The following is a 52,947-nucleotide window of genomic DNA, read 5'->3' on the forward strand; positions in this document are numbered from 1 at the left end:
ACGCGCGTGAAGTTCGAGGACAACGCCGCGGTCATCATCGACGACCTCGGCGAACCTCGCGGGACCGAGATCAAGGGTCCCATCACGCGGGAGGTCGCGGAGCGGTACGGCAGCATCGCGAGCACCGCGACGATGATCGTATAACATGACTGAACAACCACACAAACAGCGCACCCGCACGGAGAACGCGGCGCTCCACGAGCGCCAAAAGCAGGTCCGCGCGCACCTCTCGGAGGACCTCCGCGAGGAGTACGGCCAGCGGTACGTCCGCGTCAACGCGGGCGACACGGTCGAGGTCATGCGCGGCGACTTCGCCGGCGAAGAAAGCGAGGTCACCAACGTCGACCTCAAGGACGCCGCCGTCCACGTGGACGGCGTGACCGTCGAGGCCGCGGACGGCGAGGAGGTTCCCCGGGCGCTCGACGCCTCGAACCTCCGCGTCACGGACCTCGATCTCTCCGACGACGTGCGCCAAACCCGACTGGAGGGTGACAACGAATGAGCAACCACCAGAAACGACTCTCCGTACCGAAGTCGTGGCCCGTTGAGCGGAAAACGGCCACGTTCACGGCGAAGGCAGGCGCTGGCCCGCACGGCGAGGCCGGCGTCCCGCTCGTCGTCGTCCTTCGGGACGTCCTCGGCTACGTCGACACGACGAAGGAAGCGAAGTACGCCGCGCACCACGATGGCGTTCTCGTCAACGGCGACACCGTCGGTGACGTGACTCAGCCCGTCGGGATGTTCGACATCCTGGGCTTCCCGGAGCGCGACGAGTACTACCGCGTCTTCCCCGACGAGGGCGGACGCCTCTCCCTGACCGAGATCCCGGCCGCCGACGCGGACGGCAAGCTCGCGAAGGTCACGAACAAGACGCTGGTCCCGGGCGGCGATGTCCAGCTCAACCTCCACAACGGTCACAACCTGGTCGTCGAGGAGGACGAGTACAGCGGTAACGACAGCATCGTCGTCGACCTCGACAACGACGACGTGCTCGCGCACTTCCCGTACGCGGAGGGCGCGCTCGTCACGGCCGTCTCCGGACAGCACGCCGGCGAAGTCGGCGAGATCACCGAGATCACCGTCTCGCCCGGCAGCTCGAGCAACACGGTCGAAGTCGAGACCGACGCGGGCTCCTTCGAAACCGTCGAGGAGTACGTCTTCGTCATCGACGAGCAGTTCGTCGACGACGAGGCCGCCGCGGAGTCCGAACCGGAGGGTGACGACGAATGAGCGAAGCCGAATTCCACGAGATGCGCGAGCCCACCATCGAGAAGGCCGTCGTCCACATGGGCGTCGGTCAGGGTGGCCGCGAACTCCAGAACGCCGAGGAGATCCTCGAGGAGATCACCGGACAGGAGTCCGTGCGCACGACGGCCAAGCGCACGGAGCCCGAGTTCGGGATCCGCGAGGGCGACCCGATCGGCGCGAAGGTCACGCTCCGCGGCGACGATGCCGCGGAGTTCCTGACGCGCGCGTTCGACGCCGTCTCGCTGAGTCGGAACCAGTTCGACGACACGGGGAACGTCTCCTTCGGCATCGAGGAGCACACTGACTTCCCGAGCCAGGAATACGACCCGAACATCGGCATCTTCGGGCTGGACGTGACGGTCAACCTCGTCCGTCCGGGCTACCGCGTCTCCAAGCGGGACAAGCGGAGCCAGCCGATCCCCGAGAACCACCGCCTCGACACCGAGGACGCGATCTCCTTCCTCGAGGCGAACTTCGACGTGGAGGTCACGCAATGAGCGAAGCAGCACACGAGCACGAGGAGACGGGCCAGACCCACGAGTGTCGCCGATGCGGTCGCAATCAGGGCCTCGTCGGGAAGTACGACGTCTGGCTGTGTCGACAGTGCTTCCGAGAGATCGCCCGCTCGATGGGCTTCAAGAAGTACAGCTAACAATGACAGGGAAAGACCCACTCTCCGACGCCCTCTCCGGTCTCGACAACGCCGAGAGCGTCGGACACCTCAACCACACGATATCGACCGCCTCCAACACCATCGGGTCCGTCCTCGAGGTCTTCTACGACCGCGGGTACATCGACGGCTTCGAGTTCGTCGACGACGGAAAGGGTGGCCAGTTCGAGGTCGAACTAAAGGGTGCCATCAACGAGTGCGGCCCCGTCAACCCGCGGTACTCCGTGGGTGCCGACGAGTTCGAGCAGTGGGAGAAGCGCTATCTCCCGGCTCGTGACTACGGGACGCTCATCGTGACGACCAGCCACGGCATCATGAGCCACTACGAGGCCCGCGAGGAGGGCATCGGTGGCCAGGTCATCGCTTACGTCTACTAACAATGACGCGAACAGAACTCGAGATCCCCGACGACGTCGACGCCGAAGTCGACCACCTGGAGCTGACCGTCGAGGGGCCAAACGGCTCCGTCACGCGGCGGCTCTGGTACCCCGACGTACGCGTCTCCGTCGACGACGGTGCCGTCGTCATCGAGGCGGAGTCGGAGGACGCGAAGACGAACGCCACGGTCGGGACGTTCGAGAGCCACATTACGAACATGTTCCACGGCGTGACCGAGGGCTGGGAGTACCGGATGCAAGTCCACTACTCTCACTTCCCGATGCAGGTCACCGTGGAAGATGACGAAGTGGTCATCGAGAACTTCCTCGGCGAGAAGGCGCCCCGGCGCGCGGAGATCCGCGGCGACACGGACGTGCAGATCGACGGCGAAGAGCTGACCCTCTCGGGCTCCGACAAGGAGTCCGTCGGGCAGACCGCCGCCGACATCGAGCAGCTCACCCGTGTCACCGACAAGGACACCCGCGTGTTCCAGGACGGCGTCTACATCGTCGAGAAACCGACGAAAGGAGGTGCCTGATAGATGGCAGACGACGAACCCCAGGAACTGGAAGACATCAGCGGCGTCGGCGCGAGCAAGGCCGAAGCGCTGCGTGAGGCCGGCTACGAGACGGTCGAGGACGTGAAGGCAGCGAGCCAGGACGACCTCGCGGAAGTAGACGGCGTCGGCAACGCGCTCGCGGCCCGCATCAAGGCAGACGTCGGCGGTCTCGAAGTCTCCGAGGAGACCGAGACCGAAGTCGAGGAGGAAGCGCCCGAGGCCGAGGCGGCCGAGGAGGAGACGGAAGCGGAGACGGAACTCCGCCCGCGCGGTCACGCCGACAAGACGCCGGAGCTCGACGACGAGGCCGAACGCCTCCTCGACGAGCGCCGCCGCGTCGGCAAGCCGCAGTTCAACCGACAGGACTACCACAAGAAAAAGCGGACCCCGACCTCGTGGCGCAAGCCCCGCGGCACGCTCTCGAAGCAGCGCCGCGGCATCAAGGGGAAGGGCCCGAAGGTCGAAGCCGGCTTCCGCACGCCGAAGGCGGTGCGCGGCAAACACCCGAGCGGCTTCGAGGAGGTCCGCGTCCACAACGCGGACGACCTCGACGGCGTCGACCCGGACACCGAGGCCGTCCGCATCGCCTCGAAGGTCGGTGCGCGAAAGCGCGAGACCATCGAGGAGCAGGCCGAGGAAGCGGGCATCCGCGTCCTCAACCCGACCTACATCGAAGTGGAGGTCGACAATGAGTGATCTGAGCGCACAGAAACGACTGGCCGCCGACGTCCTCGACGTCGGGAAGAACCGCGTCTGGTTCGACCCGGACGCCCAGGGCGAGATCGCGGACGCCATCACGCGCGAGGATATCCGCGAACTCGTCGACGAGGGCACGATCCGGGCCGAGACCAAGCAGGGCAACTCCCGTGGTCGCGCGCGCGAACGAGACGCGAAGCGTGCGTACGGTCACCGGAAGGGACCGGGCACGCGCCGCGGCAAGGCGGGCGCCCGCCAGAACGAGAAGGACGAGTGGAAGAGCAGCATCCGCGCACAGCGCCGCGAGCTCCGTGAGCTCCGCGACAGCGGCGAACTCACCCCCGCCCAGTACCGTGAACTCTACAACATGGCGAAGGGCGGCGAGTTCGATAGCGTGAGCCGGCTGCACAACTACATCGCGGAACACTACGGTGAGCAATAATGGCTAGCGGCCCACGATACAAAGTCCCGATGCGCCGGCGCCGCGAGGTCCGGACGGATTACCACCAGAGGTTGCGCCTCCTCAAGTCGGGCAAGCCCCGGCTTGTCGCTCGAAAGAGCAACAACAACGTCACGGCGCAGCTGATCGCGACCGGCCCCGACGGCGACGAGACGCTCGCGAGTGCACAGGCGACAGACCTCGAGGAATACGGCTGGGAAGCGCCGACCGGGAACCTCCCGTCGGCGTACCTGACCGGCTACCTCGCGGGCGTTCGCGCCCGAGAAGCGGGTCTCGACGAGGCCGTCCTCGACATCGGTCTGAACACCGCGACCCGCGGGTCGAAGGTGTTCGCCGTGCAGGAGGGCGCGATCGACGCAGGCCTCGACATCCCGCACAACGAGGACGTCTTCGCCGACTGGCAGCGCACGCGCGGCGAGCACATCGCGGACTACGCAGCACAGCTCGACGAGCCGCTCTACAGCGGCGAGTTCGACGCCACAGAACTCCCCGAGCACTTCGATGACGTGCTCGAATCCATTCAGGAGGACTAACCAATGAGCTACAACGACAGCTGGCAGCCCCAGACCCGACTCGGCCGCCGCGTGCAGGAGGGCGAGATCGAGTCGATGTCGGCGGCGCTGAACACCGGGCTCCCGCTGAAGGAGCCCGAAGTCGTCGACAACCTCCTCCCGGGGCTCGACGACGAGGTACTGGACATCAACATGGTCCAGCGGATGACGGACTCCGGCCGCCGGGTGAAGTTCCGGTGCGTCGTCGCGGTCGGTAACCGCGACGGCTTCGTCGGGTACGCCGAGGGTCGAGACGACCAGGTCGGCGGCGCCATCCAGAAGGCCATCGAGGTCGCGAAACTGAACATCATCGACGTCTCTCGCGGCTGTGGGTCGTGGGAGTGTGGCTGTGGGCGTCCGCACACGGTCGCGCTCAAGACGACCGGCAAGGCCGGGAGCGTCGAAGTCGATCTGATTCCCGCCCCGCGCGGCCTCGGTCTCGCGGGCGGTGAGACGGTCCGGCACGTCCTCGAACTCGCCGGTATCGAGGACGTCTGGACGAAGTCCGCCGGGAAGACCCGGACGACGGTGAACTTCGCGAAGGCGACGTTCAACGCCCTCCAGAACACGGCGGAGGCCCGCATCCCCGAGCGCACCCGCGAGAAGCGCGAGGTGATCGAGTGATGCAGGCCGTCGTCCAACTCCGCGGTGAGGTCGACATGCGTTCGAGCGTCGAGGACACCCTCTCGATGCTGAACCTCCACCGCGTCAACCACGCGACTCTCGTCCCGGAGACCGACGCGTACGACGGGATGATCGCGAAGGTCAACGACTACGTCGCGTACGGCGAACCGTCCCTGGAGACGGTGAAAGCCCTCATCGCGAAGCGCGCCGAGCCCCTCGAGGGCGACGCGGACGTCGACGACGAGTGGGTCGCCGAGAACACCGACTACGACGACGTCGACGATCTCGCGCGCGCGCTCTACAACGAGAACACGACGCTGCGCGAGGCGGGGCTCTCCCCCGTCGTCCGACTCCACCCGCCGCGCGGCGGCCACCAGGGCATCAAGCAGCCCCAGTCCGAGGGCGGACAGCTCGGTAAGCAGTCGACCGAGGAAGTCGACGAACTCCTCGAGAGGATGCGATAACAATGACGAGCAAGAAACGACGCCAGCGCGGCACGCGCACGCACGGTGGCGGCTCGCACAAGAACCGACGCGGTGCCGGTCACCGTGGCGGACGCGGTCGCGCTGGCCGCGACAAGCACGAGTTCCACAACTACGAACCGATCGGGAAGAGCGGCTTCAAGCGTCCCGAGAAGGCGAAGCTCGACGTCGCCGAAATCACGGTCCGCGAGCTCGACGAGGACATCGCGCTCCACGTCGCCGACGGCCTCGCCGAGGAGACCGACAACGGCTACCGAATCGACGTCCGTGACGTCGTCGAGGACGGCCACGAGGTCGACGCGGTGAAGGTCCTCGGGTCCGGGCAGGTCTACAACCAGCTCGAAGTCGTCGCCGACGCGTTCAGCGACGCTGCCGTCGACCTCCTTGAGGCCGAGGGCGGTGAGGCGGTCCTGACCGAGCGCGGTGAGGAACTCGACAGCGACGACGAGATCGACGAGAGCGAGGACTGATAGATGGGCTGGAAGGAAGCTGCCGAGCCGTACATCACCCGGATGCCGACCGTCTCGCGCCCGGAGGGCCACGTGCCCTTCAAGCGCAAGATGGCGTGGACGGCGTTCATCTTGGTGGTGTACTTCTTCCTGACGAACGTCGCCCTCTGGGGGCTCGGGCAGAACGCGACCGACCTGTTCGGGCAGTTCCGCAGTCTGCTCGCCGGCGGTCAGGGATCCGTCCTCCAGTTGGGGATCGGGCCCATCGTCACGGCGAGTATCGTCCTCCAGTTGCTCGGCGGGGCGAACCTGCTCGGGCTGGACACCAACGACCCGCGTGATCAGGCGATCTATCAGGGCCTCCAGAAGCTGCTGGTGCTCGTGATGATCTGCCTGACGGGCCTCCCGATGGTGTTCCTCGGTGGCTTCCTCCCGGCGGACACCGCGCTCGCGTCCGCGCTCGGGATCGGCGTCTTCGGCGTGAAGTGGATCATCTTCGCGCAGATCTTCGTCGGTGGCGTCCTCATCCTCTATATGGACGAGGTCATCTCGAAGTGGGGCGTCGGGTCCGGGATCGGCCTCTTCATCGTGGCCGGGGTCTCCCAGCAGCTCATCGTCGGTCTGCTCTACTGGAGCGGTGCCGGCACGGGCAGCATGGGCGTGATTCCCTACTGGATCAACGTCCTGCTCGGGAACATCGAGAACGTCACCGCGAGCTCGCTGCTGTTCAACTCGACAGTCGGGCTCCTCCCGATCATCACGACGCTGCTCATCTACGCGGTCGTCGTGTACGCGGAGTCGGTCCGCATCGAGATCCCGCTCAGCCACGCCCGCGTGAAGGGGGCCCGTGGTCGCTTCCCGGTGAAGCTCATCTACGCGAGCGTCCTGCCGATGATCTTGGTGCGCGCCCTGCAGGCGAACATCCAGTTCCTCGGCCGGATCCTCCGCGGATGGCTCGGTGAGGCCGGGATGCCCAACTGGCTCGGCGTCTACACGGTGTCGGAGCAGGCCGGCCTGCAGGTCGCGGGCGGCCTGTTCTACTACCTCGCACCCATCCACAGCCCGTCCGATTGGATGTGGTGGGTCGCCGGAGTGGGCGGCGCCGAACCGTGGCAGGTACTCCTCCGGGTCGCTATCGACCTGACCTTCATGGTCATCGGAGGTGGTATCTTCGCCATCTTCTGGGTCGAGACGGCGGACATGGGCCCGGAGGCGACGGCGAAGCAGATCCAGAACTCCGGGATGCAGATCCCGGGCTTCCGGCAGAACGTCGGCGTCATCGAGAAGGTCATGGAGCGTTACATCCCGCAGGTCACCGTGATCGGCGGCGCGCTCGTCGGCCTCCTCGCCGTCCTCGCCAACATGATGGGTACCATCGGTGGCGTCTCCGGGACGGGGCTGCTGCTTACGATCTCCATCACGTACAAACTGTACGAGGAGATCGCCGAGGAGCAGCTCATGGAGATGCATCCGATGATGCGCCAGATGTTCGGCGACCAATAACCCGGATCCCTCCGGCGTTTTCACCGTTCGATAGCCGATAGCTTCGCGTTTCGCTCGCCGTCGTCGTCGAGCGCGTTTCCGCAGACATTTATCCCGGGAGACTGAACGGCGTGTCATGAGCGACCCGCGCATCCTGATCTTGGGCGCGCCCGGCGCCGGAAAGGGCACGCAGTCGAAACGCCTCTGTGAGGCCTACGACATCGAGCACGTCACGACGGGCGACGCGCTGCGCGCGAACAAACACATGGAGACCGAGTACGGAACGCCCGCCGAGTACATGGACGCGGGCGACCTCGTCCCCGACCCTCTCGTCAACGAGATCGTCGTGGCGGCGCTCGAAGAGGCGGACGGCTTCGTCCTCGACGGCTATCCGCGCAACGAGAGTCAGGTCGAGTTCCTCGCGGACGCGACCGATCTCGACGTCGTCCTCTACCTCGACGTCTCCGAGGAGGAACTCGTCGACCGGCTCACCGGCCGTCGCGTCTGCCCGGAGTGTGGCGCGAGCTACCACGTCGAGTTCAATCCGCCCGCGGAGGCGGGTGTCTGCGACGAGTGTGGCGCGGACCTCGTCCAGCGCGACGACGACACCGAGGAGACGGTACGCGACCGCCTCGAGACCTACCGGGAGAACACCGAGGAGGTCATCGACCACTATCGAGGCACCGACGCGTTCGTCGAGATCGACGGCGAACAGACGCCCGACGAGGTCTGGGCGGACGTGAAGGCCGCGGTCGATTCGCGCGCGGAGTAAAAGGTTCATGAACGCCCCCACCGGAGGTACGTAGCATGGCACGGACCGCGGAAAAGGTGCGGGACCTCGTCGCCGAGGACCCCGAGATGCGCGACGCCGTCACCGCCCTCCTCGATCACGAGGGGGAGACGATCGAGTGGCGCGACGTCAACGAGTCGCTGACCAGCGGCCAGTGGGGGCGCCTCATCGAGAAAGGCGTCCTCGAGGAGGCCGGCGACGGCTTCCAGCTCGCCGACCCCGACGCCGTCCGCGAGGGTCTCACGGGCGACGACGAAGCCGCCTACGAGGGCGGCAGTGACGTCGAACTACCGGACGACGAGGAGAGCTCGTGGACGACGTACGACAAGGCCGCGGGGGTCATCGCGCTGGTCATGATGAGCGGCTACTACTACCACCCGATTCGCCGGACGGTCGGGCCGGCCATCGACATCCTCCTCGGCCCGCTGAACGGGCTGTTACCGTTCTTCGTCGTCGTGATGGTGCTCGCCGTCTGTACGGGGTTCTGGACGTCGATCATCCAGGCGAACCTGATGGACTTCGACAAGATGTCCGTTTATCAGGAACGGATGCAGGACATCCAGGAGCGTCAGAAGGCAGCGCGCGAGCGCGGTGACGAGGAGGCGCTCGATCGCATCCAGAAGGAGCAGATGGAGGCGATGGGCGACCAGCTCGGGATGTTCAAGATGCAGTTCCGTCCGATGGTCTGGATCATGCTCCTCACCATTCCAGTCTTCCTCTGGATGTACTGGAAGCTCGGACGGATCGATCGGGGCGTCGAGCTCGTCCTCCCGCTCGTCGGCCACACCCACCTCAAGGACACCATCGGCGGGTTCATGCCGGCGTGGATCGTCTGGTACTTCCTCTGCTCGATGGGGTTCAGCCAGATCGTCCGCAAGGGCTTGGGCATCCAGACGACGCCCACGTGAGCGGGGCTCGGTCGCGCACACGCGGCGCTTCGTAAACTCCTTACTCCGCGCGTGCCGATGGCGACTATGTTGGTCACGATCTCCGGGCCGCCGGGCAGCGGGAAGTCCACGGTGGCGTCCACGCTCGCGGACCACCTCGGCTACGAGCACACCTCCGGTGGCGACATCTTCCGCGGGCTCGCCGACGAGCGCGGGCTCACGCTCGAAGAGTTCAACGAACTCGCGGAGGAGGACCCGCAGATCGACAAGGAACTCGACGAACAGCTGCGCGAGACGGCGCGTGAACGCGACGACGTCGTCCTCGAATCCCGCCTCGCGGGCTGGATGGCGGGTGAGTACGCGGACATCAAGATCTGGCTCGACGCGCCGCTCGGGACGCGGTGTCGTCGGATCGCCGAACGCGAAGGCAAGACGCCCGCCGCCGCCCGCAAGGAGACGGAGAAGCGCGAGGCCTCCGAGAACGCGCGATACGCCGAGTATTACGACATCGACTTCGACGACCTCACGATCTACGATCTCTCCGTGAACACCGCGCGGTGGGGGCCCGAGGAGGTGACGGATATCGTCCTCTACGCCGTCGACGCGTACGTCCCCTCGCAGGACGAGGGACCGACGCCGATCGACGACGTCCGCTACGAGTTCTAGATGCGCCGCGTGGCCCCCGAAGAGCGCGATATCGACGCCCTCCGTGAGTTCGGCGTGGTGAATCTGGACAAGCCCCCGGGTCCCTCCGCACACCAGGTTTCGGCGTGGATCCGCGACATGGTCGGCGTGGAGAAGGCCGCCCACGCCGGGACGCTCGATCCGAAGGTCACCGGTTGCCTCCCCGTCCTGACGGGAACGGCCACGCGTCTCGCGCCCGCGCTCCTCGAAGGTCCAAAAGAGTACGTCGCCGTCCTCGAACTCCACGCCCGCGCGCCGACGGATCTCGAGACCGTCCTCGACGAGTTCGAGGGCCCGCTCTACCAGAAACCCCCGCGCAAGAGCGCCGTCGCGCGCCGCCTGCGCGTCCGCGAGGTGTACGACCTCGAGGTGCTCGAGCTCTCCGACGACCGCCGACGGGTCCTCGTCCGCATTCGCTGTGAGAGCGGGACTTACGTCCGCAAACTCTGTCACGACCTCGGTCTCGCGCTCGGAACCGGCGCGCACATGGGTGACCTGCGCCGGAGCGCGACCGGGCCGTTCGACGACGCCTCCCTCGTGACTCTCCACGACCTCGCAGACGCCCTCGCCGAGTGGCGCGAGCGCGGCGACGAGACGTGGCTCCAGGACGCCCTCGCACCCGCAGAGGACGCGCTGACTCACCTCCCCTCGGTCACCATCGCACCCTCCGCCGCCGACTCCGTCGCCGACGGTGCGCCCGTGTTCGCACCCGGCGTCATCGACGCCGTCGACGTGGATCACGGTGCGCTCGTCGTCTGCTACACGCCGAACGGGTCGGTCGTCTGCCTCGGTCGCCTCGTCGGTGATCCCCACGCCGACACGGGGGAAGTCGTCTCGCTCGAACGCGTTCTCGTCTGACACACGGCGGCCAACCGGATCCGACGTCGGATCCCGATGATCTCATCCGTCGTCGAAACGAAGGCCTTAATGTCGGCACCCGCCTCCCACGAAATACGGGGCCGTGGGGTAGCTTGGTATCCTCGGCGGATGGGGTCCGTCGGACTTGAGTTCGAATCTCAACGGTCCCACTACATTTTCGAGGCAATCCATCCCTGAGACTTGGATTTGGTTCGGTTTCATCGGTTTCAGGCTTCGTTTCTTAGTCAAGCTTCGACACCTCCTCACGCCGCGACTCCATCGTCCGCCGCGGATCCGACCGGTCGTAGTGCGTCCGGATCGTCTCCGGCGTCGCGTCGACGCGATCGGACACGGCGCTGATCGACATCCCACACTCGCGCATGTACGAGATCGCGCCCGTCCGAATCCGATGCGGAGAGAGTGACGACGGACACTTGCTCTCGCGGCCGTGCACGCGGAACTCGCAGTCGTCCGGATCGCGGTCGTGTGGACACTCACGGACCGTGCACGGCTGTGTGAGCGCGTACGTGCGCCGCTGAATCGTGTTCCCCGCGGCACGACCGCGTTCCGTCGTCACGAGCGGCTCGCGGCCGTAGTCGTCGACCACCTTCTTCCGGTTCTCCTCGATGTAGTCGCCGACGATTCGCGCGATATCGTCGGAGAGCGCGACGTCACGCTCGCCGTCGAACTCGTTCTTCAGCGGCGTCTCCTCAGCTGGCCGATGTCGGAACTCGACGAACTGCTCGTCCACGTGGACGTCGCCGAGATCGAGCGCGCGAAGCCCACCTGTCCGACAGCCCGTATGCCAGAGCAGCGCGAACATCACGTGATCGCGGCTCGCGTAGTGGAACTTCGTCTGCCAGTCGAGAATCGCCGTCGCCTGCTCCGCCTCGATCTTCTCGTCGTTCGAGCGCTGCGTCTTCGACAGCGTCGGCTTCAACAGCGCGATCTTCTCCGGGATGTCCGGTTCCGCCGCCTCGATCGCCACCGCGTACTCGAAGAGTTTCTTCAGCGTCCCGAACTCGTTCTTCATCGAGACATCGTTCAGCGACTCCCGACGATACTGCCAGTAGTCGTCGAGCACGCGGCCGTCGACATCGTTCACGTTCATCAGACCGCGATTCTCACACCACTCGACGAACGTCCCAAGTCGCCGCCGGTACGTCGACACGGTGGCTTCACTCGTGCTGTCTGCGGCTTCACGCCGGTCGAGATAGCGATCCATCGCCATCCGCGGGGTCATCCGCTTCAGGTCACTTGGACGCTCGCTGTTACCCCCAGCGCGCCCGTGCGACTGTTCCGCCATCAATGCGACCCCTCCGTGTCCGCGGATCGTTCAGTTCCCGCAACGGTCGAACGCAGATGCTCGGCAGCGAGTTCCTCGCTCTCGAACTCGCGGCCGCAGGAGCATCGAAGCGTGTCCTCGTTTTTGACCGGACCGCGCCCCTCGTTGTGGTCCACAACGAGATTGCCGTCATCGTCGAGTCGATAGACCTCGATATCCGAGACCCATGTCTGCCGTTCAATCTGGTGTTCGATAGCGCCGTCATACAACGCGATCAGGATCGAGGAACCGGGCGACGTCCGTGGCGACGCTTCTCTCGAACTGGCGACCGGAACCGTCTCGGGATCGTTCGCAAAGAGCTTCCAGGGACCGAACCTCGAGCTCGTCAACACGACGCCGCAGTGGGACGGTAGTACGCTCAACAGCGTGAGTACGACCGTTCGGAACACGGGCGACATGCCGGCGTCAGTAGCGGTATCCGTGTACGACGGAACCGAGACCCTGGACTCGTCGTTCTCGCAGACTATCGGACCGGGTGAGTCGGCTCAGTTCGAGCTCAACGGCTTCCTCTCGCTTTACGAGTCGTCGGGCGGAAACGTCGACCTCTCGCTCGTGGCGAACTCCTCCGCGGGCTACGCGGAAACCTCGATCACACGATCCGTCGCAAACGCGAACCTCGATCTCCTCTCGATCTCGCCGACCTGGCAGGGTTCGGAGTTACAGACGGTCGACTTCAGAGTGCAGAACGTCGGCGACGTGACCGGGAGCTTCACCGCCACGATTTCCGTTCGCGGGACGGAAGCCGGTCAGGCGTCCTACCAAGTCGATGGCGGGCAGACGACGACGTTCACCTACGGTGACGGGCTCGCCTCCGGGTACGGCCCGATCTATACGGTCGAGTCCGGTGGCGACGTTCCCGTGGAGGTGACGATCTCCTCTTCGAGTGGGTCGGTCTCGAAGACGGCGACGAAGACGTTCGGCGACGCCGAGGGCTCGATCAGCGACGTCGACACGACGTTCATCGGCCGGGCCGGACAGGACAAGTCGGAGCTCTCCTCGGTGAGTTTCAACGTACGGAACGACGGCGGGATCCCGCTCACGTACGACTCGGTCGAGATCGAACTAGACGGTGCGACGCGAACCGACTCCGCCACCTCCACCCAGCCACTCGCAACCGGTTCCGAGCGGACCGAACTCACTTCCTTCACTGACGGGATCGTCGTCTCCGACGGGAGCCACGATATGACCATCCGGCTGACTCGAGACGGCGAGACTGTCGCCAGCGAAACCACGACGGTCTCTACGTAGACCACTTTCACCTCACTCTGCGAGCTTTCATATTCCCGGCCCACTCGAAATCTGTATGATTACCGACCTCCGAGCGCTGGAGGATGCCTACGTCCCGCGGGACCTCTACCACCGAGAGGGACAGATCAACCAGATGACGACAGCGCTTGACCCGCTCCTTCACGATCACCCGGGCGACGATATCTTCGTCTTCGGGCCGAGCGGCGCTGGGAAGACGACGACGGCGCGCTATGTCCTCCGACAACTCAACCATGAGGCGTCGATCCGCTGGGGCTACGTGAACTGTATCTCTGACTCTGGAAAGTCCGCTGTTCTGCATCGGCTCTTGCGTGACGCCGAGCTCGCACCCGATCTCCGACAGGACGGGACTGCACCGAGTCGCTTCTTGAATCGTCTGCGTCAACGGGACGAACAGTTCGTCGCTGTCCTCGACGAGGTTGATGTCCTCGCTGATCAGGATGTGCTTATGTCGCTCTACGAGATCCCGAACGTAACGCTCGTCTTGGTCACTCTCGACGAGGATGACTTCTTCGCGCGCCTCAACGGCCGCCTCCAGAGTCGCCTACGTGGTGCGGTCCGCGTCGAGTTGCGGCCATACGGGCACTCGGAAATGGTCGATATCCTCCGCTCGCGCGTGAAAGCTGGCCTCCGTCCGGGAGTGGTTCACGACGACGTTCTCGACCATATTGCTGATCTCGCCACCGGCGACGCACGCTACGCGATTGCGCTTCTCCGTCGCGCCGCCCGCTACGTCGAGTCCGGTGAGAGGCGCTACGTCACGCTGGAGATCGTCGATAGCGTCGTCGGTGAAGCCCGCGACGCGATCAACGAGCAGCGCGTCGCCGACCTCTCCACCGAGAAGCGCATCCTGTTCGAACTCGTCGCGCAGGCCGGCCCCATCTCCGCGAGTGACCTCCGCGCCCGCTACAAGCAACAGCGCGACGATCCCGTCGCGTCACGGACGCGCCGCAAGTACCTGCGCGCTCTTGAGGAGCACTACGCGCTCATCGCGTCAAGCGGACAGGGGCGCGGGAAGGTCTTCTACTCGAACGTCTAAGCGGCGTACAATGCTCTCATCTACGATGTAACGGCGAGCGATACGACATCATCAAGCGCAGTATTCTCGAGAATCAGCTCCCGATGCCCATTCCTAACGAAGTCATTCGGATTCGTCGTTGCGAGTTCCGTCTCTTCGTCGCTTTTTTCGGCGAGATCGTGAGCATCAATGCAGATGAGACGATCCTGCGTATGAATCACGTTCAGCGCGGCCTCGACGTCTTTATAATCGTCTTCACGAACCCACTCGACAAGCGATTCTTCCAGCTCGTGCCGACGCTTGACAGCGTTCGTGTCGATATCCCGTGCCAGCGTCCGAAGCTGCTCCAGAAGCTGTTGCATCGGGAGATACTTCGAGACCTCTTTTCGATAGAACCAATAGAGGAACTGGTATGCATCGTTCCCTCTGTACAGGACGTTCTCTCGAATCGACTTGATATCCATCGGGTCTAACTGCCCGGAGAAGTTTGACTGCTTCAGGTCCGCTATGTGCTTGAAGATGGCGTCAGAGTACTTATCAGCCAATTCTGGCTGCTTCTTACGGTATTCGTCCTCTACTCGCTCGCTGACATAGCAGGTTTCGTTGCCCGATTCGAGATACTTCCTACACTTGAAGTGATGCTTGTCCGTCGTGAATGCAAACGCGAGGACTACTCCGGTATCGAGAAATGCTTGCTCAGCCATGCTACATTTGATCCTCCAGGGACTCCTCAATGTCGTCCATCACCGTCTTACTGAACGGCTCAGATAACGCCTCAAACGTCCCGCTCGTTCCCCTATCGAATAGATGGCCATCCCGTACTTCGCGAAGCTCCTCCCGGAACTCCGTCTTGACTTCTTCACGTTCTTCCTCCCACCCCGATAGCCGCTCGTCCGGGATGTCTTCACGGTACGCGAATCGCAACTCAACCTTGCTGAGAGCCTCGATGAACGAATCGAAGAACTCCTCAACCTCCTCGTAGTTCGTCTGGTTCTCCAGGAGAAGACGGACCGTGTCCTCCCAGCGAAGGAACAACGAATACATATCGTTGAATTTCTCCTCCGGATAGGCCATCACCATCTCGTCAAGGAGCTCTTCTACCAGTTCTTGCGAGCTCTGCTGAGTTGCCGACATCGTTAGCCGTCCCTGTACCGGCTCCGTGTTCTCCAACTGCCAGCGAAGGTCACTATATGCGCGAATGAATTCCAGCGGCGCGTATCGCTGGTACTGATAGTGCCGAATTTCGCTGACGCTCTTCTTCCCGAGGCGGTGAACGACCCAGCGAATCGCCTCGTCGATCTTCCTTCGAGTCTCCTCATCGACATCGAAGTCGTCCGTCTCGATATCGTCCGCTGGAGCGTAGAGTTCTTCGTCGAACTGGTATTGATCTTCCCAGTCCGCGGCGTCAAACCGATCACTCGGGAAGTACTGTCGTCCGGGGAAACCCTTGGCCGATGTCGACCACGCTACGCGACCGTCGATATCACTTTCACTCGCGATTTCCCCATATTTGTACCAGTAGCGGGGGAACTCGATATCGACATCATTCTGCTCAAGATAGCGATCCGCGATACAGCATAGTTTCAGGTACTTGCTCCGAGTAATCTGGCCCTTGCTCTGCTCCTTCAACCGGACCAGCAATCGGTATGCGAGGAACTCTGGTTCCCCAAACGACACATCTTCCTCGGAGCTCATGCTCTTCTCTTTTCTAACTGTATTGCATCCTTAAGTCTTCACTTCCACCCAGTTCCTGATCTTCACTACTTCCCGGCATACTTCCGGCACGCACTTCCGGCATGGAGTAGCACGCCTCTCGCGCCCATATTCGCGCGCTTCGACCTTCTGAGGCTGTTTCCGGCACGCGCCGCTGTAGCACCTTATCCATCCCGTGTCTCGCTTCTCCCATGTCCGACGCCGAGCACGGACCACCGACTCGCACCGTCACCGAACACCTGCCGTGGGGTCAGTGCATCCGCGCGCATCTCCACGACGAGCACGTCACCGTCCACTGCGAGGGCGAACGCTGGGTCTTCGCCATCGACATCGAGACCGCCCGCCTCCTCGAGGCGCGCTCGACGGCCGACGTGCCCAGCTGGATGCGTCGCTTCCTGGAGGAGGTCGGATTCGACGAGGTGGAACTATGACGCGCTCAGCTGTGTTCGTCGATCCACTCGCACCACGCGCGGAAGTCCTCCGCGCCGCACTGCTCGGCGATGGAGCGGAGCGTTCCGGTCGGGATTTCGCCGTGCATCGGCACCGTGACGACGCGGACCTCGTCGCCGTCCGGGGCCTCCCAGCGAAGCTTCAGGTGGCTCCCGGTCCGGTCGACCGGTACGTAGTTCATCTCCATCAGCGCCGACGCGACGTCCTTCCCGGTGAAGGTCCCCGCCATCTACCGCATGAACTCGGGGGGCTCTTCGGACTCGCCGCCGACGTCGTCGGGATCGAGGCCGAACTCCTCGAGGTCCTCGTCCGTGACCGGTTCGCCGCCGCCCTCGTGGAGTTCGAGCGCTTCGGCGAGCATCCGCAGTGCCTCCGCCTTCGTGTCGCCGAACGACGCGACGCCCGTCTCCTCGTCGACGGCCGTGATGCTCCCGTCCTCCTCGTGGACGAACTTCACGCCCTCGCCGTTCGTGTCTCGGGACGCACTCGCCATTACCAGAACAGTACGCGAATCCGGCGGATAAGCGTTCGGTCGCGTCGTGTGTCTCACGAGAATGGATACGGCTGGTTCCGTTTGTGCCATGCTTTTACTACCTCAATCGCGTACACACGGGTACGCTATGAGCGAGTATCCCGGCGTCATTCGGACCTCCCTCTCGTACCTCCGGGAGACGCTCGAAAGCACGCTCGGGCTCCTCATCCTCTTCGCCGTTCTCTGCATCCCTGCCTTCGTCATCGCCGGCGCGACTTCCTCGGAAGCGGCGATGCTGGCTTTCGCCGGCTACGTCGGGCTCGTCGTCTACTTCGGACAGCTCGACATCGGCGGCAACCTCCAGAGCACCGGCGACGTCACCGAGAGCACCACGGTGAAGCGGACGCTCACCGGGCTCATGGTCCTCTACTACAACGCGGTGCTCGTCGTCGCAACCGCGCTCGGGATGGGCTTCTCCGAGGTCGTCGGACCGACAGCCGGTCTCGTCGTCGCCCTCCTCGTTCCGCACATCGACGGCGAGATCACCCGGAGCGACTACCCCGTCTCTCTCGGTGGTGCAGTCCTCCTCGGCGTCTGGCTCCTGAAGATCATACTCGGCGTCTTCGAGTTCGTCCGTGGTGCTCACGACACTGCCGAGTGGCTCGACGCCTTCCTCTCCGAGTTCGAGCCGAAGAACCTCCAGAACGAACTCATCGTCCGCTTCGAGCGGACGCGATCCGACTGGTTCTAAGAGGCCCCGAACGTCGTCGCGATCTCCGTTCGATAGACCAAGAAGGTGAGCGTCAGTATCCAGCCCAGCAGGTACTTCCCCATCGGGTGGACTCCGAACAAGCCCACCGCGAGGTAGTACGTCGGCAGTCCGAGGAGCAACGCCGTGATCAGCGAAAGCCCCAATTCGAGAGTGATCCGCAACAGAAGACCCGCCGCCGTCTTCGTCGCCCCTCCCTCCTCGAGCAGCGACGCGATTACCTCCTCGAGGTTCGGGGCCATCTACGCGTTACTCTTCTCTCTCTTCGAGCTCTTCGGTCGGGAGGTCGCCACGGAGCCATGCGCGGCCGCGATCCGAGATCTGATAGACGCCCCTGCTCTCATCCACATACTCCACGAGGCCATGTTTGCGCAGTAGAGGCGTATGCTCTCGAACGGCTTGATCGCCCCAGTCCAGGTTTTCGGCTATTAAACCCGGTGTTAGGCGTAGTTCGCCATTCCCCTCGTTTCGCAGTAGCTCAAGGATGTCCCGATCAACGGGTGTCATCCACTGAGCGAGACGAGGGTTTGCCATGTCCTTGTGTGCTCTCCCAGCGAATCTTTACTATTTTCATGCCGCCTCTTTGCCAAATTAAACAGTTTGTTAGACAAACCAGATCGTGGGTAAAGACTAAGTCACCGACAAACTACTTCGTTTGTAGCGAGGACTCTTCGCGGACCCGTCGCTCCTTGATGGGTCCATCTCGAAAACGATGCGGACCCCGCTGCTGGAGACAGCGGGTCCGTGTGGGCCCTCGTGACCATCGCACGAAAGCCATGTACGACGACGATTCGCGGGGTCTTAACGCCCCCGCACACGACGCGAGTATCGCGCGCAGAGACAGCGGTCCGGACGCGATCGACGAGTGCTACTGCGCGGTCTGCGACACCGCGTGCGTGACGCCAGAGGAACTGTTTGAGGAGCACGCGGACTGTCGTGACGCCGAGGACGGCGGGCGTCGCGTCATCGCTGACGGCGGCGAGCACGAGCCGGAGCGCGCGACGCTCCGCGACGGGGAGACGCGCGACCGGGACGTGCACGCACGCCGGAACGCCGAGCAGTTAGCGATGCGCGACGACTCTGAGGACTCGATGGAGGCCGACGTGGTGAAGCTCACGCAGGCGCAGGTCGACGATCTCGCCGACGACGGCGTCGCGTGGCTCACCACGGACGACCGCATCCTCGTGCTCGGCCGCGAAGACCGCTACCCCGAGGTTCTGGAGTCGGTCGCAGACGGCGCAGACGAGGACGAGGTCGTCCTCGAGCGCATCCGAGACGCATCCGGGACGGAGGCCGATTCGTGATGTCGTCGGGCGGGAACGAACACCGGATTGAACGGCAGACGTGGGTGTCCGACATCGAAGTCTTCGAGCTCGACGACGACGGCAACCTCGTCGTCCACCACAACGAGGGGCGCGGCCCAGTCAAAAACGAGGATACACTTCGATGCTCCTGTGGTCGAGAATTCGAGAGCAAGCAAGTCGCTGCCGAGCATCTTCGCTCGCGTGAAGTCTCTGCGGACGCCGAACGGGGTGAGTCCGACCTGTGAGCGATACTGAGCGCGACGAACTCGATGGAAAAGAGTGGTTTGCAGAGATCATGTGGGACGAACTCCCCGAGGACGCAAAAGAACGTCTCAGGGAGTCGCGTTCGACCGCTACGGACGTCGAAAGGGAGGGAGCCGATGGCAAGTAGCGTCCATCACTCACGCGAAGATGCGCTTCGCGACCGTCAGTTCCAGCTTCTCCTCGAGGGCGCCCGTTCTCTCGACGGTGAGCGAGCTGACGAAGCCCGGTTCGTCTGTCTCGTCGCTGGCCGTCTCGGAATGAGGGCCGGCGAAATCGCACATATGCGCGAGGAGTGGGTCGACTGGCGTCGGAACATGATCGTCGTGCCTGCTCTCCAAGCGTGTCGGAAAGGGGAGGGCGACGGCGTTTGCGGGTACTGTCGCGCTCAGGCCTCCCAGATGGCCGACGCTGACGAGGATCTCACTCAGGCGGACGCCGAAGCCTCGATGTGGAGTCCGAAGACCCCTGCGGCCGCACGTGAGATCCCCTTCGACTTCGACCCTCGCGCCAGCCTCGCCATCGAACGGTTCTTCGAGGATCATGACGCGTGGCCGCACTCGAGAGCCGTCGTCAACCGCCGCGTCAAAGCCGCTGCCGAAGCCGCTGTGGAAATTGACTCCGGGAGCATCTATCCGCACGCTCTGAGAGCGACCGCCGCCACCTATCACGCTGGCCGCGGCCTCGACATGCTCCCCCTCCAGTCTCTATTCGGCTGGGCCGACCTCCGAACCGCACAGTCCTATATCGCCAGTTCTGGCGAGAACACCGCCCGCGCACTCCACATGATCCACTCACGATGACCGATCGACAGCGAGATCACACACCATCGAACAGCACGGACGATCTGCGGACACGGAGGGGTCTCGATGAGTGAGGACAGCCCGGTCGCGGCGGACGTCATCGAGCGCCTCGACGAGCTCGAAGCGCGCCTCGACCCGGAGGCCGACCTCGAACCGATGTCTCCGGAAGCTGCTCGCGAAGAGTGGCTCGCGCGCCTCGACGACCGCTCGGACTCGACGATTCGCTCCTACCGTGATCGGACGGTTCACTTCCTCCGGTTCTGCGCGGCGTACGACATCGAGAACCTGAACGACCTGGCGACACGGCACATGAAGGCCTACGAGTCGGAACGTATCTCGGACGGTCTCGACGTGAGCACGCGCAAGAACGAGTGGGGTACACTCCAGCGTTTCCTCGAGTACTGCGAGGACCTGGACGCCGTCGCGTCGGACGTTCCGGACGCTCTGGATGTTCCGAGTCCGACGAAAGAGGAGCGCATCAACACGGAGAAGCTCCCCATCGAGCGCGCGGAGACCATCCTCGAGAACCTGAAGCGCTACCGGTACGCGACCCGCGAGCACGTCACTTTCCTGCTGTTCTGGCGGACGACGATGCGCCTCGGCGCGCTCCACTCACTCGATGTCCAGGACGTCTACCTGGAGGACGACGACCTTGAGCGACTGCGCCGTACCTACGAGGAGGAAGGCTACGCGCCGAGCGTCGTTGAGAAGATGCTCGAGCGCGCGGAGACGCCGTTCGTCTTCCCGCGGAATCGGCCCGAGACCGGAACGCGACTGAAGAACGGCGTCGAGGGCGAGCGCGTCATCAACCTCGCCAGCGAGGTCGGCGAGATAGTCGCCAACTACCTGCGCGTGACCCGCGCCGACGTCGAAGACGAGCATGGTCGCTCGCCGCTGCTCTCCTCACAGAAGGGCGATGGTCGACTCTCGAAGTCGGCGATCCGGAACTGGATGTACGTGCTCACCCAGCCGTGCGAGTTCGGCGGCGAGTGTCCGCACGACCGCGATCCGGAGACGTGCGAGGCGCGCGAGCACGGCTACGGGAACAAGTGCCCGTCCGCGCGGAGTCCGCACAAGATCCGAACGGGCTCGTTCACCTGGCACCGCGATCGCGGCTGGCCACGTCGCGACCTAGAGGCGAAAGCGAACACGACGGAGATCGACGTCTACGACCAACCCGAGCATCTGACGCGCGCCGCTGGGCGCCGTGATCTGCTCGACCGACTCGACGAGGACGACGAATGATCGAGACACCGACGCGACTCGCCGGGGTATCACTCAGTCGCGAAGCGCGCACCTCAACGGTCCCACTCCCACTTTCGTTGCTTCTACACAAACAGTAGTAGAAGCGCTATCATTCCATTTTGCACGATCTGAGACTGAAATTCAGAAAACAAGTCCTGCAATTTGGGGCGCTGCTGTGACGGGCGGTTTCGTCCGTAGTACGATCGACGAGAACCCCCAGGTGACGGCTGAGATCGCATCGACGCTCGTCGGGAAACGCCGCGTCGTCGATCAGACGCGAGCTTCGCTTAGTCGTCGCGCTTGACGGCGGGGTTCGTCACGGCGCCGTTCGCCGCGGAGTCGAACATGTCGCCGTACTTGCGGAGGAAGCCGCCCGCGTACTGGATCTCGGGGCGCTCGTACTCTTCGAGGCGCGCCTCGAGTTCCTCCTCGGAGAGGTCGACGGAGAGTTCGCGCTCGCGGACGTCGACGGTCACGGTATCGCCGTCTTCGAGGGCGGCGATGGGGCCGCCGACGACGGACTCGGGGGCGACGTGGCCGATCATCGGGCCGCGGGTCGCACCGCTGAAACGGCCGTCGGTGAGGAGCGCAACGTCGTCTTCGTGGCCTTGACCGACGACGGCGGCGGTGACGCCGAGCATCTCGCGCATGCCGGGGCCGCCGCGCGGGCCCTCGTTGCGGATGACGATGACGTCGCCGGATTCGATCTCGCCGCCCTGAACGTACGCCATCGCGTCCTCCTCGGTGTCGAAGACGCGCGCGGGGCCCTCGTGGTGGAAGCCCTCCTCGCCGGTGACTTTGAGGACGCCCCCGTCCGGCGCGAGGTTCCCGGTGAGGATCTTGATCGCGCCCTCCTCGTGGTAGGGGTCGTCCACGGTAGCGAGGAAGTCCGCGTCGATGTCCTCGTCGTCCGGGAGGTCGAGCGTCTCCAGCTCCTCCGCGATGGTGTTGCCGGTGACGGTCATCGCGTCGCCGTGGAGGTAGCCGCCGTCGAGGAGGCGGCGGATGACGACGGGGACGCCGCCGACGTCGTGGAGGTCCTTCATGACGCGCGTGCCGCCGGGCTGGAGGTTGGCGATCTTCGGCGTGCGCTTGCTGATCTCGTCGAACTCCTCGATGGAGAGGTCGACGCCGGCCTCGGCGGCGAGCGCGAGGACGTGGAGGACGCCGTTCGTGGAACCGCCGAGCGCGACCTGCACGGCGATGGCGTTCTCGAAGGACTCCTTCGTGAGGATGTCGCTCGGACGCCGGTCGTTCTCGACGGCGTCGAGGACGACCTTCCCGGCCTCGCGGGCGACTTCGAGGCGCTCCTCGCTCTCGGCGAGCGGGGAGGCCGACCCGAGCGGAGCGAGTCCGAGCGTCTCGCTGATGGAGGCCATCGTGTTCGCGGTGAACATCCCCCCACAGGAGCCCGCGCCGGGGCAGGCCTCGTGCTCCATCTCGTAGAGTTCCTCCTCGGTCATGTCGCCGGAGGCGACGCTGCCGACGCCCTCGAAGACGTTCTGGACCGTGATCTCGCGGCCCTCGTGGTGGCCGGGCATGATGGAGCCACCGTAGAGGAAGACGCTCGGCAGGTCGGTGCGGATGGCGGCCATCATCATGCCGGGGAGGTTCTTATCACAGCCCCCGACGGTGACGAGCGCGTCCATCCGCTCGGCGAAGGAGACGAGCTCGACGGAGTCGGCGATCACTTCCCGGGAGATGAGCGAGGCCTTCATTCCCTCCGTCCCCATGGAGATGGCGTCGCTGACGGTGACGGTGCCGAACTCGATGGGCATCCCGCCCTCCTCGTCGATGCCGACGGTCGCGGCGTTCGCGACGTCGTCGAGGTGGACGTTGCACGGCGTGATGTCCGCCGCAGGGTTGGCGACGCCGACCATCGGCGACGCGAGGTCCTTGTCGTCGTACCCCATCGCGCGGAACATCGCGCGGTGGGGCGCGCGGTCGGGGCCTTCGGTGACCTCGGTGCTACGCAGCTCGGGGTCCTTCCCGGGCTTCTCGCCGGCCCCGTCGCTCGCGCCGTCGGGCACTGACGGCTCCGTCTCGTCCGGGTTCGACTCCGGTTTGCCGCTCATTGTCGAACCTTGCCCGCCGGCGGCCATAAACCCAGCGCGACGGGCGCGTGTTGTCGTGGCACACTCGCGGCGACCCCGCGGCTTTCTTTGCGCTCCGTCGCGCGTGCGGTGGTATGCACGTCGCGGTCGCACACTACCCGGAGGGCGCGGGCCACGCCACGCGGATGCTCGCCGTCGCGCGCGAACTCGAAGCCCGCGGCGCGACGGTGTCGCTCGCCGGCGGCGGACCCGGAAAGCGCTTCGTCGACCTCCTCGGCTACGACGAGTACGTCCCGACCCCCGTCGACTACGTCGGCGACTACCAGGGTTCGGGGGGGATCGCCGCGACGCTCACGGGGAGCGTCCCGGCGAGCGTCCGTCGCGTCCGTGACCTCTCCGGCTGGCTCCGTGACGAGGACCCGGATCGCCTCGTCACCGACGATATGTTCGCGGCGATGGCGGCACCGCTCGCGGGTGTCCCCTGCTACGTCACGACGCACAACGCCCCGGGGTTCTACGACGACCCGGTCGAGCGCGCGGGCGCGGCCGTCCTCACAGCCTATCAGCGCGGCGTTGCCCGCGACTTCTACTACCCGACCGTCTGGCCGCGCGCCGCCGCCGACCCCGACGGCGTGACGCGCGTGCCGCCGCTCGCGCTCGACGTCGACGCGCCCGTCGTCGGCGATCCGGACGTCGTCGTCCTTCCCAGCACGTACTCGACGGCGCTCGACGAGAGCGTCGCGCGCCTCCGCGAGGCCGGCCGCGACGTGACGCTCGTCGGCGGCGACGACTGGGAACCCGTCGCCTCGATGCTACCGACGCTCCGCGCCGCCGACCTCGTCCTCTGTCCCGGCTACTCGACGGTGATGGAGGCGGCGGTCGCCGGGACGCCCTGCCTGATCTACCCCTTCACGAGCGAGCAGCGCGGCGTCGCGCGCCTCGCCTCGCGTGCGACCGGCTTTCGCACCGTCGCCTCGCCCGACGAGGTCGTCCGTGCCGCCCGAGACCCGCCGGACGCCCCGACGTACGAGAACGGCGCGGGCCGCGTCGCCGTCGGCGTCCTCGACGGGTAGGGAAACGCTACCGCTTCCCCTGACGGGGTCGATCGAGCCGTCGCGTCCTCCATAACTGGTAAGCGCCGGGCGCGCTCATGGGAGCGTATGGCGAGGTTACCGTTCGGCGTCTCGCGTTTCGACGGGCAGATCGGGGGCGGTGCCCCGGCGGGGAGCGTCGTGCTCCTCGCGGGGAGCGCGGGCGCCGGCGCACGCGAGTTCCTCTACACGAGCACCGTCTTCAACGGCATGCTCAAGGACGACCCCGAGCTCTTCGACCTCCACTACGGTGATCTCGAACCCGGCGTCGAGCCGCCCGCGGAGGTCCACTACGTCTCCTTCTCGGCGAGCCGCGGGGACGTCAGCCGCGAGATCACGTTCTCGATGGACAACGAGATCGTCGCCTCCGGGCTCTCCGGTGTGACGTTCGCCGATCTCTCCGCCGAGTACTTCCAGTTGAGCCCGGTCCCCCGCGAGTGGTACGCCGACGACCCCCGATCGCTCGCCGAACTCGGGAACACGACCGATCGGCGGGGCGTCATCCAGGCGTTCGCGGACTACCTCGACGAGAACGCCTCCGACAGCCTCGTCGTCGTCGACTCGCTGACCGACCTCGTCGGCGACCAACAACGCGAGCGCTCGTGGGCCGACGTCGTCTACCTCCTCAAGGGACTCCGCAAGGCCACGCGCGAGTGGGACGGACTGATCCTCCTCCACCTCTCCCGCGATGCGATCACCGACACCGAGTTCGGCGAGCTGATGGCCTGCGTCGACGGCACCGTCCAGTTCGGCTGGGAGACCGGCGGAAACGAACGCGTCCGGACGATGTTCGTCCAGGAGTTCCGGGGCGTCCTCAGCCAGCTCGAGGAGGACGACATCGTTCGCTTCGAGACCGAGATCCACGAGGCCGGCTTCGACGTCTCGAACGTCCGGAAGATCCGATGAGCGACGACGAGCACGCCGACGACGCCGGATCCCCGGAGGACGTGGCGACGACCGACCTGCCGCCGGACGAGGAGCGCGGTGTCCCGGCGCTCGGCGACGCCGACGAAGACGGCGAGGCCGCCGGCGACCTCTTCGAGGAGGTGGACGTCGAGGGCGACCCGGCGGACGCGAGCGCGTGGGAGACGCTCACCGAGGGCGAGGTCGATTCGGCCGACTCCGAGGACGTCGACGGAACCGTCCGCGTGATCTCGGATCGCACCTGCCACGGCTGTCGCTTCTTCGCCGACCCGCCGGCCCTCGAATGCACCCATCCGGGGACGGAGATCCGCCGCGTCGTCGACAGCGAGCGCTTCGAGGTCGTCGACTGCCCGATGGTCGTCGAGGACATCGACGTCGCGGACACGTCTCGCGACGAGGTGGAAGCGCACGTCGAGCGGGACGACGTCGATTTCGGCCGTGACGCGAGCGGCGGAGACGCGGCCCCCGCGACTGACACCGACGACGGTGGCGACGGTGCCGGCGACACCGACGGCACCGGCGACGGACTGGTCGGACTCCGCGACGAGACGGACGACGACCGCGACGCGACGGCGGGAGTCACGGATCGAGGGACTGCGTCGGCCGACGACCCGAACGGCGACGAATCGAACCCGGCCCACGACGAGCCGCGCGCGGTCGACGAGCCCGCGACGGGCGACGAGCCAGTCACTCCGTCCGACGCGGAGGCTAGGGCGGTCGACGACGCCACCGCCGGGGCCGCCGACGAGACCTCCGCCTCGTCCGACGGCAGTAGCGAGGACGCCGATGCCGAGAGCACGACCGCCACGTCGGACGACGGCGGGCCGGACGCGGCCGCCGCGTCGGCTGGCGGACGCGAGTCCGTAGCGTCCGACGACCTCACGCGGGGTGACGCCGACGAATCGACCGCTGGCGCTACCGCGGTCGACGCCGACGGGACGGTAGCGTCGATCGGCGCCGACGAGACGGACGGGCCGGTCGACGCCACGGACGCTCCCGAGGACGACGACGGCATCGCAGACGACAGCACCCCGGACACTTCCGGGGACGACGCCGACATCGAGGACGACGACTCGGGGACGTCGACCACCGGGGGTGACTCGATCTCGCCGGACGAGATCACGTGGGGTGACGAGGACGGCGAGGACGACGAGGGCGACGACGTTGACGGCAACGACCCCGCGATCGAGTGGGCGAACGACGACGACGGGGCGTAGCGAAAGCGGGGACTTTTCGGCGTTCGTACCCTCGCCGCACGTATGCAGTTCTGCGACGAGTGCGGGTCGATGATGCACGCCGACGGTGACGTGATGGTCTGTTCGAGCTGCGGGCACGAGCAGGGCCGCGACGCCGATAGCGAAGCCGACTACGTCACGACCGACGCGCAGGACGACAGCGACGTCATCGAGACGACCGAGAACGCCGATGACGAGGGCAAACCCACCGCCGAGGTCGTCTGTGACGCCTGTGGCAACGACGAGGCGTGGTACACGATCAAGCAGACCGGCGCCGCCGACGAACCCCCGACGCGCTTTTTCAAGTGCACCGAGTGCGGCCACCGGTGGCGGAGTTATAACTAACCATCTTTCTCCGGCAGGGAGTCGCCTGCGGCGACCCCCGTACCGCAAAAACATGGGTGAAAAAGGCCGGTCGCCGTAGGCGACCGGTGAATCGCCTCGCTCGGGTCTTCCAGACCGCTCGCTCGGCGAACGCTAGCCTCGTGGTTTGGTTCGTCGGCCCTCGCCGTGGAAAAGCCGCTTAGTCTCTGTGCGACCCTTCCCTGCGCTCGCCGGAAAAATCTCGACTGAAAGCTATCGCCACCCCCCAGCGTGGCTTTGTCACGATTTGAGGGATTCCTCGGCCCGCTCTCTCCACGGTGCTCTCTTGGAGCTCATGTCGTTCGTATTCTGACCAGGCGTCCACGTGGCTAACGTTCGCGCGAACGAGCGGTCCGGAGGACCCGGTAGTGAGCGCGATTCACCGCGAACGCGCACGGCGCGTTCGCGGGAGTTTTTCTCCCGTGTTTCTGCGAGGAGCGGTTCGGCTTCGCCGAATCGGAGTCGTGAAAAGACGGTCGTTCTTAGTTGCCGCGGCCCTGCAGCTTCTCTTCTTCGGGGAGGTCGGCGTTGGCCTCGCCCTTCATGCCGGCGCCGATGTCGGAGGCGATCTCTTCGAGGCGCTCGGGGTCGTCGTGGTTGTTGACGGCGTCGACGATGGCGCGCCCCATCTTCTCGGGGTCCTCGGCGCCGAAGATGCCGGAGCCGACGAAGATGCCGTCGCACTCGTGGTACATCATGAGCGCGGCGTCGGCGGGCGTGGCGATGCCGCCGGCGGCGAAGTTGACGACGGGGAGGCGGCCCATCTCGGCGGTCTCGTGGACGAGTTCCCGCGGCGCTTCGTGTTCGCGGGCCCACATGACGCGCTCCTCGTGGTTCATCCCCTCGAGCTTGCGGATCTCGCTCTTGATGTTACGCTGGTGGTGAACGGCCTGGTTGACGTCCCCGGTGCCGGCCTCGCCCTTGGTTCGGATCATCGCGGCGCCCTCGTCGATGCGGCGGAGGGCCTCGCCGAGGTTGCGTGCGCCGCAGACGAACGGCGCGGTGAAGTCGCGCTTGTCGATGTGGTACGTGTCGTCGGCGGGGGTGAGGACTTCTGACTCGTCGATCATGTCCGCGCCCGCGACCTCCATGATCTCGGCCTCCTTGCGGTGGCCGATGCGGACCTTCCCCATGACGGGGATCGAGACCTCCTCGATGATCTCGTCGATGGTGCCGGGGTCGGCCATCCGCGCGACGCCGCCGCGTTTGCGGATGTCGGCGGGCACGGCTTCGAGGTGCATGACGGCGACCGCGCCAGCGTCCTCCGCGATGCGGGCCTGCTCGGCGTTCACGACGTCCATGATGACGCCGCCTTTCTGCATGCGTGCGAAGCCCCGCTTCACGAGGTCCGTCCCGCGTTTGAGGTCCTCGATGTCCGTTTCGGTCATGCCTCGTGGTAACGCCGGGACCGCCAAAGGAATGCCGGTTGCGGTGCCCGCGTCTGCCGTCGATCCCCGGCGCGCGTCGGCGGCGAGCGCCCTGCGGGCCGGCGACCACCACGCTATATGCGCTCCGGGCGCCTCGTCGCGCCTATGTCGGCACTCCCCGCGTGGCTTTGCCGCCCGCGCGATACGCTCCCCGATCCCGAGGACCTGCCGTGGTACGTCGCGCCGCTTCCGACTCGCCTCGAAGACGTCGGCCTCCGTCTCGTCTGGCCGGTCGTCCTCGCCAACGTCTTGGGTACCCTCTTCGGCTTCTGGTACTACGTCCCGCAGCTCTCCGTCGAACCGACCGCGCTCTGGGTCTTCGTCCCGGACAGTCCCGTGGCGACGCTGTTCGTCGCGTGCTCGCTCGCGCTCTGGGCGCGCGGGCGCGGCGGCGAGTGGGTGCACGCCCTCGCCTTCTACGGCTGTCTGATCCTCGGCCTCTGGACGCCGTACGTCCTCCTCGTCTTCCGGGAGGGCTTCTCCTACCTCCCGCTCCCGATGTACGCCTTCCTCTGCTGTTCGCATCTCGCCATGGCCGTCGAGGCGTTCGTGATCCAACGGTACGCCGAGTTCCCCGTCCGCGCCGTCTCGATCGCGCTCGCGTGGTACGGCTGTAACCTCCTCCTCGACTACTTCGTCCCCGTGCTCGGCACCCCCCACCACACCTTCGTCCCGCCCGAGTCCGTGGGGTACGCGGTCGGCTCGTTCCTCGGCCAGTCGCTCCTCTCGGGGCCGGTCGTGCATCCGCCCGACGCCCACGCGCTCGCCGCCGCGGGCGCCGTGACGGTCACCCTCCTCGCCACCTTCCTCGCGCTCTCGACGCGCGTCGCCAAACTCCGGGCTCGGCGCGCCGACTGACGGACGCTTTTGGGGCTCGCCGCCCTCCCGTTCGCTATGTCCCTCTACGACCGCGTCGCCGACCTCCCCTTCTACGTCACCACGATCGAGCGCGAGCGCAACGCCCGCGAGACGTCGAGCGGCTTCGAGCGCGTCACGACGACGTTCGTCTTTCGGGGGCCGGGCGGGAACACCGCGGGCCGCGGCGAGGACGTCACCTACGACGCCGTCGACCACGACGCCCTCGACGCCGCCTTCGACGAACTCACGGGCCGCTGGACGTTCGCGGAGTTCGCGGCGCGCCTCGACGACGCCGACCTCTTCCCGTCGAAGCCGCCGGAGCGCGAGGACTCCCGGCACTACCGGCGCTGGGGGCTCGAATCCGCGGCGCTCGACCTCGCGCTCAAGCAGTCCGTCACGTCGCTCTCCGAGGTCTTCGGCGTCGATCCCGCGCCCGTCTCGTTCGTCGCCTCCGCGCGCCTCCCCGGCGGCGACACCGATCGCGTTCATCGCCTCCGCGAGCGCCGCCCCGAACTAGGGTTCAAACTCGATCCGGAGGGCGACTGGCCGGCCGAGACGTTCGCCGACCTCCGCGAGACGAGCGCGGTCCGCATCCTCGACCTGAAGGGGTACTACGAGGGGACCGAGGTCGACCAGGCGCCCGACCTCGACCTCTACGAGCGCGTCTTCGACGTTCCCGGGACCATCGTCGAGGACCCCGCGCTCACCTCGGAGACGCGACCGCTCGTCGAGGCGAACGCCGACCGGATCGCCTTCGACGCGCCCGTCACGGGCGTCGAGAGCGCCGACGCGCTCCCGGTCGAGCCCGCCTGGCTGAACGTCAAGCCCTCGCGCTTCGGGAGCGTCGAGTCGCTTTTCGACACGATCGAGTGGGCGGCGGACAACGGTGTCGGCTGTTACGGCGGCGGCCAGTTCGAACTCGACGTCGGGCGCACGCACGTCCAATTGCTCGCGTCGCTGCTCTACCCGAACGCGCCGAACGACGTCGCGCCCCGCGTCTACAACGATCCGGACGTCCCCGCGGACCCGCCGGCCATTCCCCTGGACGCGCCGACGAACGCCCGCGGGCTGGAGTGGGGGTAGGGATTTGGTGCACCCGTCCGACGGCTCGAACGTGCGACGCGCCCTGTATCGCAACGGCGTCCGGACGGCGACACTCTTGTTCGTCGTCGCCGTACTCGCGTACGGGCCGCCACCCGTTCGCGCCGACGCGACGCGGAGCGACGTCGCTGTCGCCGTCGCGGTGGTCGTCGCGTTCGGCGTCGCGGCGACGCTGTACGACTACACGCGCTGACTAGTCCTCGTTCTGGTGGGCGCGCACCCAGAGCTCGCCGATGCGCGAGAGGTGGGTCCGGTGGGCGTTTCCGCGCGCCTCCTGCTCGACGTACCCCTTCCCCTCGGGACCGAGCCGGTCGACGTTGTAGATGACCTTCGAGCGGAAGCTGTCCGTGTACTCCTCGCCGAGCTCGCCCGCGAGCGTCTCCGCGAGCTCGCTCACGCTCTCGAACTCGCCGTGATCGCCGAGAGTGTAGAGGATGAGCTCCTCGAAGGGCTTGACGTTCGAGAAGGAGGCGACGGGGAACTCGATGATGTGACCGCCCTCCAGCTCTTTGGCGCCGATGGTGGTGCCGCGCTCGTCGAACTCGTCGAGTAGCTCGCGCGCGGCGTCGGCGCGTTCGGCGGCGGCGTCGGTGTCGACGCCGGCGTCACCTTCGGCCGCGGCGTCGAGGAGGTCGACGGCTTCGCGGAGCTCCTCCGCGAGCTCGGTCTCCAGGTACTTCTCGGGGGCCGTGTAGTACGTGTGGACTCGATCGCGATCGTCGGCGCGTTCGATGACGACGGAGTCGGCGGCGGTGGCGAACGCGAAGCTCACCGTCCGGGGCATCGAGGAGATGTTCACCCAGACGTCGCCCTCCCCCCGGTCGAGCTCGTCGTTGATGAGGTCGAAGGCCTGCTCGAACGCGGCGTCGTAGTCGTAGACGTCCGCGACGTCGCGGCGCTCGGTCTCCGCGCCGAGGAGGTTCTCGAAGTCGCGCGCGAGCTTCTCCGCGAGGTTCCGCGAGTACTCGACGTTCGCCTCGCTCCCGACTGCGCCCTCCAGGAGGACGACGCGCTCGACGGAGAGGCGCTCCCGCACTAGCGGCGCGATCAGTCGGTCGTAGTCGAAGCCGACCGGAACGACGTGCGTTGCCATGTTCAGGTAGAGTGGCCGAACGATGGATAAGCGTTACCGACGACTCTCGAAGATTTTTATTCTTCACTCCGGCAATTCGTTCACCTACCACTTGGTATTATAACGTATTGTATCCAAGCGGTGGAACATGTCGGATCACGACGCGACGTCCGTCGCCGGCGCGCTCGATCGAATCCCGATCGGGTCGTTCCACCGTCGGCTGTTGGCGATCTGCGGTACCGCGTGGGCCTTCGACGGGATGGAGGTCATCCTGATTAGCTTCACCCTCCCCGTGCTCTTGGAGGCGTGGGGGCTCTCCGGGCTCGCCGCCGGCCTCCTCGGCTCCGCGAGCCTCATGGGGATGATCGCCGGCAACTGGGGGTGGGGGTACGTCGCCGACCGCTACGGCCGCAAGCCCGCCTTCCAGTGGACCGTGCTCTCCTACGCCGTCTTCGCCGGCCTCACCGCCCTCGCCGTCGGCTTCTACACCGGCTTCGCGCTGCGCTTTCTCACCGGCGTCGGCTTGGGCGGCGCGCTCGCCGTCGACACCTCCTACCTCTCGGAGCACCTGCCGACCGACCGTCGCGGCCGGTATCTGGTCTACCTCGATGCCTTCTGGCCGCTCGGTTACGGTCTCGCCGTCGCGATCGCGTGGCTCTTCCTCTCGTACCTCCCGAGCGGCGGCCTCGTCTCGATCCCCGTCTTCGGCGCCGTCGAGGGCTGGCGGCTGCTCTTCGTCGCCTCCGCGCTCCCCGGCTTCCTCGTCTTCGTCGTCCGCTACGGCCTCTCCGAGACGCCGTACTACCTCGCGCGCGTCGGGAAGGTCGACGCCGCCAACGAGCGCCTGCGCGCCATGGCCGCCGAATCCGGCGGCGACTACACCCCGATCGACCCCGCGGCCGTCGACACCGGCTCGGAGTCGAGCGTCCGCGACCTCTTCGCCGCGGGCCTGCGCGCCCGCACCGTCACCATCGCGTTCGCGTGGTTCGCCATCAACTTCGGCTACTACGGGGTGTTCATCTGGCTCCCGCAGACGTTCGGCGCGAGCGGCACTGTCCCCGCGTTCCAGCTCGGCGGCGTGACGATCGGCGGCATCTACGGCTACTTCCTCCTCATCGCGCTCGTCCAGTTCCCCGGCTACGCGAGCGCCGCGTACCTCGTCGAGAAGGTCGGTCGGAAGCCCACGCTCGGAGTCTACCTCCTCGCCTCCGGCGCCTTTACGTTCGTCTTCGCGGCCGCGATGCCCGGCGCGGGATTCGGCCTCGGCATCGAGGGGTTCTGGCCGTTCTTCCTCGCCCTCCTCGCGTCCTCCTTCTTCACGCTCGGCGCGTGGGGCGCGATCTACGCCTACACGCCGGAGCTCTTCCCGACCGCCCTCCGCGCGACCGGCAACGGCTTCGCGGGCGGCGTCGGGAAGATCGCGGCCGTCGTCGGGCCGATTCTCGCCGGCGCGCTCGTCCCCATCGGCTACGTCGCCGCGCTCCTCCCGCTCGCGGTCGCCTTCGCCCTCGGCGGCGCCGTCGTCCTCGCCTTCGGCGTCGAGACGAAGGGGACGCCGTTGAAGTGAACGTGACGCGCGTCCCGCCAGCAGGTATTTGAGTCCGAATAGTGTATCAGGGAGGGACTCCGATATTCCCACATGGAAGACACCGCCAAATACCGCGTTCACGCCGACCTCGTCGCGGACGGCATCATCGAACGCAGCGACGTCGTCGGGGCGGTGTTCGGACAGACCGAAGGCCTGCTCGGCGACGAACTCGACATCCACGCCCTCCAAGACGCCTCGAAACTCGGCCGTCTCGACGTCGACGTCGAGACCGAGGGCGGACAGTCCTTCGGTCACATCACGCTCGCCTCGAACCTCGATCGCGTCGAGACGTCCGTGCTCGGCGCGGCGCTCGAAGCCATCGAGCGCGTCGGTCCCTGTCGCGCCACCGTGGAGGTCTCGCGCATCGAGGACTGCCGGGCCGCCAAGCGCCGTGAGGTCACGGAACGCGCGAAAGAGCTCCTCGCCACCTCCTTCGACGAGGGCGCGATCGACAGCGACGACATCCTCACCGAGGTCCGCGAGTCGGTCCGCGTCGCGGACGTCACCGAGTTCGAGGGGCTCCCCGCGGGCCCGAAGGTCGAATCGAGCGACGCCGTCGTCGTCGTCGAGGGCCGCGCGGACGTCGTCACCCTCCTCAAGTACGGCGTGAAGAACGCCGTCGCCGTCGAGGGGACGTCCGTTCCCGACGCCGTCGCGGACCTCACCCGCGAGCGTCGGGCCACCGCCTTCCTCGACGGCGATCGGGGCGGCGCCCTCATCCTCGAAGAGCTCCGTCAAGTCGGCGACATCGACTACGTCGCTTCGCCGCCCGAGGGAGAATCCGTCGAGGACCTCTCGCGCGCCGCCGTCCACGCCGCGCTCCGCGAGAAACGCCCCGCGGGCGCGAGCGATCCGGCGACGGCCGCCGATCCCGACGCGGCTGACGTCGCGGACGAGACCGACGCCGGCGTCGACGCCGAAACCACTACCGCGGCGAGTGGTTCCGACCCCGCCGACGACGCATCCTCGACCGCGACCGGCGTCGCCGCGACCGACGGAAGCGCCGTCCCCTCGCCGACGCCGGCCGACGAACCGGACACGGGGCCGTCCGCCTCCGCCTCCGACACCGACACGCCGCCCGCCTCCGGCCCGACGTCCACGGCCGAGGCCGCCGAGGCGATCCGGGACACCGGGCGCTGTCACTGTTACGCCCCGGGATTCGAGCGCGTCGCCGACGTCGAAGCGGCCGCCGCGTTCGAGACGCTCCGGGACACCGACCCCGTTCCCATCCTCGTCGTCCGGGACGGCCCGATCACCCAGCGGCTCCTCGACGTCGCCGCACAGCGCGGGATCGAAGCCCTCGTCGGCGCCGGGCGCGCCGACATCGTGAAAGAACCCGTCGGCGTCGCGCTCCACACCCTCGACGAACTGACCTAACCCCCTTCAGAACGCCACGACCCCGAGGGCGAGCGCGAGGAGCGCGCTCGCCAGCCCACCGCAGCCGGTCGCGAGCGCGTTGACGGTCTGATTGCCGACGTAGCCGCCCTCGATGGTCGCGCCGGCGAGGCTGTCGACCGTCATCCCGACCACGCCGCCCGCGAGGACGAGCGTCGCCCCCGCGGTCGAGAACCCGAGGAGCGCATCGGCGAGGGCGGCGACGACGAGCGCGCCGGCGATCCCGGCGAGCTCGCCCTGCCACGTCACCGCGCCGTCGGTCCCCGGCGGGACCGTCTCGAACGTCGTGACGAGGTGTGGCGGGCCGTAGAGCGTGCCGATCTCCGAGGAGAGCGTGTCGGCGAGCGCCGCGGCGACGCTGCCCGCGAACGCGAGCGCGAACAGCGCGCTGGGGACGGCCAGCGCGGGACCGGCCGCGTAGCCGAGGAGCGCGACCACCGCCGCGAGCGAGTTCCCGAGGACGTTCCCGCTCCCCCGCGCGCCGTCGTTCTCCTCCGCGACGCCGATGTCCTGCTTCTCGTCGTAGCGGTACTTCGAGGCGAGGCCGCCGACGGCGAAGAACGTCACGAGCACGGCGAACCAGCCGTAGCCCCCGAGGACGAGCGCGAGCACCCCGAGGAACACCCCGGTGAGCATCCCGGTCACGGAGGCCGCACCGAGACCGTAGGAGAGGCCCCCGAAGACGACGGTGAGGGCGACGGCGACGGCGATCCGCGTCCACGACGGCGCCGGGTCGAGCAGCGTCAACAGCCAACAGACCAGGCCGACGGAGAGGACGACGTACGGGTAATCCCGCTCCGTGAACGTCTCGCGGAGGAGGCCGGCCAGCAGCGCGGCGCTGACCGCGAGGAACGCCATGAACGGCGTCAGCGCGGCCGTGACGACGACCTGACCGAGGAGCGCGCCGACGAGCGACGCGGCGACGAATCCGACGCTCCCGGCGAGCGCGCGCTCCCGGTATTCGAGGACGAGGCGCCGCCCGAAGTCGCCGTATCCGAGCGCGAGGACCGCGGCGGCGAACGCCCCGACGCCGACGTCGAAGGCGGGGACGAGCACGCCGAGGCCGGTCGCGGCGAGCGCGAACCCGAGGAGCGACCGGAGGCGGCCGGCGTTCTCGTCCCACGGGTAGGCGAACAGCCGGAACGCCGGACCGTCGGTGACCGCGTAGGCGAGCACGGCGACGGCGACGAACGGGGCCGCGGCGAACCGCCCGAGCAGCGGCGCGGCGAGCGCGAGCGTCGAGACGAGCGCGTACGCCGCGGCTCGACGGAGCGGCAGAGTCACTACCGGCGGTTATCACCGCCGCCGTACTTAAGGATCCCGAACGACGCAGCGGGACGTGAGACTTAGGGGCGCTCGCGTCCCATCTCGTCGCGTGGGCCTCTACGATCGCTACCAGTCGTGGCGCGTCCGGCGCGCCGACGCCGCCGTCCCCGACCACGTCGCGCTCGTCATCACGGAGCGCGACCTCCTCGAAGCCGGCGCCTACGACACGTTGGAGCGGTTCCTCTCCCTCGCCGTCGAGTACGGCGCGTCCCGCGTCACTGTCTCCGTGAGCGTCCTCGATCGCGCCGTCGTCGCGACGCTCGAACGCGAGCTCACGGCGATCGATAGCCCCCGCGAGATCGCGCTCCGCGGCCCCGACGACACCGAACGCGCCGACGCGCCGATCCAAGTGAGCATCGGCCTCGGCGGCAAACACGAGTTCGCGGAGGCCGTCCGTGCGATCGCCGAGGACGTCGATCGCGGCGCCCTCGACGCCGAGGACGTCGACGAGGCCACCGTCGAGGACCACCTCGTCTTCCCCACGGACCCCGACCTCCTGATCAAGACGGGGGCCGAGCGCCTCTCGGACTTCATGATCTGGCAGTCCGTCTACTCCGAGCTCTACTTCACCGACGTCAACTGGCGCGACTTCCGGGCGCGGGACTATCTGCGCGCGATCCGGGAGTACCAGGACCGACAGCGGCGGTTCGGGCGCTGACCCGGAGTCGGCCGCGGCGCTCACGCTCACGCGCGCTGGTCGGGTCGTCGTGCCACGGCGCCGCGCGGACCCGTCAGTCCGCGCGCGACTCGCTCTCGGCCTCGGCCTCGACGTCGACGTCCGCCCCCGCGGGCAGCGACTCGCGCAGGCGCGCGAGAACGTCGCGGGCCTCCCCCAGCTCCACGCTCCCGAAGGCGCGGACGAGCGCGAGGGCGCGTTCGGCCTTCGCGCGCTGCCAGGAGGCCTCGCGGGACTCGTAGGTGCGGATCGCGCGCAGGAAATCGACCTTCGAGAACGCCGGCCAGTAGGGCGCACAGAAGAAGACGGCGGCCTCGTTGCCGTTCGCGTGCCACGGCAGGAAGTTCGACGTCCGCTCGTCGCCGCCGGTGCGAACGATGAGGTCGACGTCGCGGACGCGGTCGTCGTGGAGGCGCGACTCGATCTCCGCGACGTCGACCTCGTCCGGATCGAGGGCACCGCGATCGACGGCGCGCGCGACGTCGCGGGCGGCCCCGAGGAGCTCCGCGCGACCGCCGTACGCGAGCGCGACGTTCAGCGTGAAACCGTCGTATCCGTCCGTGCGGCGTTCCGCGTAGTCCACGGCGTCGCGGACGCGCTCCGGGAGGCGATCGACCTCGCCGATGGCGCGGATCCGCACGCCCTGCTCGTGGACGCGTTCCGCGTCCGCGAACTCGCGGAGCTTCGCTTCGAGGAGGTCGAAGAGGCGCTCGCGCTCCTCCCGGGGGCGCTCGAAGTTCTCCGTCGAGAAGGCGTAGAGGGTGAGCTCCGCGACGCCGAGGTCGGCACACCAGTCGAGGACGCGCTCGGTGGTCTCCGCGCCCGCGTGGTGGCCGTCGCTCGGGTCCTCGCCGCGCTCGCGCGCGTACCGCCGGTTCCCGTCCTGAATGACCGCGACGTGTGCCGGTGCGCCCGAGATCTCGCGTCGGAGGAGACGCTCGTAGGCGGCGTCGAAGCGGCGGCGGAGCCACCCTCGCATACGACCTCGGTTTCGCGCCGGTCGGCATGAGCCTTGCCCTCTCGCCGTCTCGCTCCGCCTTGCCTCGTCCCGCCCCGCCCCGTCTCGCTCCGCCCCGTCTCCCGATCCGCGACGCGCGGACCGTGAGCCCTTTAGTTCGGACTCGCGTGAGCCCCAACATGACCGAGACGGCGAACGCGGACCTCTACCGGCGCGCGGTCGAGCTGCTGAAACCCGGCGAGATCACGCTCCACGGGGCGGTCGTCCACACCGACCTCGACAACGAGGCGGAGAGCCTCCTCCACCGTCTCACGCTCGAAGCCGGGGACGTCGTCGCGGAACACGCCGGCGTCGACGCGAGCGACACCTACGTCTACTCCGGCAACGACGACGAGCGCTTCGGCGTGAACCAACACCAGGGGCGCACCGTCGAGGGCGACGAGTTCGTCTGGGAGTGCCAGCAGCTCATCCGCGACGACACCTACGACCTCGTGCTCTACTGGGAGGCCGGCGACGACGTGGACGCCGTCGTCGCGGACCTCGAAGCGCTCGACGACGCCGTCGGGGTCGTCGGCGTCACCGAGGACGGCTGGAACGCGGCCTAGTGGATGCGCATGCACACCCGGCGTCCTCGGCGCGACGGACCGACGACCGCGTTTCCCCGACGGACGCGTGCCGGGCGCCGAGCGCGAGGTGGACGCGCGTGATTCCGCTCGCCTTCGACTTCACGGACGAGTCGGTGCTCGTCGTCGGCGGCGGGACGGTCGGCGCGCGTAGGGCTCGGCGGTTCGCCCGCGAGGCGCGGACCGTCGTCCTCAGCCCCGCGTTCGCGGCCGCCGACTTCGGCGACGCCGAACTCGTGCGCGCGCGGGCGGACCGGGAGACGCTCGACGCGTGGCTGTCGCGCCTCGACCCGGCGCTCGTCGTCGCGGCGACGGACGACGGCGGGACGAACGAGACGGTCGCCGCGGCGGCCCGGTCGGCGGGCGCGCTCGTGAACCGCGCCGACCACGCGGGCGAGCGGGCGTTCGACGACGTCACCGTTCCCGCGACGGTCCGGGACGACCCGGTGACGATCGCGGTATCGACCGGCGGGACGAGTCCCGCGCTCGCCAAACGCCTCCGCGAGCGAATCGGCGAGGCGGTCGACGGAGCCGGGGCGATGGCGGACCTCACTGCGGGACTCCGAGCGGACCTAGAGGCCGCGGGAGTCCCCCCGGAGGAGCGGCGCGACGCGCTCCGCGCCGTCGTGCGATCGGAACCGGTTTGGAAGGCTTTACGTAGCGCAGACACCAAGAGCGACCAAGCGGTCGACGACGCCGTCCGGCGGATCGTGACGGACGTCGTCGACACGGAGTACACAACGTGAACCGGAACACGAGCGTCGTCTCGGGCGTCCGCGTCGCCCGCCCCGAGGCGACCGTCGAGGACATCGAGGACGCCCGAGCGGAGAGCACCGCGGCTCTGCTCGACGAGCTCGGCGCCCAGGGGGGTGTCGAGGAGGCGTACGCGCTCCAGACGTGCAACCGCGTCGAGGCGTACGTCGTCACCACCGACCCGGAGACGGGGCGCCGGGCCCTCGACGCCGTCGGCCTCGGCGAGCACCCCGCGGCCGTCGACTCGGGTCACGAGGAGAGCCTGCGTCACTTGATGCGCGTCGCGGCCGGCATCGAGTCGCTCGTCCTCGGGGAGGACCAGATCCTCGGGCAGGTGCGTCGCGCCTACGAGACGGCGGTCGATTCGGGCGACATCGGTCCCGTCCTCGAAGAGGGCGTGACGAAGGCCATCCACGTCGGCGAACGCGCGCGCACCGAGACGGCGATCAACGAAGGGGTCGTCAGCCTCGGGAGCGCCGCCGTTCACCTCGCCGGTTCGGAACTCGACCTCGCGGACGCGAGCGCGCTCGTCGTCGGCGCGGGCGAGATGGGATCGCTCGCCGCGAGGGCGTTCGACGCCGCGGGCGTCAAGGACGTCGTCGTCGCCAACCGAACGCCGGAGCGCGCCCAGTGGGTGGTCGCGGACCTCGACGCCCCCGGACGCGCCGTCGGCCTCGACGCCCTCCCGCGCGCGCTCTCGGACGCCGACGTCGTCGTCGCCGCCACCGGGAGCGACGGTCCCGTCGTCACCCCGGCCGTCGCCGACGACGCGGGCGAGACCTTCTACGTCGACCTCGGTCAACCCCGCGACGTCGCCCCGACCGTCGCCGACGACGCGGACGCGGCGGTCTACGACCTCGACGACTTAGAGGACGTCACCGACGAGACCCGGGAACAGCGGGCGAGCGCGGCCGTCGCCGTCGAGTCCATCGTCGACGAGGAACTCGACCGTCTCCTCTCGCAGTACAAGCGCAAGCGCGCGGACGCCGTCATCGCGCAGATGTACGAGAGCGCGGAGCGGACGAAGGACCGGGAGGTCGCGACGGCGCTCTCCCGCCTCGACGCCGCGAGCGACGGCGGCATCGGCGACGCCGAACGCGAGGTCGTCGAATCGCTCGCCGACGCGCTCGTCTCGCAACTCCTCGCCGCGCCGACCCGGAGCCTCCGCGAGGCCGCCGGCGAGGACGACTGGGAGACCATCGCCACCGCCATCCGGCTCTTCGATCCCGACATCGACGGCGCCGATCCGGCCTTCGGCGACGGCGCGGAGTCACCGCGCTTCGCCGCCGCCGAGACCGAGAACGACTGAGACGCGGGCCCCCATCGTTTTGGGGGTCGCCGCCGTCCCCACGAGTATGAGCGCGCCACTCACCGACGAGGAGATCGAGGACCGACTCCCCCCCGAGTGGGAGTACGTCGACGACGAGATCGTCCGTAGCTACGACTTCAACGACTACCTCGCGGGCGTCGCGTTCGCGAGCGAGATCGCCGACCTCGCCGACGAGGCCTTCCACCACCCGACGATCGTCATCGAGTACGACACCGTCGAGGTCCGCTTCACGAGTCACGAGGCCGGCGGCGTCACCGAACAGGACCTCGAACTCGCGGCGGAGTGCGACGCGATCCGATAGATGGAGGGGCGGTACGTCTTCGGGGTCCGCTTTCGCCTCGACCCGACGCGCGACGTGACCGTCGATCCCGACGAGTTCGAGACGCGCCTCTCCCGGCCCGCCGAGACACCCGGCGAGGAGGGATGGCTCTTTTTCCGCGATAACCTCTGGCGCGGCGACCTCGCCGACGAGTCGCACTTCCGGGAGCTGACGGCGGCGGCGCTCGGCGGCGTCACCGTCCTCAACGTCGACTACCGGGCCTTCGAGGTGGACGCGGCGTACCGGGAGGCGTTCCGTGCGGCGATCGCGGCGGACCTCGACGCCTTCCGCGCCGACACCGTCGACGAGGTCGTACGCAAGTACCTCGGGAGCAGTCTCGAAGTCGACTCGGAGTAAACCACTTCCCGATCCGGGCCCTCCCTCTATCAGAATGCAGACGCGCCCGGCCTACGACTACTGGCTGCTCGACCTCGACGGGACGCTCGTGGACACGGAGTGGACGTACGTCCGTGAGACCTTCGACCGCGTCGAGGATCGACTCGGCGTCACCTTCAGCGATCGGCAGGCGGAAGTGCTCTGGCACGGTCTGGGCGGGGACCGCGACGACAGCCTCCGCGCGTGGGGGTACGACCCGGAGACGTTCTGGCCGGTCTTCGACGAGATCGACGACGCGACGGCGCGAGCGGAAGCCACCTACCTCTACGACGACGCGTCGTTCGTGGCGGCCCTCGACGGACCCGTCGGCCTCGTCACGCACTGCCCGGCGCCGATCACCGACGTCGTCCTCGACCGACTCGACGTCCGCGATTGGTTCGACGTCGTCCTCCCCTGCGACGAGGAGACGGGGTTCAAGCCGGACCCCGAACCGCTCCACCTCGCGCGCGCCGACCTCGGCGTCGACGCCGCCGCGCACGGCGTCTACGCGGGTGACGGAACGAGCGACGTCGACGCCGCCGCGAACGCCGGTCTCGACTCCATTCACGTCGAGCGCCACGACCCGGATCGTCGCGGCGTCTGCGTCCTCGGCGACCACCGGGTCGAGTCGTTCCACGACCTCGCGGGCTCCCCGAGCGGAAGCGATTGACGGGGCGCGACGCGCGCCGCCTCGCTACCGACGCTCGCGCCGCCGTCCGAACCACCCGTCCCAAGACACCCGTATCGGCCGTGACGCTACGCGTCCTCGTAGCCCGGTAGATCGGCGACGAGCCCCGAGAGACCGGTCAGCGCGTCGCCGAGCGCCCCGACGCCCGCCTTGTCCGCGCGGTCGGGGTTCGCGAGCGCCCGAACGCGCTCCGCGCCCACCGAGACGAACCCGAGGTCGAGCTTCGCGGCGCTCGCGCGCAGGGCGAGGCCGGCGTCGGCGTCCCCGCGCGCGACCGTCCGCGCCGGGGACTCGTGGGCGCGGACGGTGCGCTCGTACCCCCGGATCGCGGCCGGGTCGACGCCCGCCTCGTCGAGCGCGGCGTCGAACGTCGCGCGCAGGCCGCTCGCCGTTGTTCGGTTCACGAAGTCGACGTCAGCGTCCGCGAGGTCGACGAGACCCGAGACGTCGGCGGGGTTCCCCGCGGGGACGACGAGGCCCCACTCGCGCGTCCACGCGGCGAGCTCCGCGGTCGCCGCGTCCGGTTCGTCGGGTCCGCTGGCGACGACGACGTCCGGGAGGCCGTCGCGGAGGCGGCGGAACCCCGTGCGCGTCCCCGTCGCGAGGTAGCGTGGCTCGCGCACGCCGTCGAGCGCGCGGGCGAACAGCGGGTCGTCCTCGCCGACGCAGAGCACGGCGGGCGGGCGGACGTCCGGCGAGAACAGCTCGACGGTCACGCGCTCACCCGCCGCGAGATAGTCCGTGTCGGCGTCGACTTCGACGACGCCGTCCGCGTCGACGAGCGACGTCGTCGCGCCGCTCCCCTTGTCGACGGGGTAGACGAGCGTCTCGCCCGCACCGTCCGCGACGAGGCCGACCGGCATGAGGCGCGTGCGGCCCTGACCGTAGCGCTCCCCGTCGGCGAGGCGGCCCGTGACGGTCGCGCGCTCTGACTCCGGGCGACCGGCGGCCTCGCGGATCGCGGGCGCGACGAACGTCCGGAAGATCGTGAGCGCAGAGACGGGATACCCCGGGAGACCGACGTACGCGGCCCCGCCGAGGCGGCCGACGAGCATCGGCTTCCCGGGCTTGATCGACACGCCGTGTAGGAGGAGGTCGCCGCGCTCCTCGATGACGCGGTAGACGACGTCCACGGCGGAGGCGGAGGTCGAGCCCGAACTCAACACGAGATCGCAGTCGTCGGCCGCGGTCCGGAGCTGGCGTTCGAGCTCGTCGTAATCGTCGCCCGCGTGCGGGTAGAGGACGGCCTCGCCGCCCGCCTCCTCGACGGCCGCGGCGATGGTGTAGCTGTTGACGTCGTGGATCTCGCCCGCGCGGTGATCGAGCGGTTCGCCCGGCCGGACGAGTTCGTCGCCGGTCGAGACGACGCCCACCGTCGGCGTCCCGCGAACGGGCACCTCGGCGACGCCGAGCGCGGAGAGCAGTCCGATCTCGCGCGGCGTGATGCGGGTGCCGGGGCCGAGGGCGCGCTCGCCCGCGGCGACGTCCGCGCCCGCGGCCATCACGCTGTCGCCGGGCGCGACCGCCGTCTCGAAGGCGATCCCGCCGTTCCCGTCGTCGGCCTCCCGCGTTCGCTCGACCGGCACGACGGCGTCCGCGCCGTCGGGCAACACCGCCCCCGTCGATATCTCGACGCACTCGCCCGCCTCGACCGAAACGTCCGGCTCCACGCCCGCGTGGACGGTCCCGACGCGCGGGAGGACGACCGGATCGCGCTCGCTCGCGCCGACGGTGTCCGCGGCGCGCACCGCGTAGCCGTCCATCGACGCTCGATCGAACCCCGGTACGTCGATCCCCGCGTCGACGCGTTCGGCGAGCACTCGCCCGCGGCAGTCGTCGATCGGGACGGTCTCGGGCTTGGGGGCGATATCGAGCGACGCGACGATCTCGTGCGCCTCCTCGGGCGAGGCGAGGTCGCGGAACTCCTTGCGGTCTGTCATCGCTTCTCCCCCGTGCGTCGCCGAATCGTCGGGCTCACGGCTCCACCTCCCACTGCTCGACGGTGACGGTCTCGCCGGCCGCGTACCCCTCGACCGACTCGGGGATCACGACCCAGCCGTCCGCGAGCGCGACCGTCGAGAGGACGCCCGACCCGCTCGTGTGCACCGGCTCGGCGCGTGGGCGCCCCTTGCCCTCGGTGTCCGTTTCGCTCCCCTCGTCGAGCGTCACCCGCGCGTACGTCCGCACGCCGGGCTCGCTCCGCAGTTTGCCGGAGAGCTCGGCTTCGACGCTCGGGAACGCCGGGACGGGCATTCCGCCGGCGTCCTTGACGACCGGCCGGAGGAACTGGACGGCGTTGACGATGCAGGCGACGGGGTAGCCCGGCAGACAGAGCACCGGCGTGTCGTCGACGACCCCGGCCGCGACGGGATGGCCGGGCTTGAGCGCGACGCCGTGGAAGACGAGGTCGCCAAGGTCCGCGACGACGTCCGGCGTCAGATCGCGTTCGCCGACGCTCGATCCGCCGGTGGTGACGACGACGTCCGCGTCGACGTCGCCGCTGATGGCCTTCCGGAGCGCGTCGGCGTCGTCCGTCACGACGTCCCGATAGCGCGCCGTCGCGCCCCACGACTCGACGAGGCGCGAGACGGTGAGGCCGTTCGTCTCGATCATCTCGCCCGGTTCGGGGTCGGATTGCACGAGCTCCTCGCCCGTCGGGATCACCGCGACCGACGGTGGGTCGTACACCTCGACCTCGCCGACGCCGCTCGCCTTCAACAGCCCGAGGTCGGAGGGGCGGAGCCGGTGGCCGGCGTCGTGGAGGCGCTGATCGGCCGCGACGTCCTCGTCGGGCGCGCCGACGTTCTCGCCGACCGCGACGCCGTCCAGCACCTCGACGTCGCCGCCGTACTCCTCGACGGCCTCGATCATCACGACGGCGTCCGCGCCGTCGGGGAGTTCGCTCCCCGTGTGGACGCGCACGGCGGCGTTCGGCCTCATCTCCTCGGCCGCCCGCAGGACCGCGGGGTCGCGATCGCTCGCGCCGACGGTGTCCGCGGCGCGCACCGCGTAGCCGTCCATCGCCGCGCGCTCGTAGCCCGGGACGGCGCGGGCAGCGCGAGTCGGCGCGGCGAGGGTCCGCCCGGCCGCGTGCGCGACCCCGACGGTCTCCGTCCGCCCGTGGGGCGCGACGGCCTCGCGGAGCGCCGCGCGGGCCTCGGCCACCCGGGTGCGCTGTTTGAACCCGGCGCGCCGGCGGTCGTGTGATCCGGTCATGCGAACGACTAGGGCCCGCCAGCCGAAAAGCGCCCGGGATCACCCCACGCCCGACCGTTAAACCGAGTTAAATCGGGTTAAACGGCACTCAAACCGCCGTATAGGTCGACACCGTTCAATACCCCTGCGACCCACGGCCCGGGTGGAGGCACGACCAATGACGCTCACCAAACTCGGCACCGTCGCGCTCGTCGCGCTGCTCGTCACCGCGGGCGGCGCGAGCGCGGCGACCATCGGTACCAACGCGGGAGCCACCACGGCTGCGACCGTCGACGGCGACCTCGCGGCTGACACGAACGCGACCGGGAACGTGACCGTCGCGGCGAACGAGACGACGACCGCGACGGCGGACACGACCACGACCGAGAACACCACGACTAACGAAACGACGACTGAGAACACGACGACGACCAACGAGACGACGACTACAACGACTGAGAACACGACAACGACCAACGAGACGAAGACGGAGAACGAGACCACGACTAACGAAACGACGACTGAGAACACGACGACAACGACCAACGAGAACGAGACGAACGCGAGCGCCGGCCCGCCGACCGACATGCCGGCTCAGGCGCCGGACCGCGTCTCGTCGATCCACGGCCTCATCAACGCGTTCTTGAGCGGTGACGTGTCGAATCTCGGTGCCGCGGTCAGCGACGTCGCCGGCGGCGAGGCTAACGCGTCGGCGAACGGTCAGGCCAACGCATCGGCAAACGGTCACGCGAACGCGTCGGAACGCGGTAACGCCGAGGAGCACGGCCAGTCGAACGCCGACGAGGCTGACGACGACGACGGCTCCGATGCCGAAGAAACAGACGACGGCGACGCCGATGCCGGCGCGTCCGCGGACGCCGGCGCGCACGCCGGCGGTAGTGCGTCCGACGACGGTGACGCGAACGGTAACGCCGGTGGGAACGCCAACGCGAACGGTAACGCCGGTGGGAACGCCAACGCGAACGGTAACGCCGGTGGGAACGCCAACGCGAACGGTAACGCCGGTGGGAACGCCAACGCGAACGCGAACGGTAACGCCAACGCCGCCCTCCCGTCGACTGACGGGATCCGCGCGGCGCTCGACGCCGCCGTCGCGTCGGTCGTCGCGTAGCGCCGGTTCGACCACCGCCTTTTTTCGACCCGGCGTCCCAACGAGCGAGTATGAATCGTCTCCGCGAGGCGCTCCGGGAACTCCCCGACGCCGTCTTCGTCGATCTCCTGGAGAGCGACGACGCATACCGGCTCGTCTTCGACCTCCCGGGCGTCTCCGCCGACGACCTCACGCTCGACGTCCACCCCTGCCGGCTCCACGTCGACGCCCGGCGCGGCAAGGACGTGCCCGACGGGTTCCGCTACGAGCGCGAGGAGCGCCCGCTCTTCGTCGAGTTCGACGTCCCGCTCCCGCCGAACGCGGTCGGCGAGGGGGCGTCCGCGACGCTCGACGCCGGCGAACTCGACGTGACGGTCCCGAAAGCCGACCGGCAGGCCACCACCGTCCCCGTCGAGGAGTAGCGTGGCGTCGCTGCGCGCTTACTGGCGGTTTGTCGTCGTCTGCTGGCGCTTCCTCCCCCTCGTCTGGTCGTACGCGCGCGACCGGCGCCGCTTTCTCCTCTTCGGCGGCCGCCGTAGCGTCTCGACGGATCGACAGCGCCGGCGCGCCGAGCGACTCGTCGAGAACCTCCTCACGCTCGGGCCGACGTTCATCAAGCTCGGTCAGCTCCTCTCGACCCGCCCGGACGTCCTCCCGCCCGTGTACGTCGAGGAGCTCACCCAGCTACAGGACCGAGTGCCACCGGCCGACTGGGACGACGCCCGCGCGGTGTTGGAGGACACGGTCGGCCCCGTCGAGGAGGCGTTCGAGGACTTCGACACCGAGGCGATCAGCGGCGCGAGCCTCGGGCAGGTGTACACCGCCACCTACGAGGGCGAACGTGTCGCCGTCAAGGTCCGTCGACCGGCGATCGAGGCCCTCATCGAGGCCGACCTCCGCGCGATCCAGTGGCTGCTCCCCGCGCTCCTCTTCTTCGTGGACGACGCGCGGGCGTTCAGCCTCCGAAACGTCGCCGACGAGTTCTCGACGACGCTCCGCCAGGAGATGGATTACTCCCGCGAGGCGACGATGCTCGCGGAGATCCGCGCGAACTTCGTCGACGACCCCGACGTCGTCATCCCCGAGGTGTACGAGGAACGGTCGGGCGAGCGCGTGTTGACGATGCGCTACGTCCCCGGGACGAAGATCAGCGACACCGCCGAACTCGAACGCCACGACATCGACCGGCACGCGGTCGCGGAGTCGCTGGAGCGCACCTACCTCCAGATGATCGTCACGGACGGCGTCTTCCACGCGGACCCACACCCGGGGAACCTCGCCGTGCAGGACGACGGCACCATCGTCTTCTACGACTTCGGAATGAGCGGACGGGTCGACGAGGAGGTCCAAGACCACATCGTCGACTTCTACGTCGCCGTGGCCAACCAGGACATCGAGGCCATCCTCGATACGCTCATCGAGATGGGGACGCTGAGCCCCGACGCCGACCGCGCGACGATGGCGGAGGTGATGGAACTCGCCATCGCGGACGCGCGTGGCGAGGACGTCGAACAGTACCGCGTCCAACAGATCGTCTCGAAGGTCGAGGACACGATGTACGAGTTCCCCCTCCGCCTCCCGCCGAACCTCGCGCTCGTCCTCCGCGTCGCCACCGTCGTCGAGGGCGTCTGTCTCACCCTCGACCCCGACTTCGACTTCGTCTCCGTCGCCACCGACTACCTCGGCGAGCAGGGGTACTACGAGCGCGGCGCCCGGGAGCTCATCGCCGGGACGGGTAATCAGCTCGCCGCGTCGGCGCGCTCCTCGTTGCACCTCGCGCCGAAGCTCGAACGCGCGCTCGATCGGATCGACCGCAACGACTTCTACGTGGAGGCGGCCGTCGAGGACTCGACGGGATCGCTCGACGCCCTCGCCAAGCGCCTCGTCACCGGCCTGCTGTTCGGCGCCGGCGCCGTTTCGACGGGGCTGTTGTACGCCACGGCGGCCGAAACCGCGGCGCTCGCCGTCGGCGTCGGGACGTTCGGGGTCGGGTTCCTCTGCTGGCGGTCCTTCCGACGGCCGCGCGGTGGACGGGGCGCGGCCGGCCTCGCCGCCGGGCGTGGTGGGCGCTGACGGGGGCGCTGGCGCGTTCCAAACCGTTTATACCCGGCAGGCGAGAACCCGGAGGCATGGCGAAAGAGCAGAAGGAAGTCCGTGACCTCCAGGAAGGCAACTACGTCATCGTCGAGGACGCCGCGTGTAAGATCGACGGCTACTCGACCGCCAAGCCCGGGAAGCACGGGAGCGCGAAGGCCCGCATCGAGGCCCGCGGGGTCTTCGACGGCAAGCGCCGTTCGCTCAGCCAGCCGGTCGACGCGAAGATCTGGGTGCCGATCATCGACCGTAAGCAGGGCCAGATCGTCTCTAAGGAGTCCGACACCGTCGTTCAGGTCATGGACCTCGAGACCTACGAGACCGTGACGATGGAGATCCCCGGCGACGTCGAGGTCAGCCCCGACGACGAGATCGAGTACCTCGAGTGGGAGGGCAAGCGCAAGGTCCTCCAGTAACCGGATGTTCCCCGGCGCGACGGCGGACCCCTCTGCTCCCGCATACACGGTCGTCGGCGCGCCGCTCGACGTCTCCGCGTCCTTTCGGCCCGGGGCGCGTTTCGGTCCGGAACGCGTCCGCCGGTTCGCCGAGACGTTCGAGGATTACGACCGCGCGACCGACCAGTCCTTTTCGACCCTCGGCGTCGCCGATCGCGGCAACGTCCACGCGTGGACCGACGCCGAGGAGTACTGCGACTACCTCGCCAGCGTTTGCCGCGAGGTCGTCCGCGACGGCGCGATCCCCCTCGTGATCGGCGGCGAACACACGGTGTCCCTCGGGCCGATACGCGCGATTGACCCCGAGGTCGTGGTCGTCTGCGACGCCCACCTCGACCTCCGGGAAGCGTACGACGGCGACCCGTGGAGCCACTCGACGGTGACGCGTCACGCCCTCGATACCGCCGACGAGGCGGTCATCCTCGGGGCGCGCTCCGGGAGTGAAGCGGAGTGGAGCCGCGCCGAGGCGGACGACGTGACCGTCGTCGAACCGGCGGCCGTGGCGGACTGGACGCCGCCGGCCGCGTTCGCCGGCCGTGACGTCTACCTCTCGGTCGACGTCGACGCCGCCGATCCGGCGTACGCGCCGGGAACCGGGACGCCCGAACCCTACGGACTGACGTCGCGCGAGCTCCGCGACGTCGTGCGCGCCGTCGCGCCCCACGCCGCGGGCGTCGACGTCGTGGAGGTCAACGACCGCGACGACGGCCAGGCGGCGACGCTGGCGGCGAAACTCCTCCGCGACTTCGTCTTCGCGCACGCCGACGCGAACGCGGACGCCGCTGACGACGCGTCGGCTGGCGACGACCAGTAGGCGGCGAACGGGTGGCGTTTCGCGTTCCGTCGAGGGCCACACCACCGTTTCGCGGCGGCCGCCGACGCGCAGTTCTCAGCGCACGCCTCGGCGTGGCCCCTCCCTCGCGTTTGAACTCCCACTTTCTTGACGCCGGACGTTCGCCTTCCCGTATGGAGCTCTCCGAGATCGTCTCGCGTTACGACGAGCGACTGCGAACCGAGGACTACGCGGACGTGGACGCCTCCGCGAACGGCCTGCAGGTCGGCCCGGCGGACCGCGAGATCACGCACGCCGCGTTCGCCGTCGACGCGGTCGCGGAGACGGCCGCGGCGGCCGCCGACGCGGGCGCGGACCTCCTCGTCACCCACCACGGCCTCTCGTGGGGCGGTATCGAGCGCGTGACGGGCCGCCAGTACGGCCGGATCGCGCCGCTGATCGAACACGACGTCGCGCTCTACGTCTCCCATCTCCCCCTGGACGGCCACCCGGAACTCGGGAACGCGGCGGGAATCGCGGACCTCCTCGGTCTCACCGATGTCGAGGGGTTCGGGTCGGTCGGCCCGGAAACGGCTGGCCTGCGGGGAAGTGCCGACGCGCTCGCGCGTGCGGACGTCAACGCGCTCCTCGACGACGAACTCGACCACGGCGGGACGGGCGTTCGCTGTCTCGATTTCGGCCCGGAGACGATCGAAGACGTCGCGATCCTGACCGGCGCGGGCGCGGACTTCCTCGACGAGGCCGTCGCCGCAGGCGTCGACGCGTTCGTGACGGGCGAGCCGAAGGGGAAGACGTACCACGAGGCGAAGGAGGCGGGGGTCAACGTCTTCTGCGGGACGCACTACGGGACGGAGACGTTCGGCGTGCGATCGCTCATGGACCTCGCCGACTCGTGGGGCGTCGAGACGACGTACCTCGACGCGCCGACCGGGCTCTGAGTCGGGTCTTTCAAATCGTCGTCGCCCCTCACTCCCGCCATGGGTGACCACGGCGACGGTCACGGTGACGACGGAGAGCAGGGCCATGAAACGCCGGAACGCGAGGAGTTCGAGCACGACCCGCTCGGGCACGCGGACGTCCGCTCGGGGATGACGGTCGGCGAGCTCGTCGAGCAGTACGGGAACGCGGGGATCGGGGCGGCGGACGTCTCGCACGCCGTCGACACGTACGCGGAGATGCTCGGGAACGACGACGTGACGAACTTCTTCGGCCTCGCGGGCGCGATGGTGCCCACGGGGATGCGTAAGATCGTCGCGGACCTCATCCGCGACGGCCACATCGACGTGCTCGTCACGACGGGCGCGAACCTGACGCACGACACGATCGAGGCGATCGGCGGGAAACACCACCACGGCCACGCGGGCCCCGACGACCACCGCATGAGCGCCGACGACGAGCACCGCGGGATGAGCGAACGCGACTACGACGAGTCGCTACGCGAGGAGCAGGTCGATCGCATCTACAACGTCTACCTCCCCCAAGAGCACTTCGCGCTCTTCGAGTCCCATCTCCGCGACCACGTCTTCCCGACGGTCGAGCGGACGGTCTCGATCCAGGAGTTCACCAAAGCGCTCGGACGGGCGAACAGCGAGCGCAACGCGACGGCAGACGTCGAGGAGGGCGGGGGGATCGCCGCCGCGGCCTACGAGAACGACGTCCCGATCTACGTCCCGGCGATCCAGGACTCCGTCCTCGGCCTGCAGGCGTGGATGTACTCGCAGACGTCCGACTTCGCGCTCGATGCGCTCTCGGACATGACGCACCTCACGGACATCGCGTTCGACGCGGAGCGCGCGGGTGCGATGCTCGTCGGCGGCGGCGTCCCGAAGAACTACGTCCTCCAGACGATGCTCGTCGTCCCCGAGGCGTACGATTACGCCGTCCAATTGACGATGGATTCGACGGACACCGGTGGGCTGTCGGGGGCGTCGCTCGACGAGGCGCGCTCGTGGGGGAAGCTGAAACCGAGCGCGGCGAACGCGACGGTCGTCGGCGACGCGACGATCACCCTCCCGCTCGTGACGGCGGCGACGCGCGAGCGCATCGAGTGATGGAACCGTCGATACACCCGTAACATCGGGATCCATCACCGGCTCCGGGCGTTTCAGCCTCCGGAACCGACTGAGTGGGCACGCACTCCCCGATCAGCACTGGAATCGGTCATTCGTATACCCGATGGCGCATAGTGAACGATAGTCACGAAGGACTTATCCCTTCCCCGGACGTTCGTTTATTCGTAATGGCACACGGTACGGTTGACTTCTTCAACGACACGGGCGGCTACGGTTTCATCGAGACTGACGACGCGGACGAGGACGTGTTCTTCCACATGGAAGACGTCGGCGGCGAGGACCTCACCGAGGGGACCGAGATCGACTTCGAAATCGAGGACGCCCCCAAGGGCCCGCGCGCGACGAACGTCGTCCGCTCGTAAGTCCGTTCACACCGTCGCCCCCGGGCGACGCAGCACACTTTCGTTTTGTCGTACACTACTCCCGCGAGCGACGGCGTTCGACCGGGCGTCCTCGGATCGCCTCTCCGGGCTCCGCGTCTCGACTCGCCGTTTCTTACACGACCGTCGAACCCTCGATTCGACGGTCGTCGGGCGCTGACGCGCCGATAGAACATGAGTTAAGCGGGTGGAGCGAGAGCACAGAGATAGCCCGACCCACCTTTAACCATGTCCGGAGAGTACGACCTAGTCATCGTCGGCGGCGGAATTAGTGGCGCATCGCTCCTCTACACGGTCGCGAAGTTCACCGACGTCGAGTCGGTCGCGCTCGTGGAGAAAGAAGACGAGATCGCGGCGATCAACTCCCACCACACGAACAACTCCCAGACGCTCCACTTCGGGGACATCGAGACGAACTACACCCTGGAGAAGGCCGAGGAGGTCAAGGAGGGTGCCGAGCTCCTCGCCGGTTACCTGGAGAACCACGACGAGGATCGCGAGATGCACTCGAAGCGCTCGAAGATGGTTCTCGGCGTCGGCGACGAGGAGGTCGAGAGCCTGGAGAAACGCTACCACGAGGAGGGCTTCGGCGATCTCTTCCCGAAGCTCCGCCCGATCGGCCGCGAGGAGATCGCGGAGGTCGAACCGAAGGTCGTCGAGGGTCGAGATCCCGAGGACGACCTGCTCGCGCTCCAGACGCCCGACGGCTACGTCGTCGACTACGGCGCGACTGCCCAGTCGTTCGTCGAGGCCGCGGCAGAGGAAGCGGGCGTCGACGTCTTCCTCGACACCGAGGTCGAGGACATCACGGAGACCACGCGGGGCTACACCCTCACGACTGATCGCGGCCCCTTCGACTGCGAGGTCGCGGTCGTCGCCGCGGGCTCGCACAGCCTCCAGATCGCGAAGGAGATGGGGTACGGTGAGAACCTCGCGCTCCTCCCCGTCGCGGGGAGTTTCTTCCTCGCCGAGGACGGCCCGCTGAACGGGAAGGTCTACACCCTCCAGATGAAGAAGCTCCCGTTCGCCGCCGTCCACGGCGACGCGGACGTTCACGACGACTCGATCACGCGCTTCGGCCCGACCGCGAAGGTCGTCCCGACGCTCGAACGCGGTCGCCTCGGGACCGTCGCGGACTTCCTCGACGTCTTCGGCCTCTCCCTCCCCTCCTTCGTCAGCTACGCGAACATCCTCGCCGATCGCATCCTCTTCCCGTTCGTCATCCGG

At 67.9% G+C, this 52,947-nt stretch carries 68 protein-coding genes and 1 tRNA gene (2 of these 69 running past the window's edge); 53 read left to right on the forward strand and 16 right to left on the reverse strand.

Annotation, left to right across the window (positions count from 1 at the left end; translation table 11 throughout):
* The 19 genes from IEX91_RS02040 to IEX91_RS02130 form a co-directional block, all read left to right on the forward strand.
* Positions 1-144: the end of a 50S ribosomal protein L14 gene (locus IEX91_RS02040; protein ID WP_188876821.1), read on the forward strand. 255 nt of this gene lie to the left of the window's left edge; the window shows 144 of its 399 coding nt (coding positions 256-399); its start codon lies off the left edge, out of view; its stop codon occupies positions 142-144.
* 1 nt (position 145) lies between these two features.
* Positions 146-502 carry a 50S ribosomal protein L24 gene (rplX, locus tag IEX91_RS02045; RefSeq protein ID WP_188876822.1) on the forward strand — a complete coding sequence of 119 codons (357 nt, stop codon included), beginning with the start codon at positions 146-148 and terminating at the stop codon, positions 500-502.
* On the forward strand, positions 499-1,230 hold the full coding sequence (locus tag IEX91_RS02050; RefSeq protein WP_188876823.1) for a 30S ribosomal protein S4e: 732 nt from the start codon (positions 499-501) through the stop codon (positions 1,228-1,230). Before rplX ends, IEX91_RS02050 begins: the two co-directional genes overlap by 4 nt.
* The gene (locus tag IEX91_RS02055; protein ID WP_188876824.1) at positions 1,227-1,745 is read left to right on the forward strand and encodes a 50S ribosomal protein L5; all 519 of its coding nucleotides are present in this window, start codon (positions 1,227-1,229) and stop codon (positions 1,743-1,745) included. Before IEX91_RS02050 ends, IEX91_RS02055 begins: the two co-directional genes overlap by 4 nt.
* Entirely contained in the window at positions 1,742-1,900 is a 159-nt protein-coding gene (locus tag IEX91_RS02060; RefSeq protein WP_020220819.1) for a 30S ribosomal protein S14, read from the forward strand. The genes IEX91_RS02055 and IEX91_RS02060 overlap by 4 nt, the downstream gene beginning before the upstream one ends.
* A 2-nt stretch (positions 1,901-1,902) precedes the next feature.
* Positions 1,903-2,295 (forward strand): 30S ribosomal protein S8, encoded by a 393-nt coding sequence (locus tag IEX91_RS02065; protein WP_188876825.1) that lies wholly within the window; start codon positions 1,903-1,905, stop codon positions 2,293-2,295.
* A gap of 2 nt (positions 2,296-2,297) precedes the next feature.
* The gene (locus IEX91_RS02070) at positions 2,298-2,834 is read left to right on the forward strand and encodes a 50S ribosomal protein L6 (protein ID WP_188876827.1); all 537 of its coding nucleotides are present in this window, start codon (positions 2,298-2,300) and stop codon (positions 2,832-2,834) included.
* A gap of 3 nt (positions 2,835-2,837) precedes the next feature.
* A complete protein-coding gene (locus IEX91_RS02075) occupies positions 2,838-3,551 on the forward strand; it encodes a 50S ribosomal protein L32e (protein ID WP_188876828.1) in 714 nt (237 codons plus the stop codon).
* Positions 3,544-3,993 carry a 50S ribosomal protein L19e gene (locus IEX91_RS02080; RefSeq protein WP_188869155.1) on the forward strand — a complete coding sequence of 150 codons (450 nt, stop codon included), beginning with the start codon at positions 3,544-3,546 and terminating at the stop codon, positions 3,991-3,993. Before IEX91_RS02075 ends, IEX91_RS02080 begins: the two co-directional genes overlap by 8 nt.
* A complete protein-coding gene (locus tag IEX91_RS02085) occupies positions 3,993-4,544 on the forward strand; it encodes a 50S ribosomal protein L18 (RefSeq protein WP_188876829.1) in 552 nt (183 codons plus the stop codon). The genes IEX91_RS02080 and IEX91_RS02085 overlap by 1 nt, the downstream gene beginning before the upstream one ends.
* 3 nt (positions 4,545-4,547) lie before the next feature.
* Entirely contained in the window at positions 4,548-5,186 is a 639-nt protein-coding gene (locus tag IEX91_RS02090; RefSeq protein WP_188876830.1) for a 30S ribosomal protein S5, read from the forward strand.
* The gene (gene rpmD / locus IEX91_RS02095; RefSeq protein ID WP_188876831.1) at positions 5,186-5,650 is read left to right on the forward strand and encodes a 50S ribosomal protein L30; all 465 of its coding nucleotides are present in this window, start codon (positions 5,186-5,188) and stop codon (positions 5,648-5,650) included. The genes IEX91_RS02090 and rpmD overlap by 1 nt, the downstream gene beginning before the upstream one ends.
* 2 nt (positions 5,651-5,652) lie before the next feature.
* Positions 5,653-6,138, forward strand: coding sequence for an uL15m family ribosomal protein (locus IEX91_RS02100; RefSeq protein ID WP_188876832.1), 486 nt, complete (start codon positions 5,653-5,655; stop codon positions 6,136-6,138).
* Between the two features lie 3 nt (positions 6,139-6,141).
* Positions 6,142-7,620 (forward strand): preprotein translocase subunit SecY, encoded by a 1,479-nt coding sequence (gene secY, locus IEX91_RS02105; RefSeq protein ID WP_188876833.1) that lies wholly within the window; start codon positions 6,142-6,144, stop codon positions 7,618-7,620.
* Positions 7,621-7,735: 115 nt separating this feature from the next.
* Positions 7,736-8,371: an adenylate kinase gene (locus tag IEX91_RS02110; protein WP_188876834.1), complete on the forward strand. Its 636-nt coding sequence runs from the start codon at positions 7,736-7,738 to the stop codon at positions 8,369-8,371.
* A gap of 35 nt (positions 8,372-8,406) precedes the next feature.
* Entirely contained in the window at positions 8,407-9,297 is an 891-nt protein-coding gene (locus tag IEX91_RS02115; RefSeq protein WP_188876835.1) for a DUF106 domain-containing protein, read from the forward strand.
* Positions 9,298-9,363: 66 nt separating this feature from the next.
* Complete coding sequence (cmk, locus tag IEX91_RS02120) at positions 9,364-9,942, forward strand: (d)CMP kinase (RefSeq protein WP_188876837.1); 579 nt, start codon at positions 9,364-9,366, stop codon at positions 9,940-9,942.
* Positions 9,943-10,818 (forward strand): RNA-guided pseudouridylation complex pseudouridine synthase subunit Cbf5, encoded by an 876-nt coding sequence (locus tag IEX91_RS02125; RefSeq protein ID WP_188876838.1) that lies wholly within the window; start codon positions 9,943-9,945, stop codon positions 10,816-10,818.
* Positions 10,819-10,915: 97 nt separating this feature from the next.
* Positions 10,916-10,988, forward strand: a tRNA-Pro gene (locus IEX91_RS02130).
* A 71-nt stretch (positions 10,989-11,059) separates the two neighbouring features.
* Here IEX91_RS02130 and IEX91_RS02135 read toward each other — a convergent pair.
* A complete protein-coding gene (locus IEX91_RS02135; RefSeq protein ID WP_188876839.1) occupies positions 11,060-12,124 on the reverse strand; it encodes a tyrosine-type recombinase/integrase in 1,065 nt (354 codons plus the stop codon).
* Complete coding sequence (locus IEX91_RS02140) at positions 12,124-12,552, reverse strand: hypothetical protein (RefSeq protein WP_188876840.1); 429 nt, start codon at positions 12,550-12,552, stop codon at positions 12,124-12,126. The genes IEX91_RS02135 and IEX91_RS02140 overlap by 1 nt, the downstream gene beginning before the upstream one ends.
* A gap of 31 nt (positions 12,553-12,583) precedes the next feature.
* On the opposite strand from IEX91_RS02140, the gene IEX91_RS02145 reads away from it, so the two are divergent.
* Together IEX91_RS02145 and IEX91_RS02150 are read left to right on the forward strand one after the other, a co-directional pair.
* On the forward strand, positions 12,584-13,411 hold the full coding sequence (locus IEX91_RS02145; protein WP_188876841.1) for a hypothetical protein: 828 nt from the start codon (positions 12,584-12,586) through the stop codon (positions 13,409-13,411).
* Between the two features lie 55 nt (positions 13,412-13,466).
* Positions 13,467-14,468: a Cdc6/Cdc18 family protein gene (locus IEX91_RS02150; protein WP_188876842.1), complete on the forward strand. Its 1,002-nt coding sequence runs from the start codon at positions 13,467-13,469 to the stop codon at positions 14,466-14,468.
* A gap of 20 nt (positions 14,469-14,488) precedes the next feature.
* On the opposite strand, the gene IEX91_RS02155 is transcribed toward IEX91_RS02150, so the two are convergent.
* Together IEX91_RS02155 and IEX91_RS02160 are read right to left on the reverse strand one after the other, a co-directional pair.
* The gene (locus IEX91_RS02155; RefSeq protein WP_188876843.1) at positions 14,489-15,151 is read right to left on the reverse strand and encodes a hypothetical protein; all 663 of its coding nucleotides are present in this window, start codon (positions 15,149-15,151) and stop codon (positions 14,489-14,491) included.
* 1 nt (position 15,152) lies between these two features.
* Complete coding sequence (locus tag IEX91_RS02160) at positions 15,153-16,142, reverse strand: hypothetical protein (RefSeq protein ID WP_188876844.1); 990 nt, start codon at positions 16,140-16,142, stop codon at positions 15,153-15,155.
* A gap of 209 nt (positions 16,143-16,351) precedes the next feature.
* Between IEX91_RS02160 and IEX91_RS02165 the strand changes: the two genes are divergently transcribed.
* Positions 16,352-16,591 (forward strand): hypothetical protein, encoded by a 240-nt coding sequence (locus tag IEX91_RS02165; protein ID WP_188876845.1) that lies wholly within the window; start codon positions 16,352-16,354, stop codon positions 16,589-16,591.
* Between the two features lie 5 nt (positions 16,592-16,596).
* Here the strand turns inward: IEX91_RS02165 and IEX91_RS02170 are convergent, their stop codons facing one another.
* Together IEX91_RS02170 and IEX91_RS02175 are read right to left on the reverse strand one after the other, a co-directional pair.
* Positions 16,597-16,839, reverse strand: a complete 243-nt coding sequence (locus IEX91_RS02170; protein WP_188876846.1) for a type II toxin-antitoxin system HicA family toxin — start codon at positions 16,837-16,839, stop codon at positions 16,597-16,599.
* Positions 16,840-17,103, reverse strand: coding sequence for a type II toxin-antitoxin system HicB family antitoxin (locus tag IEX91_RS02175; RefSeq protein ID WP_188876847.1), 264 nt, complete (start codon positions 17,101-17,103; stop codon positions 16,840-16,842).
* 127 nt (positions 17,104-17,230) lie between these two features.
* On the opposite strand from IEX91_RS02175, the gene IEX91_RS02180 reads away from it, so the two are divergent.
* Positions 17,231-17,833 (forward strand): hypothetical protein, encoded by a 603-nt coding sequence (locus IEX91_RS02180; RefSeq protein ID WP_188876848.1) that lies wholly within the window; start codon positions 17,231-17,233, stop codon positions 17,831-17,833.
* Here the strand turns inward: IEX91_RS02180 and IEX91_RS02185 are convergent.
* Both IEX91_RS02185 and IEX91_RS02190 read right to left on the reverse strand, forming a co-directional pair.
* Complete coding sequence (locus IEX91_RS02185) at positions 17,830-18,093, reverse strand: hypothetical protein (RefSeq protein ID WP_188876849.1); 264 nt, start codon at positions 18,091-18,093, stop codon at positions 17,830-17,832. The genes IEX91_RS02180 and IEX91_RS02185 overlap by 4 nt on opposite strands.
* A 7-nt stretch (positions 18,094-18,100) precedes the next feature.
* The gene (locus tag IEX91_RS02190) at positions 18,101-18,358 is read right to left on the reverse strand and encodes a winged helix-turn-helix domain-containing protein (protein WP_188876850.1); all 258 of its coding nucleotides are present in this window, start codon (positions 18,356-18,358) and stop codon (positions 18,101-18,103) included.
* A gap of 269 nt (positions 18,359-18,627) precedes the next feature.
* On the opposite strand from IEX91_RS02190, the gene IEX91_RS02195 reads away from it, so the two are divergent.
* From IEX91_RS02195 to IEX91_RS02205, 3 genes are read left to right on the forward strand one after another with little or no spacing between them, the layout of a single operon-like run.
* Positions 18,628-19,155 carry a hypothetical protein gene (locus IEX91_RS02195; protein WP_188876851.1) on the forward strand — a complete coding sequence of 176 codons (528 nt, stop codon included), beginning with the start codon at positions 18,628-18,630 and terminating at the stop codon, positions 19,153-19,155.
* Positions 19,155-19,400, forward strand: a complete 246-nt coding sequence (locus IEX91_RS02200; protein WP_188876852.1) for a hypothetical protein — start codon at positions 19,155-19,157, stop codon at positions 19,398-19,400. The genes IEX91_RS02195 and IEX91_RS02200 overlap by 1 nt, the downstream gene beginning before the upstream one ends.
* Complete coding sequence (locus IEX91_RS02205; protein ID WP_188876853.1) at positions 19,397-19,546, forward strand: hypothetical protein; 150 nt, start codon at positions 19,397-19,399, stop codon at positions 19,544-19,546. Before IEX91_RS02200 ends, IEX91_RS02205 begins: the two co-directional genes overlap by 4 nt.
* 10 nt (positions 19,547-19,556) lie before the next feature.
* Here IEX91_RS02205 and IEX91_RS16695 read toward each other — a convergent pair whose 3' ends face one another.
* The gene (locus IEX91_RS16695; protein WP_407647938.1) at positions 19,557-19,961 is read right to left on the reverse strand and encodes a hypothetical protein; all 405 of its coding nucleotides are present in this window, start codon (positions 19,959-19,961) and stop codon (positions 19,557-19,559) included.
* Here IEX91_RS16695 and IEX91_RS02210 point away from each other — a divergent pair.
* Positions 19,866-20,219: a tyrosine-type recombinase/integrase gene (locus IEX91_RS02210; protein WP_407647937.1), complete on the forward strand. Its 354-nt coding sequence runs from the start codon at positions 19,866-19,868 to the stop codon at positions 20,217-20,219. The genes IEX91_RS16695 and IEX91_RS02210 overlap by 96 nt on opposite strands.
* 66 nt (positions 20,220-20,285) lie before the next feature.
* A complete protein-coding gene (locus tag IEX91_RS02215; RefSeq protein WP_188876855.1) occupies positions 20,286-21,464 on the forward strand; it encodes a tyrosine-type recombinase/integrase in 1,179 nt (392 codons plus the stop codon).
* 287 nt (positions 21,465-21,751) lie between these two features.
* On the opposite strand, the gene ilvD is transcribed toward IEX91_RS02215, so the two are convergent.
* The gene (ilvD, locus tag IEX91_RS02220) at positions 21,752-23,539 is read right to left on the reverse strand and encodes a dihydroxy-acid dehydratase (protein WP_229772760.1); all 1,788 of its coding nucleotides are present in this window, start codon (positions 23,537-23,539) and stop codon (positions 21,752-21,754) included.
* Positions 23,540-23,652: 113 nt separating this feature from the next.
* Here ilvD and IEX91_RS02225 point away from each other — a divergent pair, with 113 nt between their 5' ends.
* The 4 genes from IEX91_RS02225 (at position 23,653) to IEX91_RS02240 (ending at position 27,113) form a co-directional block, all read left to right on the forward strand.
* Positions 23,653-24,591 (forward strand): glycosyltransferase, encoded by a 939-nt coding sequence (locus IEX91_RS02225; RefSeq protein WP_188876856.1) that lies wholly within the window; start codon positions 23,653-23,655, stop codon positions 24,589-24,591.
* Between the two features lie 87 nt (positions 24,592-24,678).
* Positions 24,679-25,515 carry an RAD55 family ATPase gene (locus IEX91_RS02230; RefSeq protein ID WP_188876857.1) on the forward strand — a complete coding sequence of 279 codons (837 nt, stop codon included), beginning with the start codon at positions 24,679-24,681 and terminating at the stop codon, positions 25,513-25,515.
* On the forward strand, positions 25,512-26,750 hold the full coding sequence (locus tag IEX91_RS02235) for a prolipoprotein diacylglyceryl transferase (protein ID WP_188876858.1): 1,239 nt from the start codon (positions 25,512-25,514) through the stop codon (positions 26,748-26,750). Before IEX91_RS02230 ends, IEX91_RS02235 begins: the two co-directional genes overlap by 4 nt.
* A gap of 42 nt (positions 26,751-26,792) precedes the next feature.
* The gene (locus IEX91_RS02240; protein ID WP_188876859.1) at positions 26,793-27,113 is read left to right on the forward strand and encodes a transcription factor S; all 321 of its coding nucleotides are present in this window, start codon (positions 26,793-26,795) and stop codon (positions 27,111-27,113) included.
* A gap of 500 nt (positions 27,114-27,613) precedes the next feature.
* Here the strand turns inward: IEX91_RS02240 and pdxS are convergent, their stop codons facing one another.
* Positions 27,614-28,519: a pyridoxal 5'-phosphate synthase lyase subunit PdxS gene (pdxS, locus tag IEX91_RS02245; protein WP_188876860.1), complete on the reverse strand. Its 906-nt coding sequence runs from the start codon at positions 28,517-28,519 to the stop codon at positions 27,614-27,616.
* A 144-nt stretch (positions 28,520-28,663) separates the two neighbouring features.
* On the opposite strand from pdxS, the gene IEX91_RS02250 reads away from it, so the two are divergent.
* From IEX91_RS02250 to IEX91_RS02260, 3 genes are read left to right on the forward strand one after another with little or no spacing between them, the layout of a single operon-like run.
* Entirely contained in the window at positions 28,664-29,416 is a 753-nt protein-coding gene (locus IEX91_RS02250) for a DUF1405 domain-containing protein (RefSeq protein WP_188876861.1), read from the forward strand.
* Between the two features lie 36 nt (positions 29,417-29,452).
* Positions 29,453-30,499 (forward strand): hypothetical protein, encoded by a 1,047-nt coding sequence (locus IEX91_RS02255; protein ID WP_188876862.1) that lies wholly within the window; start codon positions 29,453-29,455, stop codon positions 30,497-30,499.
* A gap of 31 nt (positions 30,500-30,530) precedes the next feature.
* Positions 30,531-30,710, forward strand: a complete 180-nt coding sequence (locus IEX91_RS02260) for a hypothetical protein (protein ID WP_188876863.1) — start codon at positions 30,531-30,533, stop codon at positions 30,708-30,710.
* Here the strand turns inward: IEX91_RS02260 and IEX91_RS02265 are convergent, their stop codons facing one another.
* On the reverse strand, positions 30,711-31,610 hold the full coding sequence (locus IEX91_RS02265; protein ID WP_188876864.1) for an HFX_2341 family transcriptional regulator: 900 nt from the start codon (positions 31,608-31,610) through the stop codon (positions 30,711-30,713). It abuts the gene before it with no gap.
* 127 nt (positions 31,611-31,737) lie between these two features.
* Between IEX91_RS02265 and IEX91_RS02270 the strand changes: the two genes are divergently transcribed.
* Positions 31,738-33,156 (forward strand): MFS transporter, encoded by a 1,419-nt coding sequence (locus IEX91_RS02270; RefSeq protein ID WP_188876865.1) that lies wholly within the window; start codon positions 31,738-31,740, stop codon positions 33,154-33,156.
* A gap of 72 nt (positions 33,157-33,228) precedes the next feature.
* Positions 33,229-34,554, forward strand: coding sequence for a DNA primase DnaG (dnaG, locus tag IEX91_RS02275; protein WP_188876866.1), 1,326 nt, complete (start codon positions 33,229-33,231; stop codon positions 34,552-34,554).
* A gap of 6 nt (positions 34,555-34,560) precedes the next feature.
* Here the strand turns inward: dnaG and IEX91_RS02280 are convergent, their stop codons facing one another.
* Positions 34,561-35,856 (reverse strand): DUF92 domain-containing protein, encoded by a 1,296-nt coding sequence (locus IEX91_RS02280; protein ID WP_188876868.1) that lies wholly within the window; start codon positions 35,854-35,856, stop codon positions 34,561-34,563.
* A gap of 91 nt (positions 35,857-35,947) precedes the next feature.
* Between IEX91_RS02280 and IEX91_RS02285 the strand changes: the two genes are divergently transcribed.
* The gene (locus IEX91_RS02285) at positions 35,948-36,556 is read left to right on the forward strand and encodes an undecaprenyl diphosphate synthase family protein (RefSeq protein ID WP_188876869.1); all 609 of its coding nucleotides are present in this window, start codon (positions 35,948-35,950) and stop codon (positions 36,554-36,556) included.
* Positions 36,557-36,629: 73 nt separating this feature from the next.
* Here the strand turns inward: IEX91_RS02285 and uppS are convergent, their stop codons facing one another.
* Positions 36,630-37,553, reverse strand: coding sequence for a polyprenyl diphosphate synthase (uppS, locus tag IEX91_RS02290; protein WP_188876870.1), 924 nt, complete (start codon positions 37,551-37,553; stop codon positions 36,630-36,632).
* A 158-nt stretch (positions 37,554-37,711) separates the two neighbouring features.
* Here uppS and IEX91_RS02295 point away from each other — a divergent pair, with 158 nt between their 5' ends.
* The 6 genes from IEX91_RS02295 (at position 37,712) to IEX91_RS02320 (ending at position 41,602) form a co-directional block, all read left to right on the forward strand.
* Positions 37,712-38,137, forward strand: coding sequence for a DUF5778 family protein (locus IEX91_RS02295; protein ID WP_188876871.1), 426 nt, complete (start codon positions 37,712-37,714; stop codon positions 38,135-38,137).
* Positions 38,138-38,235: 98 nt separating this feature from the next.
* Positions 38,236-38,901, forward strand: coding sequence for a precorrin-2 dehydrogenase/sirohydrochlorin ferrochelatase family protein (locus tag IEX91_RS02300; RefSeq protein ID WP_188876872.1), 666 nt, complete (start codon positions 38,236-38,238; stop codon positions 38,899-38,901).
* A complete protein-coding gene (gene hemA / locus IEX91_RS02305; RefSeq protein ID WP_188876873.1) occupies positions 38,898-40,217 on the forward strand; it encodes a glutamyl-tRNA reductase in 1,320 nt (439 codons plus the stop codon). The genes IEX91_RS02300 and hemA overlap by 4 nt, the downstream gene beginning before the upstream one ends.
* Before the next feature lie 46 nt (positions 40,218-40,263).
* Positions 40,264-40,539, forward strand: coding sequence for a 4a-hydroxytetrahydrobiopterin dehydratase (locus tag IEX91_RS02310; RefSeq protein WP_188876874.1), 276 nt, complete (start codon positions 40,264-40,266; stop codon positions 40,537-40,539).
* Complete coding sequence (gene lwrS / locus IEX91_RS02315) at positions 40,540-40,914, forward strand: LWR-salt protein (RefSeq protein ID WP_188876875.1); 375 nt, start codon at positions 40,540-40,542, stop codon at positions 40,912-40,914. It begins immediately after the preceding gene.
* A 34-nt stretch (positions 40,915-40,948) separates the two neighbouring features.
* Positions 40,949-41,602 carry an HAD family hydrolase gene (locus IEX91_RS02320; RefSeq protein ID WP_188876876.1) on the forward strand — a complete coding sequence of 218 codons (654 nt, stop codon included), beginning with the start codon at positions 40,949-40,951 and terminating at the stop codon, positions 41,600-41,602.
* 86 nt (positions 41,603-41,688) lie between these two features.
* Here IEX91_RS02320 and IEX91_RS02325 read toward each other — a convergent pair whose 3' ends face one another.
* Positions 41,689-43,560 (reverse strand): molybdopterin biosynthesis protein, encoded by a 1,872-nt coding sequence (locus IEX91_RS02325; protein WP_188876877.1) that lies wholly within the window; start codon positions 43,558-43,560, stop codon positions 41,689-41,691.
* 34 nt (positions 43,561-43,594) lie between these two features.
* A complete protein-coding gene (locus tag IEX91_RS02330) occupies positions 43,595-44,836 on the reverse strand; it encodes a molybdopterin molybdotransferase MoeA (RefSeq protein ID WP_188876878.1) in 1,242 nt (413 codons plus the stop codon).
* A 157-nt stretch (positions 44,837-44,993) separates the two neighbouring features.
* Between IEX91_RS02330 and IEX91_RS02335 the strand changes: the two genes are divergently transcribed.
* The 9 genes from IEX91_RS02335 to IEX91_RS02375 all read left to right on the forward strand — a co-directional run.
* A complete protein-coding gene (locus IEX91_RS02335; protein ID WP_188876879.1) occupies positions 44,994-45,947 on the forward strand; it encodes a hypothetical protein in 954 nt (317 codons plus the stop codon).
* Between the two features lie 50 nt (positions 45,948-45,997).
* Positions 45,998-46,348 carry an Hsp20/alpha crystallin family protein gene (locus IEX91_RS02340; RefSeq protein WP_188876880.1) on the forward strand — a complete coding sequence of 117 codons (351 nt, stop codon included), beginning with the start codon at positions 45,998-46,000 and terminating at the stop codon, positions 46,346-46,348.
* Position 46,349: 1 nt separating this feature from the next.
* On the forward strand, positions 46,350-47,999 hold the full coding sequence (locus tag IEX91_RS02345; protein ID WP_188876881.1) for an ABC1 kinase family protein: 1,650 nt from the start codon (positions 46,350-46,352) through the stop codon (positions 47,997-47,999).
* Positions 48,000-48,055: 56 nt separating this feature from the next.
* Entirely contained in the window at positions 48,056-48,436 is a 381-nt protein-coding gene (locus tag IEX91_RS02350) for a translation initiation factor IF-5A (RefSeq protein WP_188876882.1), read from the forward strand.
* A 4-nt stretch (positions 48,437-48,440) separates the two neighbouring features.
* On the forward strand, positions 48,441-49,289 hold the full coding sequence (speB, locus tag IEX91_RS02355) for an agmatinase (RefSeq protein ID WP_188876883.1): 849 nt from the start codon (positions 48,441-48,443) through the stop codon (positions 49,287-49,289).
* 152 nt (positions 49,290-49,441) lie between these two features.
* Positions 49,442-50,206 carry a Nif3-like dinuclear metal center hexameric protein gene (locus tag IEX91_RS02360; protein ID WP_188876884.1) on the forward strand — a complete coding sequence of 255 codons (765 nt, stop codon included), beginning with the start codon at positions 49,442-49,444 and terminating at the stop codon, positions 50,204-50,206.
* A 39-nt stretch (positions 50,207-50,245) separates the two neighbouring features.
* Positions 50,246-51,319: a deoxyhypusine synthase gene (locus tag IEX91_RS02365; protein WP_188876885.1), complete on the forward strand. Its 1,074-nt coding sequence runs from the start codon at positions 50,246-50,248 to the stop codon at positions 51,317-51,319.
* 188 nt (positions 51,320-51,507) lie between these two features.
* Entirely contained in the window at positions 51,508-51,702 is a 195-nt protein-coding gene (locus IEX91_RS02370) for a cold-shock protein (RefSeq protein ID WP_188869115.1), read from the forward strand.
* A gap of 246 nt (positions 51,703-51,948) precedes the next feature.
* On the forward strand, positions 51,949-52,947 hold the 5' portion of the coding sequence (locus IEX91_RS02375; RefSeq protein ID WP_188876886.1) for an FAD-dependent oxidoreductase. The gene runs 396 nt beyond the window's last position; 999 of the gene's 1,395 nt are visible here — the first part of the coding sequence; its start codon is at positions 51,949-51,951; the stop codon falls past the right edge of the window.

Origin of the sequence: Halarchaeum nitratireducens (assembly GCF_014647155.1) — an archaeon.
Lineage (GTDB): Archaea > Halobacteriota > Halobacteria > Halobacteriales > Halobacteriaceae > Halarchaeum > Halarchaeum nitratireducens.

What these genes read in the sequence shown, in the direction of transcription:
- rplX (WP_188876822.1), top strand. Translation starts at nt 146, where the DNA reads ATGACTGAACAACCACACAAACAGCGCACCCGCACGGAGAACGCGGCG.
- IEX91_RS02050 (WP_188876823.1), top strand. Translation starts at nt 499, where the DNA reads ATGAGCAACCACCAGAAACGACTCTCCGTACCGAAGTCGTGGCCCGTT.
- IEX91_RS02055 (WP_188876824.1), top strand. Translation starts at nt 1,227, where the DNA reads ATGAGCGAAGCCGAATTCCACGAGATGCGCGAGCCCACCATCGAGAAG.
- IEX91_RS02060 (WP_020220819.1), top strand. Translation starts at nt 1,742, where the DNA reads ATGAGCGAAGCAGCACACGAGCACGAGGAGACGGGCCAGACCCACGAG.
- IEX91_RS02065 (WP_188876825.1), top strand. Translation starts at nt 1,903, where the DNA reads ATGACAGGGAAAGACCCACTCTCCGACGCCCTCTCCGGTCTCGACAAC.
- IEX91_RS02070 (WP_188876827.1), top strand. Translation starts at nt 2,298, where the DNA reads ATGACGCGAACAGAACTCGAGATCCCCGACGACGTCGACGCCGAAGTC.
- IEX91_RS02075 (WP_188876828.1), top strand. Translation starts at nt 2,838, where the DNA reads ATGGCAGACGACGAACCCCAGGAACTGGAAGACATCAGCGGCGTCGGC.
- IEX91_RS02080 (WP_188869155.1), top strand. Translation starts at nt 3,544, where the DNA reads ATGAGTGATCTGAGCGCACAGAAACGACTGGCCGCCGACGTCCTCGAC.
- IEX91_RS02085 (WP_188876829.1), top strand. Translation starts at nt 3,993, where the DNA reads ATGGCTAGCGGCCCACGATACAAAGTCCCGATGCGCCGGCGCCGCGAG.
- IEX91_RS02090 (WP_188876830.1), top strand. Translation starts at nt 4,548, where the DNA reads ATGAGCTACAACGACAGCTGGCAGCCCCAGACCCGACTCGGCCGCCGC.
- rpmD (WP_188876831.1), top strand. Translation starts at nt 5,186, where the DNA reads ATGCAGGCCGTCGTCCAACTCCGCGGTGAGGTCGACATGCGTTCGAGC.
- IEX91_RS02100 (WP_188876832.1), top strand. Translation starts at nt 5,653, where the DNA reads ATGACGAGCAAGAAACGACGCCAGCGCGGCACGCGCACGCACGGTGGC.
- secY (WP_188876833.1), top strand. Translation starts at nt 6,142, where the DNA reads ATGGGCTGGAAGGAAGCTGCCGAGCCGTACATCACCCGGATGCCGACC.
- IEX91_RS02110 (WP_188876834.1), top strand. Translation starts at nt 7,736, where the DNA reads ATGAGCGACCCGCGCATCCTGATCTTGGGCGCGCCCGGCGCCGGAAAG.
- IEX91_RS02115 (WP_188876835.1), top strand. Translation starts at nt 8,407, where the DNA reads ATGGCACGGACCGCGGAAAAGGTGCGGGACCTCGTCGCCGAGGACCCC.
- cmk (WP_188876837.1), top strand. Translation starts at nt 9,364, where the DNA reads ATGTTGGTCACGATCTCCGGGCCGCCGGGCAGCGGGAAGTCCACGGTG.
- IEX91_RS02125 (WP_188876838.1), top strand. Translation starts at nt 9,943, where the DNA reads ATGCGCCGCGTGGCCCCCGAAGAGCGCGATATCGACGCCCTCCGTGAG.
- IEX91_RS02135 (WP_188876839.1), bottom strand. Translation starts at nt 12,124, where the DNA reads ATGGCGGAACAGTCGCACGGGCGCGCTGGGGGTAACAGCGAGCGTCCA.
- IEX91_RS02150 (WP_188876842.1), top strand. Translation starts at nt 13,467, where the DNA reads ATGATTACCGACCTCCGAGCGCTGGAGGATGCCTACGTCCCGCGGGAC.
- IEX91_RS02155 (WP_188876843.1), bottom strand. Translation starts at nt 15,151, where the DNA reads ATGGCTGAGCAAGCATTTCTCGATACCGGAGTAGTCCTCGCGTTTGCA.
- IEX91_RS02160 (WP_188876844.1), bottom strand. Translation starts at nt 16,142, where the DNA reads ATGAGCTCCGAGGAAGATGTGTCGTTTGGGGAACCAGAGTTCCTCGCA.
- IEX91_RS02165 (WP_188876845.1), top strand. Translation starts at nt 16,352, where the DNA reads ATGTCCGACGCCGAGCACGGACCACCGACTCGCACCGTCACCGAACAC.
- IEX91_RS02170 (WP_188876846.1), bottom strand. Translation starts at nt 16,839, where the DNA reads ATGGCGGGGACCTTCACCGGGAAGGACGTCGCGTCGGCGCTGATGGAG.
- IEX91_RS02175 (WP_188876847.1), bottom strand. Translation starts at nt 17,103, where the DNA reads ATGGCGAGTGCGTCCCGAGACACGAACGGCGAGGGCGTGAAGTTCGTC.
- IEX91_RS02180 (WP_188876848.1), top strand. Translation starts at nt 17,231, where the DNA reads ATGAGCGAGTATCCCGGCGTCATTCGGACCTCCCTCTCGTACCTCCGG.
- IEX91_RS02185 (WP_188876849.1), bottom strand. Translation starts at nt 18,093, where the DNA reads ATGGCCCCGAACCTCGAGGAGGTAATCGCGTCGCTGCTCGAGGAGGGA.
- IEX91_RS02190 (WP_188876850.1), bottom strand. Translation starts at nt 18,358, where the DNA reads ATGACACCCGTTGATCGGGACATCCTTGAGCTACTGCGAAACGAGGGG.
- IEX91_RS02195 (WP_188876851.1), top strand. Translation starts at nt 18,628, where the DNA reads ATGTACGACGACGATTCGCGGGGTCTTAACGCCCCCGCACACGACGCG.
- IEX91_RS02200 (WP_188876852.1), top strand. Translation starts at nt 19,155, where the DNA reads ATGTCGTCGGGCGGGAACGAACACCGGATTGAACGGCAGACGTGGGTG.
- IEX91_RS02210 (WP_407647937.1), top strand. Translation starts at nt 19,866, where the DNA reads ATGTGGAGTCCGAAGACCCCTGCGGCCGCACGTGAGATCCCCTTCGAC.
- IEX91_RS16695 (WP_407647938.1), bottom strand. Translation starts at nt 19,961, where the DNA reads ATGATCCTCGAAGAACCGTTCGATGGCGAGGCTGGCGCGAGGGTCGAA.
- IEX91_RS02215 (WP_188876855.1), top strand. Translation starts at nt 20,286, where the DNA reads ATGAGTGAGGACAGCCCGGTCGCGGCGGACGTCATCGAGCGCCTCGAC.
- ilvD (WP_229772760.1), bottom strand. Translation starts at nt 23,539, where the DNA reads ATGAGCGGCAAACCGGAGTCGAACCCGGACGAGACGGAGCCGTCAGTG.
- IEX91_RS02225 (WP_188876856.1), top strand. Translation starts at nt 23,653, where the DNA reads ATGCACGTCGCGGTCGCACACTACCCGGAGGGCGCGGGCCACGCCACG.
- IEX91_RS02230 (WP_188876857.1), top strand. Translation starts at nt 24,679, where the DNA reads ATGGCGAGGTTACCGTTCGGCGTCTCGCGTTTCGACGGGCAGATCGGG.
- IEX91_RS02235 (WP_188876858.1), top strand. Translation starts at nt 25,512, where the DNA reads ATGAGCGACGACGAGCACGCCGACGACGCCGGATCCCCGGAGGACGTG.
- IEX91_RS02240 (WP_188876859.1), top strand. Translation starts at nt 26,793, where the DNA reads ATGCAGTTCTGCGACGAGTGCGGGTCGATGATGCACGCCGACGGTGAC.
- pdxS (WP_188876860.1), bottom strand. Translation starts at nt 28,519, where the DNA reads ATGACCGAAACGGACATCGAGGACCTCAAACGCGGGACGGACCTCGTG.
- IEX91_RS02250 (WP_188876861.1), top strand. Translation starts at nt 28,664, where the DNA reads ATGTCGGCACTCCCCGCGTGGCTTTGCCGCCCGCGCGATACGCTCCCC.
- IEX91_RS02255 (WP_188876862.1), top strand. Translation starts at nt 29,453, where the DNA reads ATGTCCCTCTACGACCGCGTCGCCGACCTCCCCTTCTACGTCACCACG.
- IEX91_RS02265 (WP_188876864.1), bottom strand. Translation starts at nt 31,610, where the DNA reads ATGGCAACGCACGTCGTTCCGGTCGGCTTCGACTACGACCGACTGATC.
- IEX91_RS02270 (WP_188876865.1), top strand. Translation starts at nt 31,738, where the DNA reads ATGTCGGATCACGACGCGACGTCCGTCGCCGGCGCGCTCGATCGAATC.
- dnaG (WP_188876866.1), top strand. Translation starts at nt 33,229, where the DNA reads ATGGAAGACACCGCCAAATACCGCGTTCACGCCGACCTCGTCGCGGAC.
- uppS (WP_188876870.1), bottom strand. Translation starts at nt 37,553, where the DNA reads ATGCGAGGGTGGCTCCGCCGCCGCTTCGACGCCGCCTACGAGCGTCTC.
- IEX91_RS02295 (WP_188876871.1), top strand. Translation starts at nt 37,712, where the DNA reads ATGACCGAGACGGCGAACGCGGACCTCTACCGGCGCGCGGTCGAGCTG.
- IEX91_RS02310 (WP_188876874.1), top strand. Translation starts at nt 40,264, where the DNA reads ATGAGCGCGCCACTCACCGACGAGGAGATCGAGGACCGACTCCCCCCC.
- lwrS (WP_188876875.1), top strand. Translation starts at nt 40,540, where the DNA reads ATGGAGGGGCGGTACGTCTTCGGGGTCCGCTTTCGCCTCGACCCGACG.
- IEX91_RS02320 (WP_188876876.1), top strand. Translation starts at nt 40,949, where the DNA reads ATGCAGACGCGCCCGGCCTACGACTACTGGCTGCTCGACCTCGACGGG.
- IEX91_RS02325 (WP_188876877.1), bottom strand. Translation starts at nt 43,560, where the DNA reads ATGACAGACCGCAAGGAGTTCCGCGACCTCGCCTCGCCCGAGGAGGCG.
- IEX91_RS02330 (WP_188876878.1), bottom strand. Translation starts at nt 44,836, where the DNA reads ATGACCGGATCACACGACCGCCGGCGCGCCGGGTTCAAACAGCGCACC.
- IEX91_RS02335 (WP_188876879.1), top strand. Translation starts at nt 44,994, where the DNA reads ATGACGCTCACCAAACTCGGCACCGTCGCGCTCGTCGCGCTGCTCGTC.
- IEX91_RS02340 (WP_188876880.1), top strand. Translation starts at nt 45,998, where the DNA reads ATGAATCGTCTCCGCGAGGCGCTCCGGGAACTCCCCGACGCCGTCTTC.
- IEX91_RS02350 (WP_188876882.1), top strand. Translation starts at nt 48,056, where the DNA reads ATGGCGAAAGAGCAGAAGGAAGTCCGTGACCTCCAGGAAGGCAACTAC.
- speB (WP_188876883.1), top strand. Translation starts at nt 48,441, where the DNA reads ATGTTCCCCGGCGCGACGGCGGACCCCTCTGCTCCCGCATACACGGTC.
- IEX91_RS02360 (WP_188876884.1), top strand. Translation starts at nt 49,442, where the DNA reads ATGGAGCTCTCCGAGATCGTCTCGCGTTACGACGAGCGACTGCGAACC.
- IEX91_RS02365 (WP_188876885.1), top strand. Translation starts at nt 50,246, where the DNA reads ATGGGTGACCACGGCGACGGTCACGGTGACGACGGAGAGCAGGGCCAT.
- IEX91_RS02370 (WP_188869115.1), top strand. Translation starts at nt 51,508, where the DNA reads ATGGCACACGGTACGGTTGACTTCTTCAACGACACGGGCGGCTACGGT.